The sequence below is a fragment of the Sorangium sp. So ce295 genome (assembly GCF_051527405.1).
In the GTDB taxonomy this organism is placed as follows: domain Bacteria; phylum Myxococcota_A; class Polyangia; order Polyangiales; family Polyangiaceae; genus Sorangium; species Sorangium cellulosum_B.
This window is the reverse complement of the sequence record NZ_CP150324.1, coordinates 8,138,208-8,195,878: the sequence shown is the minus strand read 5'-3', so window position 1 is coordinate 8,195,878 and position 57,671 is coordinate 8,138,208. Positions and strand designations below refer to the sequence as shown.

The window sequence follows — 57,671 nt, the reverse complement described above, 5'->3', positions numbered from 1 at the left end:
TTACGCCCAGGACGAGCAAGATCTCACGCGGGAGCGCGTGCGTTATTCGAGCTTCGACGCCTTCTCGAACCCCGGCCCGGCGAGCCTGCGCGTGCGCGAGCTCCGGGGTGGGTCGTCGATCCGCGTGCACGGCGGCGCGATCGAGCGCGTGGAGAGCGAGGAGCGCGTCCGCGTGGACGGCCCCGACGGCGCGAGCGAGCTCGACGGGCGGGCGCGATTCGAGCTGCGGCTCGTTCGCGTGGATCGCGGTGAGGCGGCTCCGGCCGGTATCGCGTTCGACGCGCCGCACCCCGCGGGTGAGCCGATCGTCGGCGCGGATACCTTACGAGAGCTCCTCGCCCAGCGCGTCGACGGGCTCACGCGCGAACGGCTGCTCTCCGATCTCGCCCAGTTCGGCAACGGCGGCGTGATGCCGGCCCACACCCGCTGGCTCTGGCGAGCGACCGGGCTCCTCGAACGAGAGCCGACGATCGCCCGGGATCTGGCGAAGCTCGCGCTCGAACCCGGAGCGACCGACAAGGCGCGCGTCCTCATCATGGATCTGCTCGCGTCCGCGGGCCACGAGGAGGCGCAAGCCGCGATGCGCGCGGTCCTCGCCTCACCCGCGCTCGCGCGCTCGCCGCTCCGAGCGCCGCTCGTCCAGCGCGTTTCGTTTCTCGAGGCGCCGACGAGCGAGACGGCCGATGCGGTCTGGGACGCCTTCCAGGACGGCCAGCGGCAGGGGTACGCCGACCTGGCCTATGCCAGCGCGCATGCGCTCGCCGCGGCCTCCGGCGCCGCCTCGGCGAACGGCGACGCCGCGACGGCGAACGCCCTCGTCGCGCGGCTGGGCCGCGAGATCGCGTCCGCAGAGACGCCCGAGGCGCGGGCGGCGCTGCTCGGTTCCCTCACGAACGCGCGCAGCCCCGAGGTGCTCGCGATCGCGGAGCCGTACACCGCGAGCGAGGACGCCGCCTTGCGCGAAGCCTCCGCCGAGGCGCTGCGCAGGGTCGATACGCCCGAGGCCAAGGACCTGCTCATCACCCTGGCGCGCGACACGGCCGTCGAAGTGCAGAGCACCGCCCTCGCGGCCCTGCGCGATCGAACCCTCACCGCCACGGACTGGCGTGATCTCGCGGCGGCGATGAGCGAGGGCCGATTCGGCAGCGCGCTCGACGGCACGCTGCTCACGCTGGCGACCTCTCAGGCTCAGGCCCTGCCCGAAGCCCTGGAGCTCGTCGCTCAGCTCGCGGCGCGCCCAGGGACGAGCGCGGCCATCCGGGCGCGGGCGCGGGCGATCCTGGCGGCCGTGGGATGAGCCCGGGCTGTCCCAGGGTCGCGCGGGCCGCCCGCGGGCGCGCCCACGGCCCGCCTGCGTCCGATGGGGCGCCGCACGTCGAGAAATTCGGGTGAGACCCGCTGGCGCCCTTCTTGCTGAACCCCTCGCACCCGCATTCGAGAGGCGGGCCCGCGGCGCCTGGCGCTGCGCGTCCAAGCGAGGAAGGTGCTTATGGTCATCGGTCGTGATTCCGACATCGAGCGTGCGACGAACGGCGACGGCAGGGCGGCGGCGGAGCTCGTCACAGCGCTCTTACCGGTCATACGCCGGCGCGTCGCGAGCGCCCTGCTCAAGGAGGAGGCGAGCTGGGGACGGCCGGTCACCGTCGACGTCGAGGATCTCACCCAGGAGGTGTTGCTCGCGTTGTTCGCCGACGGCGGCCGCATCCTCAAGGCCTGGGCTCCCGAGCGCGGCCTCGGGTTCGACCAGTTCGTGGGCTTCGTGTCGCGTCGACATGCGCTCTCGATCCTGCGCAGCGGGCGCAAGGGCCCGCTCAACGCGCATCCGACCGACCCGGTCGATCTCGAGAACCTGCCGCCCGAGAGCCGGTGCCGCGACGCGCTTCGCTCCACCGAGACGCGCCAATCGCTCGAGCGTCTGACGCTCGAGCTGCATCGACGTCTGTCTCCCGCGGGGGTCGACATGTTCCGCCGGCTCTTCGTCGAAGAAGAGTCGGTGAGCGACATCGCCCGCACTACCGGGCGCAGCGCGGAATCGGTCTATCAATGGCGTGCCCGGATTCGAAAGGCCGCGCTCGAGGTCCGCACGTCGCTCCCGCTCGAATCGTGAAAGGCGCCATGGAGGCGAGATGGACGACTGGCCACCATGGGCTGCGCGCCGGGGCGGGAGCGGCGCGCGTCAGGCGCGCGTCAGGCGCTGAAGAGGAACCCGAGGACGGCGGCGCCGACCTTCTGCTCCTCGACCGTCTGGTTGTTCGCCTCCTCGCGGGCGAACTTGACCGCCTTTTGCAGCTTCTCGACGCGATCGAGCAGCTCGTTGATGCGCCGCGCCGGCAGCGCGCCCGAGAACTTGACCGTCTTCCAGTAACCGACGACCACGTCCTCGTGATAGACCTCCACCTGCGCCGGGTGTTTGTCCGTCGCCTCGGCCTTGACGTGGTTGCGCGGGATCTTCTTGGTCCGCGCCGTCTGCACCGGCTCCGTCGCCCAGGAGTCCGCGGAGGGATCGAACGTCCAGCTCTCCGACGCGTCGAGCACCGGCAGCTTCCTGATGAAGGTGTTCATGTCGACGAGCTGCTTCTCCAGGAAGAGCAGGTAAGTCACGGGCGCCCCCGCGAGGAGCACCTTGCCGTCGACGACCACGTCCGCGCGGGCCTTGCAGTTCGCATAGTCCTTGGTGGCCGTGACGTCGAAGAGCTCGCCCAGGATGTCGGCGGTGCTCCGGATGATGTCCTCGGCCTTCGCCTGCACCCTCGTCGCCTCGGGCGGGAGCTGCTCGCCCTCCTCGTCCTTCGACCGGTAGGTGCGCGAGATCCCGGAGAGCAACGCCGGCTTTTGCAGCGCGTGGTGCGCCTCGGTGAGGCGCTGGTGGGAGCGGGCCTTGACGCCCTTCTCGATGGCGATGATCTGGTTCAAGCGAGGCATTGGCGGTCTCCTAGGAGGACCACCCTACCAGAGGAGCAAAGCGCCTGTCAGCGCCGTCGCGTGAGCCTGCAATGGGCCCGGGAAGCGCTGTCGTGATCCGGTGAGCGCCTAGGCCGATGGGAGCAGGGCGCCTTCTCCTTGGCCTGTGCCCTCGGCCGCCGTCTCCGCCTCGGCCGGGCGCAAGGGGAGCTCGACGATGAACGCAGCGCCCGCGCCCGGCGCGCTCTCGACGCGGATGGTGCCGCCGTGGGAGGTGACGATCCACCGCACGATGTAGAGGCCGAGGCCGAGGCCGCCGAAGTTGCGTACGGAGACGGCGCGCTCGAAGCGCTCGAAGATCCTGGCCTGGTCGGCCTGCGCGATGCCGATGCCGTGGTCGCGGACGACGAGCAGCGCGCGGCCTTCCAGGCCGCGCACGACGACGTGAATGGGGGACCCCGCGCCGTACTTGATCGCGTTGGACAGGAGGTTGATGAGGACCTGCTCCATCCGAGAAGCATCCCAGTCCCCGATCACGGGCCCTTCCAGCTCGAGCTGGGTGCGGCAGCGGGCGTCGGTGAGCTGCTGGTGCATCCGCTCGACGACCTCGCGCGCCAGGGCCGCCAGGTCGAGGGGGGCGCGCGCGAGGGTGAGCCGGCCGGCGTTGAGGCGGGTGACGTCGAGCAGCTCGTTGACCAGGTGGGCGAGGCGCGCGATCTGGCGGCTCAGGACCTGGATCGCGGCGTCGATGCGCTCGGGGGCGATCTCGGCGCGCTGGAAGCGGGGCAGGAGCCGGGCGAGGAGGTGGGCCTGCATCTTGAGCGAGGTGAGCGGGGTCTTGAGCTCGTGCGAGGCGACGAGGAGGAACTCGTCGCGGCGCTCGATGGCCTCCTGGGCCTCGGTGAACAGGCGGCTGTTGTCGAGGGTGAGGGCGGCGCGGCTCGCCAGCTCCTGGGCCAGCCACAGGTCGGCGGGGCCGTAGGGGCGCCGTGGCGCGGTCGCCAGCAGGGTCATGACGCCGAAGCACCGGTCGCGCGCGAGGAGCGGAGCCCGGAGCAAGGCGTGAACGCCGAGCCGCTCCAGCAGGGGCGCGGCGCGGACGTCGCCCACCTCGGGGCGGCTCAGCGATGCGGCCGAGAGCGGCTGCAGCGCGTCGATCACCGCCCCTGCGAGCTCGGCAGGCACGCCCGCGGTGGCCGTGCGCTCCGGAGCGTCCGGATCGAGGCGTACGTCGACCACGCACTGGTCGGCCAGCTCGGGCACGGCGAGCTGCGCGACGCTCTCGAGGGTGGCGCCGTAGCCGAGGGCCATGAGCTTGCGGCTCGCTTCGGCGAGGAAGCGCTCGGCGAGCTCGGCGCGCTTGCGCTGGGTGATGTCGGTGGAGACGCCGCAGATCACGCCGGGCATCACGTCCTCGCCGAGCGGGAACTTGACCGACAGGTAGGTGTGCGGTCCGTCCTCCATGATCAGCTCTTCCTCGAACTCGAGCGGCTCGCCCCTGTCGAGCACCTGCCGGTCGTGCGCGTCCAGCGCCACGGCGCGCTCGGCAGGCAGGAGCTCGGCGCTTGTCTTTCCGACGATCTGATCGAGCGGCCTGCCGAGGGCGCGGCTCACCCCGCGGTTGGCGAGCAGGTGCCGGCCGTCGCGATCCTTGAGGAAGATGCACGCGGAGGAGTTGTCGATGATGGCCTGCAGCGTGGCCTGGCTCTCGCGGAGCTCGCGCTCCGCCCGGCGCCGCTCGGCGTTCTCCTGCTCGATATCGGCGTAGAGCATGGCGTTCTCGAGCGAGATGGCCGACTGCGACGCGAGCAGCTCGAGCACGGTGAGCCGCCCCGGGGTGAACGCCCCGGCCACGAGCCGGTTCTCCAGGTAGAGCACGCCGAGCAGCCGCGCCTGGCGCACGATGGGCAGGCACAGCACCGATCTCGGCTTCTTCCGCGTGAAATACTCCTCTTCGAGGAAAGGGTGCCTCCCGGCGGCGTCGTCGAGCAGCACGCGCTCGTGGCTGCGGCGAACGTAGTTGAGGATGGACTGCGGCAGGGCGGCCGCCGCGGCCTCGCCCGCGTCGAGCAGCCGCGCGGCGCCCCCGGACGCGGCGATCGCCGCCGCGGTCGACAGGCGATCTTCTCGGGCCAGGAGCACGTAGCCTTCCTCGGCGCCCGCGTGCTCGATCACCGTGCGCAGCAGCATCTCGAGCAGGCGCGGGAGCTTGAGCTCACCGGAGATGCCCTGAGAGGCCTTGACGACGGAGAGGACGTCGAACTGCTCGGCGCGGACGGCGAAGGTGACGGTGGGGGCGATCGGCTTTCGCTCGACGAGGAAGGGATACCGCTGGTCGAGCTGCTCGACCTTGGCGTGGGCGCCCCAGCGGAAGTAGGCGGCGCGCGCCTTCTGGAGGTGGGCGTCGGCGGCCGTGAAGAGGCCGCACGCGCGGTAGAACCCCGCGGCGAGCTCGCAGGCGATGGCCTCGTGCTGGACGAAGCCGCCCTCCCGCGCGGCCGACGCGGCCTGCTCGTAGAGCCGGGCCGCCTCCGGTTCCTGCCCGCGGAGCCGGGCGATCTCGGCGCGGACCAAAGCGTGCTTGTGAAGGTAGTTGTCGGGGCCGTTCCTGGCCCACTCGCCGAGCTGCCGCTCGCAGTCGAGCAGCCCGTCCGGCAGCTCCCGCTCTGGCGACGGGGGCGCCTTGTGCGGGCTGCGCGCATCGTGCGCATCGTCGTCGACGAGCGCCGCGAGCGCGAGCGCGTGATAATAGAAGTCCTCCGCCACGAGCGCCTGCGGTTCGCTCCTCCAGGGCCTGTCGATGATCACCCGGCGCGTCGCCTCGCGCGCCTCCCCGGGGGAGCCGAGCAAGAACAGCCCCTGGGCCTTCAGGCTGCAGTAGAAGGCGAGCACGCCGCCCATGTCCCCGGGAGGCAGCCGCGCCTCGAACGCGCCGGGATCCAGCTCGGATCCATCCATCATCGGGAGCCGGGCCGGCCTGCCTCGCAGCGCCTGGACCAGCGCGTAGGCGCTCAGGAGGATGTTGTAGACGAACTCGTATCCGGTCTTGCGCACGAAGCGGAGGTGCTCCTCGACCTCGCGGAGGACGTCCTCCAGCGGCTCGCCGGCGAGCAGCGGGAACAGCGGGGCCCAGATGCAGAGGAAGCACGCGTCGTTCAGGTTGCCGGTCTCGATCGCGGCGTTGAAGCCGGCGCGCGTGTACGGATACGTCTCTCGGTAATGGCGCTTCCAGAAGATGATCAGATTGCCGAACAAGGAAGAGACCATGGCCTTCATGGCGAGGAGGTTGTCCCTCTCCACCAGGTCATGACCGAGCTTGCCGAACAGATATCCCTCCTGGTATCGCCCGTATTTCGGGCCGATCACCTTCGCGAACGCCGCATACGCGTGAGGCGAGCTCGCGGCGTTGCCGTGCTGCAGGCTGAGCTTCACCATGCGCGCGACGACGAGGTAGTTCAGGTCCGGGTGCACGAAGTACGCGGGGACAGACACGCTCGCCAGGACGTTCATCGCGATCTTGCACGTCGGGTGCGTCATGGGAGGCAGGTGGATCAGGCCCTCGATCGCCCGGTCGCCCAGGGCCTGCCAGACGCCCTCGGTCTCCTCGGCGAGCCGCGCTCCGGTGAGCGGGATCGACAGGTCGATGTCGCAGGAGCGGAGGAACGAGAGCCCGATCTCCACCGCGCGGGCGGACTGCCCGCGGGTCACGCTGAGGGCGATGGCGAGCTCGACGGCCGCGGCTCGCTCGGCCTCGGTCCTGGCGTGGTCCGTCAGCGCTCGCAGCAGCCGCTCGGCCTCGTCGAAGCCGCCTGTGATGTACGCGGCGTGCGCGCGCTCGAAGGTCAGATCGTAGGTCAGCTCGTGCCGCGCCTCCCAGCAGCCCGGCGCGAGCAGGGAGAGGCCCGCGGCGAAGAGCGCGGCGGCGGACTGGAAGGCCGCTGCGGCCTTGGCCCTCCTGCCGGCGCGGAGGTTCAGCGCGGCGAGATCGTCGCGCTCGGCCTGGGAACGGATGAGCGCGGCGCCGCGGTTGAGGTGCCCCACGACGTCGAAGAGCGCCTCCTCGCGCTGACCCTTCAGGAGCAGCCGGCCGATGCAGAGGTGCACCTCGGCGAGCTGTCCGGCGGGGATGAGCGCGTGGGCGGCCTGCTGCACCCGGTCATGGAGGAAGCGGTAACCAGCGCCCCGGCGGAGCAGCAGCCCCTCGCGCACGGCCTCGGCGAGGGCCTCGGCGAGCTCGGCTGCAGGGCGGCGCGCGACCAGGGCGAGGATGTCGAGGTCCAGGCTGGCGCCGAGGCACGCGGCGAGCTTGAGCGCGTCCTGCGTCGGGACGGGGAGCCGCTTCAGCTTGCCCACCATCAGCTCGACGACGTTGTCGGTGAACCCCTTGCCGCGGATCGCGGCGATGTCCCAGCGAAAGGCGCCGGCCTTCGCGTCGAAGGTGATGAGGCCTTCCTGGTGCAGCTCGAAGAGGAACTGGATCGCGAAGAAGGGGTTGCCGCCGGTCTTCTCGTGGACGAGCCGCGCGAGCGGCTCGGAGCGCTCGGCCGCGGCGTGGACCGTCCCCGCGACGAGCGCCCCGACGTCGGAGGCGGAGAGCGGCGCGAGGACGAGGTCGCTGAACGTCGCGCCGCGCTTCCGCGCGTCGGCCAGCATGAGCGGCAGCGGGTGCGCCGGGCCGACCTCGTTGTCGCGGTAAGCGCCGATGAGCAGGAGGTGCTCGGTCTCGGTGTAGGTGATGAGCTGCTCGAGCAGCTGGAGGCTGCCGGCGTCGGCCCACTGGAGATCGTCGAGGAAGAGCACCATGGGGTGCTCCTTCTGGACGCACGCCGCCACGAAGCGCTGGAGCGCCGCGTGGAACCGGTGCCGGGCCTCGACGCCCGGGAGCTCCGGCGCGGGCGGCTGCGGGCCGAGGAGCAGCGCGAGCTCGGGGAGCACGCCGGCGAGCAGCGCGCCGGTCGCGCCGACGGCCTCCCGGAGGCGCTCTCGCCAGCGCTCGAGCTCCTCGTCGCTCACGCTCAGGATCTCCCGCAAGAGCGCCCGGAACGCCTGCAGGAAGGCGTGGTACGGGACGTCGCGCCTCAGCTGCTCGAACTTGCCGGAGAGGAAGAAGCCCCGCTCGCGCACCACCGGCCCGCGCAGCTCGGCGACGAGCGACGACTTGCCGACTCCCGAGTAGCCCGACACGAGCACGAGCTCGGGGCGGCCGCTCGCGACCACGCGCTCGAACGCGGCGAGCAGGGCCCCTAGCTCGCGCTCGCGGCCGTAGAGCCGCTGCGGGATCTGGAACCGATCGGAGAGATCGCGCTCACCGAGCGGGAAGGGCGGAATCGCCCCGCTCGCTCGCCACCTGGCGAAGCACTCGTCGAGGTCGCGCTGCAGGCCGAGCGCGCTCTGGTAGCGATCTTCGGCGGACTTGGAGAGCAGCTTGAGGACGACCGCCGACAGCTGCGGGGGAATCGAGGGGACGAGCGCGTGGGGCGGGGATGGGTGGAGGGCGACATGGCAATACACCCATTCCACGGGATCGCTCGCCTGGAAGGGCAAGGCGCCGGTCAGCAGCTCGTAAAAGGTGACGCCGAGGGAGTACAGGTCGGTCCGCTCATCGGTGGAGCGGTTCATCCGGCCCGTCTGCTCGGGCGCCATGTACGCCAGCGTCCCCGCGATGAGCCCGTCATGGGAGACGTCGTGGCATTCGCGGGGCGAGAGGCAGGCGATCCCGAGATCGGTGATCTTCACCTCCCCGGTGTCGGGGTTGTAGAGCAGGTTCTGGGGCTTGATGTCCCTGTGGATGACGCGGTGTCGATGCAGCTCGGCGAGCGCGCCGGAGAGGTGGAGAGCGAGGGGGAAGAAGCGCTCGAGCGGCGTCGGCCCCTGGATGAGCCGGTCGAGCGAGCGGCCGCCGAAGTCCTCCAGGACCAGCGTCATCTGGTCCCGGAACGCCTCGATCCCGTGGGCCTTGACGATGGCCGTCGAGTCGAGCGCCCTGGCGACCTCGTGCTCGTGGCGCAGCCGGCCGAGGGCGCGCGGGCTCGCGTGGTCACGCCGCAGGACCTTGAGCACCACCGGCCGGCCGTCCTCCTCGCGCCGGGCTCGGTAGAGGATCGTCTCGGGCCCGTCGTGCAGGACCTCGATCACGAGGTAGCGTGGACTATCGGCCATAGGCGGGTCTTCGAAGGCCAGTGCGGCGGCCTCCGAGGCGTCGAGCGTCGGTGCATGTTGCCAAACGCGCCGCGCTCCGCCATCGGAAATGGCGGGGCGCCCTCGCGCCGGCTCGCCTGCGATGACGAGGGGGAAGAGCGGGAATTCGCCGAGAATCCCCCGACGCCTGCCGCGCGGGCACGCTGCGCTGTTTCCGTTTCCACCGGCGCCCGGCGGCCAGCCGTCGTGCGACCGCGGCGCTATGTCCCGCAGCGCTGGACCGTGTAATCGCCGTCGACCGGCCAGTTCTCGTCGCCCGCGCCGCGCACCTTCACGAACAGCGAGGTCTCGTCGCTGCTGACGATCTCGAGCGTGCCCTGATGGCCGGGGCCCGAGCCGCCCGCGCCACCGCAACCGGAGAAGACCACAGTTTTGGAGAAGGGGATGTGCATGGCGGAGAGATCGATGAGACCTGGCTCGTTGAGCTCGGGCGGAATCATCAGGATGAATTGCCAGGTACCTGCCTTGTCACAGTCGACGCCGGCCTCGAGATCGAGCACGGGCTGGGCGCACTGCTCGACAGCGTTGCTGAAGTACAGGACGAGCGCGTCCGGGGCCTCCCAGGGCGGTGGACTGCTCGTGAAGTAGACGGAGCCGGGGACCACATCGCTGCCTCGCAGCGCGATGGCGTGGACGGCCGAGGTGCCGTCGTCCTCGTCGTCCACATCCTCATCGGCGTCGGGCACGCCGGGGTCCGAGGGGCCATCCCAACCCCCATTTTGAATGGGATTGAAGACGATCTCCTCACATCCGCTGTTCATCACCGCCATCGCTCCGAGGACCATCATCCATCGTTTCATTCGAACGACCTCCAGGCCAGGCTCCAGAGGTGAAGTCCTTCCGGCGCGTGACGGCGGCTCATAAAAACAGATCGATCTCGATGCCGGCTGAAGAGAGGATGAACGGTTTGCCCCAGGTGGCTGTCTCTCGCTCGACGAACCGGACGGAGACACCCTCGACGAGCACGCTGGCGACGGCGTCGGCGCGCAGCCGGAACGTGGGGGTCAGGGTGAAGGAGAGGCCGGCGCCCGCGAAGGGGCTGGCGGTCACCGCGGCGGATGCGCTCGAGCGGAAGCCTTTGCTGGCCACCCCCGTGCTCCAGAGCAGCACGGCAGAGAAGCCGAGATCCGCCGAGGCCGCCCACGGGCTGTCGCGCGGGGCCAGCTGGAAGCGAGCGCCTCCACCGGCGAGCAGGACGGAGAGCTCGGCGGTGCCTTGCGATCGCTCGATCTGGTGGGAGCTCACCGGAATCGCGGCGAACGCGATCGCGCCTACGTTCTCGCTCGGCAGCCAGGAGAGGCCGACGTCGATGCTGACCGCCGCGCCGAAGCCGCCTGGGCTCAGCAGCACACCGGGAGCGAGCGCGAGGCGGAGCGCCGGCGACGGACTCTGGGCCGGCGCGGGCAGCGTGTCCGGCGCGCGGACCCGCAGCTTCTCGCGGATCTCGGGCGTCGCGGGCACCTCTCCGGGCGGGGGCGCGGGCAGGCCGGCCTCGAGGAGGCTGGCGCGCAGGAGCTCGACGGCGCGGAGCGCGAGCGCCGCGTCGCGGTCGGGCGTGCCGTCGTCGTCCGCCATCTCGCGGAGGACGGTCTTGCCGGTCACCCGATCGGCGATCCAGATCTCGACGCCGCGCTCGGAGGGGACGGCGCGGATCGCGGCGATGGCGCCCACCTCCAGCGCCGAGGCCTCGAGGGACGCGCGCGACGCCGGCTCGGCCGCGGGGTCGAGGCGCTCCGCCCGGAAGCCCAGCGACTCGATCTCGGCCACGATCCGCAGGCCGAAGCGATCGCCCGGGGCGCAGAGGACAGCGATGGTCGAGGCGGCCTCGGTCCGGGTCTCGCCGGCGCGCGCGCCCTCCGCGAGCGCGGCCCCTGCCGCGAGCGTGGCCCCGGCGAGGAAGGCGAGGAAGAGGGGCGTCGCGGCGCGGCGCCTCACGGCGAGGGAGGCTCGGCGGCAGGGCCCGGCGCGCCGGGCGAGCCTCCGGGGGGAACGGGCGTGGCAGGAGAGCCTCCGGGGGGGACCGCCTTCGATCCACGCGCGAGCACGTGCTTCGCGTACCCCGCGTGCGAGCCGCTCGGATGAGCGGCGAGGTACTGCTCGGCCGCCCTTCGGGCGCCCGCCTCGTCGCCCCGCCTGTCCTCCGCCTCGACGAGGCGCCCCGCGGCATCGGCGGCGAACGCGCCCGCCGGCTGCTCGCGCAGGTACCGGGCGAACCAGCGCGCGGCGGCCGCGTGGTCCTTGCTCTGGTCCTGGGCGATCCTCCCCAGCATGAACGCCGCCGACGCGGCCTCGGGCGAGCTGGGGAACCGGGCGCGGAGGGAGGCGAAGGCCTGGGCGGCGCGCGCCGGGCTCCCGCCGAGCCGGGCCGCGTCGCCGAGCGCGTGCAGATCGCTCGCGCCCGCGGCGTCGCAGAGCGCGTCGAAGCCCTCGCCCTCCGCGGCGGCCAGGGCGTCCCTGTACCTGGCCTCGAGGGCCAGGGCGCGCCACGACGGCGTCTCTCGGTGCGCGGGCAGGGGAGAGACCGAGCCCTCGCCGCCTGCTTGCCCTTGCAGCGCGGCCGCCCTGGCGCCCGGTGCGCGGGCGGTCGCCGGCGGCCCGCTCGTCGAGGTCGCAGCCGCGCCCGGAGCGGCTTCGCTCGGGGCAGGCGCGCCTGGAGCGGCTTCGCTCGGGGCAGGCGCGCCTGGATGGGCCGCGCTCGTGGCAGCCGCGCCGGGCGGGGTCGCCGTCGATGGGGGGCCGGCGGCAGCGTCGATCGCGCCGACCTCGAGGGTGTTCGTCGCAGGCGAGATCGTGAGCCGCTCGCCGGCGCGGACGGCGCGCGAATCGCCCACGACCGGCCCGGAGACCGTGATCGCCCCCTCGTGCAGCGCGACAACGAGCTGCTCGGTCACCGGGTCCCACCGGATCTCGAAGCGCGTCCCGATCACGTGGACCTGGAACGGCCCGACCCGCACCGTCCAGCGCGCGCCCTCGCGGTGGACGACCGAGAGATCGAGCGCGCCTCGCTCGAGGGAGAGCTCCGCGCCGTCTGCGCCCACCGAGGCGACGCGGGCGCGCCCCCCCGGCGCGAGGCGGAGCAGCGAGCCGTCGGAGAACCGGATCGGCAGCTCCGCCGTGGCCGGCGCGGCGATCCACGCGCCGACGACCCCTGGCTCGGCCGCCCCGAGCGCGAAGCGCATCGGAGCGCGGGGGCGCGCCACGAGCGCGATCGCGAGCGCGGCGGCGAGCAGGGCCACCGCCGCCAGCGAGGCGGCGAGCCGCACAGCGAACGGCCTTCCAGGCCTCGTCCGCCGCCAGGAAGACTCACGGCGGGGCCGCTCTCCGCGCCCGGCCGGCTCCGCATCGGGCACCGGCGCCGCCGCGAGCAGCCGCGCCCGCCCGCGCTCGCGATCGAGCCGCGCCGCCGGCATCCGGTCCTGAAGCTCGGCCACGCGCCGCCCCAGGGTGGTCAGCGGGCGCTCGGATTGCCCCACCGGGTACCTCCATCGAGCCACGCCTCGAGCGCGGGCTGCTTGCGCGCTTCGGCCTCGAAGCGGGCGCCGGCGCGGGAGAGCCGCCGCTTGATCGTCGCGAGCGAGGTGTCGCACGCCGCGGCGACCTCGGTGAGCTCCATGCCGTCGATGAACCGGAGAGCGAAGGCGATCCGCTCGTCCACCGGGAGCGCGTCGAGGACCGCATAGGTCGCGCGCAAGGCGTCCAGCACGTCGCCCGACGCCGCGCCGGACTCGACCTCGGGCAGCTCCTCGCTCGGCAGGAACCAGAGCCAGCTGCGCCGCTTCCTGCGGGTGATCGACGAGCGCGCCACGTGCACCGCGATCATCGTGAGCCAGCCCTTGAGCGCGCTCGGGTCCTCGAGGCCCGGCAGCGAGCCGAGCGCGCGGACGAAGACGTCGTGGTGCAGGTCGGCCAGGTCGTGGCTGAAGCCGAGGAGCCGGTAGAGCACCCGGTGGACGTGATCCGCGAACCGGTCGTAGAGGGCGGCGCGCGCCCCGGGGTCGCCCCGCCGGAACGCGTGCACGAGGGCCGCGTCGTCGCCCGCGAAGGCCTGCTTCGGGGCGGGCGGCGGCGGTCGGACGAGCTTCAACGGGCGGGTCAAGCGAGGTTCCTCTGCTGAAGTCCCCCGAGGGGAGGCCCACGGCTCACGGGGTCGCACGATCGTCCCCGGAGGCAGGACGACCCCGCATCGCGCGCCATCGGCACCACCTTTGCTTTCAGGGCCGTCGCGCCCCGGGCTCTCAGGGGCACGCTTCGAAAGGGGAGCACGATGCGCAACCTGCTTCTTCGCCTTCACGTCATCCCGATACTCGTCGCCCTCGCCGCCGGCTGTTCGGGCGAGGGGAGCCAGCCCCCGCCCGGCGCCGACGGCACCCAGCTGCCGTCCACGGAGCTAGGGCCCGAGCAGCAGGCGGAGCTCACCGCGCTGCTCGCCGAGCGGGATGCCTCGGCGAGCATGAGCGCCGAGGATTTCGCCTCGCGGTACCCCGTCCCCTTCGCGTCGGGCCTGTCCTATGCGCCGGCGGACGCCGCGGGCCTCTCGCTCCTCCAGGGCACCGCGCTCGCGCTCGACGAGGACGAGCTCGCGAAGCTCTCCGCGAACGGCTTCGTCATTTCGAGCAAGAAGTCCTTCCCGACCTTCGTCTATGGCTACGAGAGCATCTACTCGCTCGACCTGCCGCTCTACGTGTCCGCGGACTCGGTGCTGTTCGCGGTCCACCGCTCGTACGACGCGATCCTGAAGGCGGTGGAGCTGGCCTCGCTCGCGCCCGAGCTCGGGACGATGCTGAAGCAGATGCGCGCGCGGCTCGCCTCGGGCGCCGGAGCGGAGCTCGGCGCCGAGGCGCGCGCGGACGCGGATCTCTTCACGGCCGTCGCGCTCGCGCTGCTCGACGGCGCGCCCGTCGCCCCCGTCGCGGGCGCCAGCGCCGCGGCGATCGACGAGCTCGTCGCGGGCGCCGAGGCCCACCAGGGCATGAAGGAGGTCCGCCTCTTCGGCTCGGACCGGCTCATGGACTTCTCGCAGTTCGAGCCCCGCGGCCACTACGTCGACGAGATGCACCCCGAGCTCGAGCGCTACTTCCGCGGCATGATGTGGCTCGGCCGCGTCGATTTCCGCTTCCTCGAGACCCAGCAGGATGGCACCCAGCGCTTCCAGCGGCGGCACCTCGAGGGCGCGTACGTGCTGCGCGCCCTGGCCGACGCGGAGACCGTCGCCCGCTACAAGCGCATCGACGACGCGATCCAGGCCTTCGTCGGCGAGAGCGACTATATGACCCTGCCGGAGCTCGACGACCTGCTCGCCGACCTCGGCCTCAGCGACGCCGCCGGCCTCGCCGGCGTCCCGGACGCGCGGATCGCCGACGTCATCGTGAAGGAGGGCCACGGGACGCAGCGGATCTCGAGCCACATCATGATCAACGGGCTCGGCAAGGGCACGATGCCCCTCTCGTCGAGCTTCGCGCTGCTCGGCCAGCGGTACGTCGTCGACTCCCACGTCTTCTCGAACGTGGTCTTCGACCGGGTGAAGGGCGGCGCCGTCAAGCGCATGATGCCGGACCCGCTCGACGTGGGCTTCGCCGCGCTCGGGAACGATCAGGCAGGCCAGCTGCTCGCGCCGGAGCTCGGGAAGTTCCCCTACGCGCCGGACCTGCACATGATGCGCGTGCTCGTCGACGCGCACCCCGGGGATTTCTGGGGCAAGAACCTTTACAATCGCTGGCTCGGCGCGCTGCGGGAGCTGTCGCCGGCGCGGGCGATCGGCGACGGCGAGGGGCTGCCCGGGGTGGCGAAGACCGAGGCGTGGGGCCGGCGCCTGCTGAGCACCCAGCTCGCCTCCTGGGCCGAGCTCCGCCATGACACGCTGCTCTACGCCAAGCAGTCGTACACGGGCGGGGACACGTGCGAGTTCCCGGACGCGTACGTCGACCCGTACCCGGCGTTCTTCACGCGCATCGCCGAGCTGGCCGAGCACGGCGTCGAGATCGTCGGCGCGCTCGATCTGTCGAGCGCGCCGCAGCTCGGGCAGAGGGTGTCGGCGTACTTCTCGCAGCTCCACGACGTCGCGCGGACGCTCGGCGAGATGGCCGCGAACGAGCGCGCCGGTCTGCCCCTCACCCAGGAGCACCTCGATTTCATCAACCAGGCCGTGAAGGTTCAGGTGCAAGGGTGCGGTGGGCCCTCGGTCGAGGGGTGGTACATGCAGCTCTTCTTCGACCAGATGAAGAGCCTGGAGCGGGATCCGACGATCGCCGACGTGCACACCCAGCCGACCGAGGACGGAGCGCCGGTCGGCCGCGTGCTGCACGTCGGCACCGGCCTGCCGCGGCTCATGGTCGTGACGGCGGACCCCTGCGGCGGCGCGCCCCGCGCGTTCGTGGGGCTCGCCTCGTCGTACTTCGAGGCCGTCACAGAGGGCTTCGAGCGGATGGACGACCGGCAGTGGGCCACCATGGTCCTGGGAACGACCCCCGACGTGCCCTGGATGACGGACCTCGTCTCCCGCTGATCCGCTGATCCGGCGGCGCAGCGCTCGGCGCTGGCCGTCCCGTGAACTCGTGCCGAATTGTGTCGACTTGCGCCGGACCGACGCTGCTGCGCGCCAGCGGGATCATGGTGACCGATCGATCCCGTCAGCCGCCGGAACACACCGCTGTCGAGGCGCTCGGGACCGCGGTGACACGCACCGGGGCAGCGCGTCAGCGCGGCGTCCAGGTGCCATTCGTCGCTTCGCAGAGCGGCTTGACGATATCGGCCGTGAGGAGCTCTGTTGCATAATGGTACGTCGTCATGGTCTCGCCGTCGCCGGTGAGGACGCAGGTGCCGAGCACGTCGTCGGTAGAGCATCGATCGACGAGCTCGGCCTCGAGGTTTGACCTGTCCGTGCACTCGCTTTCGTGCTTGTCCGGGTCGTCGGTCTCGAGCTCGGCGCAGCTACGGACCGTCACGCCGCCCGGGGTGCTACCGGTGAACTCGCAGGCCACCCAGCGCGCGGCCGGAGCCTCCCCGCCACATCCCACGATGAGCACGAACACGACGATGAGAACGTTGCGCATGGCCAATCCTCCTCGATGAGCGCTCGAAGGAGCGCGAAACGATGACAATCACTGCTGTGTCCCCGAGCTCCTCCAGAGGTCGACCCAGGAGACACGAGCGCGATGGCGGGGCGGGCAACGACAGGCCCTGCCGGTTCGACTCCTCGCTGTTCGCGTGTGGCTTCAGCCCGTCTGTGGCTCTAGAACTTGCCCGAGACCGTGAGACCCATGTTGCCGCCGGGTCCTGAAGGCGCGACCTGCAGGCCGGCCCTGCGCAGGTCCCGCTGGTAGGACTGCGCTGGATGTTCGGGATCGAACATGGCGGCGAGCGACCACACGGAGGCGAGGAGACCGGACGTCAAGCTCAACATCCGCCTCTCTGCTGGCAGATCGCCGTTCCACGCGGGCGCGGTAGCGGCGACCCCGCCGAGCGCGACCGGGAGGTAGATGGCCCAGCTCGGGATCGCAGGCGCGGTGGCCAGGAGATCCCGCTCGATGCTCGCGATCTGCGCGCCTGACAGCCGCGCGCGCCATTCGGGCGTCGCCACCAGCGCATGGTCGGCGCGGAGGCGGGAAGCAGGAGTGTAGTCGGACAGCGCCAGGTTCAGCCCGGAGAGCAAGCCGGACACGTAATATCCCGACGACAGCGCGATCGGCGTCGCCCTCGCGAGGCCGCTGTCCGTGAAGAGCGCGAGCCCGAGCCAGAAGCTGCCTTGTGAGAGCTGCGCGGCGGCCCCCAGCGTGTCGCGCCGGTACGCCTCCGGCGCGGCGAGCGCGGCGATGCCTCCCGCGAGCAACGTCGCGGAGCCGGCGGTCCAGGCGAGGAAGCGAGGCTCGGCCGGGGCCACGGTCAGGCTCAAGGCGAGGCTCGCCCCGCCGATACCGCTGAAGAGGACGGGCACCGCTTTCCCGGCGGAGTGCAGCCTGATCACGTCATGGAGGTGCGTCGCAAGGAGCGCGGCGCGCTCGCGTCGCTGGACGATGTCTTCCCGACGCTCGGTCTCGTCCCACGCCGGGGCGACCGCCTCCTGCGCCGCGGCGCTCCCCGGCAGCGAGAGGCGCGCCATCGCCGCTCCCACCAGGACCGCCTTCCGCGCGTGGCGCTTGCTCCATGACGACCAGACCATACGAGACCTCTCTGTTGAACACTCTTGCGCTGACAGCGCTCGAACCCTTCGACGAACCGGACACGACAGGCACGCTCTCCGGCGCCCTCGAAAGCACGTTTGCGCAAGCGGGCGAGCAGGCCGCGCGAGGCGCGCGTGCGCGCCGCTCGATCAAGGCTCCTTCGCCGCGCCGAGGAGTGCGCGCACGCCCGAGGCATGCGCGCTCGTCGGGCGCGAGGCGAGGAAGCGCTGGCCCAGCTCGGCCGCACGGGCCCGATCGCCGAGCCGGATCAGCGCCTCGATGCGGAGCACGGTGGCCTCCTCTCCCATCGCGCTCCGAGGAAACTTGCTGTCGTGGGCGTCGAGCGCCGCGAGGCACCCCGCCGCGTCGCCGGCGGCGAGCGCGTCGCGCGCGCGATCGATCATGGCGACCTGCTCGCCGAGCGCGTCGATGGCGGCCTGCTCGCCGAGCGCGTCGCTCGGCGCGCCGCGAGCGGATCCCGCGCGCGGCGCGGCGCTCTTCGGGCGCGGCGGGCTCGCGGCGGCGGCGGGCGCTTGGAGCGGCGGGGCGCTCGCCTGGAGCGGCGTTTGCGTCACGGGCCCGGAGGGAGGCGGCGCGGGCGCGACCGGCGCCGCGCTCGCCGCCGGCGGCTCGACGGCGGTGGGCGGCGTGAGCGTGGCCTGCGGCTCGCTCGACGGTGCCGCCGCGGAGGGAGGCGCCGACGGCCGGAGGAGCGCGACGCCCGCGCCGAGGAGGCCGACGCCGATCACCGCCCCGAGGCCCCACTTCGCGAGCGCCAGCAGCTTGCCGGCGCCCGCCTTCGGCGCGGGCGCGGCGGACGGAGCGGGCGCGGCGGTTGTCTCCCCTGTGGCCCCGCCCCCTGCGGCCCCGTCCGCGGCGAGCCCGGCGATGGCGAGCGCGCGCGCGCGCGCCGACGAGGACGGAGACTCCTGCTTCCACGAGCGGAGCAGCGCGCGCTCGAACTCGGTCGCCTCCTCGTCTCGAAGCGGCTTCGGATCGGTCATCGCTCGCCTCCCCGGTGCAGCGCCCTCGCCTGGACGCGCCTCGCGATCACGCGAAAGTCCTCTCGCGCGCGGCGGAGGCGGGAAGCGACGGTGCCCTTCGCGAGGCCGAGCATCGCGGCGATCTCCTCGGTCGGGACGCCCTCGAGCTCGAAGAGGACGAAGACGACGCGGAGGTCCTCCTCCATCGCGTCGAGCACGTCGTCGAGCAGCGCCCGCGCCTGCTTCATCTCGATGAGCTGCTCCGGGTTCGGCGCGTCGTCGGCCGCGGCTGCCATCGCGCCGTCGTCGCAGAGCTCGCGCCGCCGCGCGCCGGCGCGGCGCGCGTTCGCCGCGACCCCCAGCGCCGTCCCGAAGAGGAAGGAGCGCTCGCGATCGGGCGCGATCTCGGCGAGCTTCTGGTAGGCGATCAGGAAGACGTGCTGCGCGGCGTCGTCGGCCGAGCCGGCGGGCACGCCGAGCCCGCGCAACGAGCGCCAGATGAAGTCGAAATGCGCCTCGACCAGCGCGCGGTAGCGCTCCGCGGAGGGCGACGGCGCGCGCTGCACGGCGCGCTCCGCGGGCGCCGTCCTGGCCGCGTCGCGCACCACCTCCGCGCGGGCAGGATGTCGGGATCGAGTCGCGCTGATCATCGTCTCCTGCCGCTGCTATGTTCGGAGGCGAGCCCCGGGATCACGGAATCGTCAACCCGAGCCCGAGCGCCGCGACGCTCTCGATCGGCGGCGGGCGGGCGCCGGCGTCGGCGCCGTCGGGGAAGAAGCCGTCGCGCAGCAGCGGCACGCGTACCCCGGCGTCGGCGTCGAGCACGAACGGGCCCCAGAGCGGCAGCCGCGCGCGCACCGGCAGGCCGAGCGCCAGCCATCCGCGCGTCACGCTGCGCGCGGGGGCGACGCCTCGGCGGCTCGCCGAGACGAGGCCGCCCTCGACGCGCGCGCAGGGGGAAAGGCGCAGGACGCCGAGCGACGCGCCGAGCGGGCACGCGTCGACGGCGAGGGCCGCCCGCAGAAACGATGCAGACCCACCCGCCACGGGGACGTCGGAGGACACCTCGAGGTCCGCGTCGAAGCGCGCCGGGCCGACGCCGCGGGTCGTGATGGCGAGGGGAGGCTCCGCGGAGATGCGCGCGCCGAAGGAGGGGAGGCCGATCATCTGGCCGACGAGGAGCTGCGCGCCGAGCACCAGGTGCGTCGTGGCGTCGGGCTCCGGCGCCGGCGGCCGCGCCCGCGCGTTACCGGCCGGCGGGGCGCCAGCGGGCGGGGCGCTGGCAGGCGGGGCGCCAGCGGGCGGCGCACCGACCGGCGGAGGCGGCGCGGCGACGGCGCTCGGGGACGCGGAAGCCGCGGGTGTGGCGGCCGTCACGGGGGCGTCCCCGGCCTGGGCATCGACGGCGAGCGCGGTCACGACCGCGAGCGCGGCGACGACATCGTCGCAGGTATCCCCCGCGACATCGCGGTCGGACGCCGTCCCGTCGGCCGCGCGGACGCCGAGGCGCCCGATGAAGCGGCGATCGCGCTGCTCGATGATCACGACGTACGCGCTCGCTGCGTCCGTCTCCGCGATGTTCCGCCGGAGGCGCGCGCCGACGCGCGCACGAAACTCCGCCTCTGCCGGGCATCCAGCCTCCGCGCGGTACTCGATACGCAAGGGCGCCGCGGTCGGATGGGCGTGCGCGACCGCGCTGCCGCCGAGCGCCGCGGAGATCACGAAGAGCGGCGCTGCCGAGGAGCGTGACCTCACCGTGGGGCCACTGTGGCGTCCCGGAGCCCGGAGCGCCACTCCTGGCGTCCCAACTTCTCGCTGTTTGCGTGCGGCTTCAACCCGCTTGTCGCTCTAGGCCTGCGGGAGCAGGTCCCCTCGGCCGTCCGCCGCCGTCTCCGACTCCGCCTCGGCCGGGTGCAAAGGGAGCTCGACGATGAACGTGGCGCCCGCGCCCGGCTTGCTCTCGACGCGGATGGTGCCGCCGTGGGAGGTGACGATCCACCGCACGATGTAGAGGCCGAGTCCTAAACCACCGAAGTTGCGTACGGAGACGGCGCGCTCGAAGCGCTCGAAGATCCTGGCCTGATCGGCCTCGGCGATGCCCATGCCGTGATCGCGGACCATGAGCAGCGCGCGGCCTTCCATGCCGCGCACGACGACGTGAATGGGGGCCCCCGCGCCGTACTTGAGCGCGTTCGACAGCAGGTTGATGAGGACCTGCTCCACGCGCGTCGCATCCCAGCTGCCCACCACGGGGCCGTCCAGATCGAGCTCGGTGCGGCAGCGGGCGTCGGTGAGCTGCTGGTGCATCCGCTCGACGACCTCGCGCGCCAGGGCCGCCAGGTCGAGGGGGGCGCGCGCGAGGGTGAGCCGGCCGGCGTTGAGGCGGGTGACGTCGAGCAGCTCATTGATCAGGTGGGCAAGGCGCCCGATCTGGCGGCTCAGGACCTGGATCGCGGCGTCGATGCGCTCCGGGGCGACCTCGGCGCGCTGCAAGCGAGGCAGGAGCCGGGCGAGGAGGTGAGCCTGCATCTTGAGCGAGGTGAGCGGGGTCTTGAGCTCGTGCGAGGCGACGAGGAGGAACTCGTCGCGGCGCTCGATCGCCACCTGGGCCTCGGCGAACAGGCGGCTGTTGTCGAGGGCGAGCGCGGCGCGGCTCGCCAGCTCCTGGGCCAGCCAGAGGTCGGCGGGGCCGTAGCGGCGCCGTGGCGCGGTCGCCAGCAGGGTCATGACGCCGAAGCGCCGGTCGCGCGCGAGGAGCGGGACGCGGAGGAAGGAGTGAACGCCGAGCCGCTCGAGAAGCGGCGCAGCGCGGACGTCACCCACCTCGGGGCGCTCCGGCGAGGTCGCCGCGAGGGGCCGCAGCGCGTCCATCACAGCGTCTGCCAGCTCGGCCGGTACGCCCGCGGTGACCGTCCGCCTCGGGGCGTTCTGGGCGAGGTCGATCTCGATGACGCACCGGTCGGCCAGCTCGGGCACGGCGAGCTGCGCGACGCTCTCGAGGGTGGCGCCGTAGCCGAGGGCCATGAGCTTGCGGCTCGCCTCGGCGAGGAAACGCTCGGCGAGCTCGGCGCGCTTGCGCTCGGTGATGTCGGTGGAGATGCCGCACAGCACGCCGGGCATGACGTCCTCCCCGAGAGGGAACTTGAGCGAGAGGAAGGTGTGCGGCCCGTCCTCCATCATCACCTCCTCCTCGAACTCGAGCGGCTCGCCCGAGTCGAGCACCCGCCGGTCGTTGTCCGCGATGATCTCGAGGTTCGTGGAAGGGAAGAGCTCGGCGCTCGTCTTCCCGACGATCTGCTCGGTCGGCATGCCCAGGAGGCGGCCCACCTCGCGGTTGACGAGCAGGTGCCGGCCGTCGCGATCCTTGAGGTAGATGGTCGCAGCGGAGTTGTCGACGATGGCCTGAAGCGTGGCCTGGCTTCCGCGGAGCTCGCGCTCGGCCCGGCGCCGCTCGGCGTTCTCCTGCTCGATATCGGTGTAGAGCATGGCGTTCTCGAGCGAGATGGCCGACTGCGAGGCGAGCAGCTCGAGCACGGTGAGCCGCCCCGGGGTGAACGCGCCGGCCACCAGCTTGTTCTCCAGGTAGAGCACGCCGAGCAGCCGCGCCTGGCGCACGATCGGGAGGCACAGCACCGATCTCGGCCGCTTCCGGGTGAAATACGCGTCCTCCGAGAACGGGTGTCTGGCGGCGGCGTCGTCGAGCAGCACGCGCTCGTGGCTGCGGCGAACATAGTTGAGGATGGACTGCGGCAGCGCGTCCGCCGCCGCCTCGCCCGCGTCGAGCAGCCGCGTAACGCCTCCGGACGCGGCGATCGCCGCCGCCGTCGACAGGCGATCTTCCCGGAGCAGGAGCACGTACCCCTCTCCGGCGCCCGCGTGCTCGACCACGATGTGCAGGAGCATCTCGAGCAGGCGCGGGAGCTTGAGCTCACCGGAGATGCTCTGAGAGGCCTTGACGACGGACAGGACGTCGAACTGCTCGGCGCGGACGGCGAAGGTGACGGTGGGGGCGATTGGCTTTCGCTCGACGAGGAAGGGATACCGCTGGTCGAGCTGCTCGACCTTGGCGTGGGCGCCCCAGCGGAAGTAGGCGGCGCGGGCCTTCTGCAGGTAAGCGTCGGCGGGCGTGGACAGGCCGCGATCGCGGTACAGCCGGGCGGCGAGCTCGCAGGCGATGGCCTCGTGCTGGACGAAGCCGCCCTCGCGCGCTGCCGAGATGGCCTGCTCGTAGAGCCCGATGGCCTCCAGGTACTGCCCGCGGAGCCGGGCGATCTCGGCGCGGACCAGAGCGTGTTTGTGGACGAAGTTGTCGGGGCCGCTCGCGGCCCACGCGCCGAGTTGCCGCTCGCAGTCGAGCAGCCCGTCCGGGAGCTCCGGCCGGGGTGACGGCGCCGCGGCGCGGTCCTGGTCGTCGTCGACGAGCGCGGCCAGCGCGAGCGCGCGATAATAGAAGCACTCGGCATACAGCGCACACGCATCGAGCTTCCAGTCGTAGTCGACGACCACACGGGTCGTCGCCGCGAGCGTCTCCCGGGGAGAGCCGAGGAGGAACGTCGCCTGCGCCTTCATGCTGAAGTGGAAGCAGCCGGGGACGACCCCGCCCTCCCGGCCGAGCCGCGCCTCGAAGGCCGCCTGATCCAGCTGGGCGCCATCCAGCATCGCGTAATGGACCGGCCGCCCGCGCAGCGTCTGGATGAGGTGCCGGGCGCCGAGGAGGATGTCATAGACGAACGCGTAGCCGGCCTTGCGCACGAAGGCGAGGCGGTCCTCGGTCAGGTGGAGGGCGTCCTCCAGCGGCTCGCCGGAGAGCAGCGGGAACATCGCCGCCCAGATGCAATTGTAACATGCGTTGTTCCAGTCGCCGCCCTCCACCGCGGCGTTGAAGCCGCGGCGAGCATAGTGACCGCTCTCCCGGTAGTGGCGCGTCCAGAAGACGATCTGCTGCCCGAACAGGGTGAACACCGCGCCCTTCGTGGCGAGGGCGTGGCCCCTGTCTGCGAGGTCGTAGCCGAGCTTTCCGAACTTGTAGGCTTCGCGGTATCGCCCGAACCGCGGGCCGAACATCCGCGCGAAGGCGGTGTACGCCTGGGCGGAGCTCTCGGCGTTGCCGTGGCGCAGGCTGAGCTTGACCATGCGCACGAGGAGCAGATAGTGCAGCTTCACGTCCACGAAATAGGCAGGGATGTTCACGCCCATCAGGACGCGCATCGCCACCTTGATCTCGGGGTGGTCCATGGGGGGCAGGTTGACCAGATCCTCGATCGCCCGGCCGCCCAGAGCCTGCCGGACGCTCTCGGTCTCTTCTTCGACCTGCGCGTCGGTAACGGGGAGCGACAGCTCGATGTCCCAGGCGCGAAGGCACGAGAGCCCGAGCTCCACGGCGCGGGCGCACTGCCCGCGGGTCACGTGCAAGGCGATGGCGAGCTCGACGACCGCGGCGCGCTCGATCTTGGTCCTCGCGCGCTCCATGAGCTCGTCGAGGAGCCGCTCGGCCTCCTCGAAGCTGCCGGTGGCGTAGGCGGCGTGCGCGCGCTCGATGCTCAGGTCGTAGGTCAGATCGTACCGAGTCTCCCAGCGCTCGCGGGGATCTTGCGCGAGGAGGCCCATGCCCGCCGCGAAGAGCGCGGCGGCGGACTGGTAGGCGGCAGCGGCCTTGGCCTTCCTGCCGGCGCGGAGGTTGAGGGCGGCGAGCTCGTCGCGCTCGGCCTGGGAACGGAGGAGCGCGGCGCCGCGGTTGAGGTGGCCGACGACATCGAAGAGCGTCTCATCGGGCTCCTCCGCGCGCCGTGCCTTCAAGAGCAGCCGGCCGATCCCGAGGTGCATCTCGGCGAGCTGTCCAGGCGGGATGAGCGAAGTTGCGGCCTGCTGCACCCGGTCGTGGAGGAAGCGATAGGCGCTGTCCCGGCGGAGCAGCAGCCCCTCCCGCACGGCCTCCTCGAGCGCCTCGCGGAGCGCGTCCGCCGGCCTTCGCGCGACCACCGCGAGGGTGTCGAGGTCCACGCTGCCGCCGAGGCAGGCGGCGAGCTTGAGCGCGTCGCGCGTCGGGACCGAGAGCCGCTCCAGCTTGCCGGCCATCAGCTCGACGACGTTGTCGGTGAAGCCCTTGTCGCGGATGGCGGCGATGTCCCACCGCCATGCGCCCTCATCCGCGTCAAAGGTGATGAGCCCCTCTTCGTGCAGGGCGATGAGGAACTGGAGCACGAAGAAGGGGTTGCCGCCGGTCTTCTCGTAAACCAGCCGTGAGAGCGGCTCGACGTGCGCTTCGGGCGCATGGACCGCCTCGGCGACGAGCGCCCCGGCGTGGGCGGCGGAGAGCGGCTCGAGGACGATGTCACCGACGGTTGCGCCGCGCTTTGGGACCTCGGCGAGCGTGAGCCGGAGCGGGTGCGCGGGGCCGACCTCGTTGTCGCGATAGGCGCCGATCAGCAGCAGGTGCGCGTCGCCGGCGAGGGTAGCGAGCTGCTCGAGCAAGAGGAGGCTACCGGGGTCGGCCCATTGCAGGTCGTCGAGGAAGAGGGCGACGGGGTGCTCCTTCCGTGCGCAGGCGGCGACGAAGCGCTGGAGCGTGGCGAGCAACCGGCTCTGGGCCTCGGCGGGCGGGAGCTCGGGCACGGGCGGCTGCGGGCCGAGGAGCCGCTCGATCTCCGGGAGCATGTCGGTGAGCAGCCTGCCGTTCTGGCCGAGGGCCTCGCGGAGGCGCTCTCGCCAGCGCTCGACCTGCTGCTCGCTCGCGCCAAGGATCTCCTGCACGAGGCCCCGGAAGGCCTGAAGGAAGGCGCGGTAGGGGACGTCGCGCTTGAGCTGATCGAACTTGCCGGAGAGGAAGGAGCCGCGCTCGCGCACGACGGGCCGGTGCAGCTCGGCGACGAGCGAGGACTTGCCGATCCCCGAATAGCCCGAGACGAGAAGGAGCTCTGGCCGGCCGTTCGCGACCACGCGCTCGAACGCGGCGCGCAGCGCCTCGATCTCGCGCTCGCGGCCATAGAGCCGCTGCGGGACCTGGAATCGGTCGGAGACGTCGCGTAGTCCGAGCGGGAAGGGGTCGATGGCGCCGCGCTGGCGCAGCTGGGAAAAGCACGTGTCGAGGTCGCGGCGCAGGCCGAGGGCGCTCTGGTAGCGCTCCTCGGCGGCCTTGGAGAGCAGCTTGAGGACGACGGCGGAGAGCTGGGGTGGGATCGAGGGGACGAGCGCGTGAGGCGGCCGCGGCGCCTGGGCGATGTGGCAATAGACCCACTCGACGGGATCGCTGGCCTGGAAGGGGAGGGTGCCAGTCAGCATCTCGTAGAAGGTGACGCCGAGGGAGTACAGGTCGGTCCGCTCGTCGACCCAGCGGTTCATGCGGCCGGTCTGCTCCGGCGCCATGTAGGCGAGCGTGCCCTCGATGAGCCCGTCGTGCGCGAGCTCCTGGACCTCGCGTGGCGAGAGGGAGGCAATGCCGAGATCGGTGATCTTCACCTCGCCGGTGTCGGGGTTGTAGAGCAGGTTCTGAGGCTTGATGTCCTTGTGGATGACGTGCCGCCGGTGCATCTCGGCGAGCGCGGCGGCGAGGCGGAGGGCGAGGGGGAAGAAGCGCTCGATCGACATCGGGCGCATCGGCCCGTCGCCATCGAGCAACCGGTCGAGCGACCGGCCGCCGAAGTCCTCGAGGACCAGGGTCATCTGGTCGCGGAACGGCTCGATGCCGTAGGCCTGGACGACGACGGGCGACTTCAGTGCCCTGGCGACCTCGAGCTCGTGCTGGAGCCTGCCGAGGGCGCGGGGGCTCGCGTGGTCACGCCGCAGGACCTTGAGCACCACCGGTCGGCCGTCCTCCTCGCGCCGCGCGCGGTAGAGGATCGTGTCCGCACCTTGGTGCAGCACCTCCAGCACGCGGTAACGTGGACTATCGAGCATAGGAGGATCTTTGAAAGCCGGGGCGCCGGCGGCGTGTCGCCGTTCAACCCGGTACACTGCCAAAAGCGCCGCGCCTCGTCACGAGCAAACGGCGGCGCGTCAGCCCCGGCTGAGGCAGCAGTCGGGGTGTGAGCACACAGCGCGCTCCTACGCTTCCGGGAGCAGGGCGCCCTGGCTGTCCGTCTCTGCCTCTGCCGTATTCAAAGGCAGCTCGACGATGAAGGCAGCGCCCGCGCCTGGCGCGCTCTCGACGCGGATGGTGCCGCCGTGGGAGGTGACGATCCACCGCACGATGTAGAGGCCGAGGCCGAGGCCGCCGAAGTTGCGGACGGAGACGGCGCGCTCGAAGCGCTCGAAGATCCTGGCCTGATCGGCCTCCGTGATGCCGATGCCGTGATCGCGGACGACGAGCAGCGCGCGGCCTTCCAGGCCGCGCACGACGACGTGAATGGGGGCGCCCGCGCCGTACTTCATCGCGTTGGACAGGAGGTTGATGACGACTTGCTCCACGCGAGAAGCATCCCAGTTGCCCACCACGGGCTCGTCCAGATCGAGCTGGATGCGGCAGCGGGCGTCCGCGAACTGCTGCCTCATTCGCTCGACAGCCTCACGCGTCAGGGCGGCCAGATCGACGGGCGCGCGCGCGAGGGTGAGCCGGCCGGCGTTGAGGCGGGTGACGTCGAGCAGCTCGTTGACCAGGTGGGCGAGGCGCGTGATCTGGCGGCTCAGGACCTGGAGCGCGGCGTCGATGCGCTCGGGAGCGACCTCGGCGCGCGCGAAGCGGGGCAGGAGCCGGGCGAGGAGGTGGGCCTGCATCGTGAGCGAGGTGAGCGGGGTCTTGAGCTCGTGCGATGCGACGAGGAGGAACTCGTTGCGCCGCTCGATCGCCTCCTGGGCCTCGGCGAACAGGCGGCTGTTGTCGAGGGCGAGCGCCGCACGGAGCCCGAGCTCCTCGGCGACCCACAGGTCGGCGGGGCCGTAGCGGCGCCGTGGCGCGGTCGCCAGCAGGGTCATGACGCCGAAGCGCCGGTCGCGCGCGAGGAGCGGGACGCGGAGGAAGGAGTGAACGCCGAGCGGCTCGAGGAGGGGCGCGGCGCGGACGTCGCCCACCTCGGGGCGGTCCGGCGAGGTCGCTGCCAGCGCCCGCAGCGCGTCCACCATGGCGCCCGCGAGCTCGGCCGGCACGCCCGCGGTGACCGCGGTGACCGCCCGCCCCGGGGCGTCCTGGGCGAGGTCCACGTCGATGACGCACCGGTCGGCCAGCTCGGGCACGGCGAGCTGCGCGACGCTCTCGAGGGTGGCGCCGTAGCCGAGGGCCATGAGCTTGCGGCTCGCCTCGGCGAGGAAGCGCTCGGCGAGCTCGGCGCGCTTGCGCTCGGTGATGTCGGTGCAGATGCCGCAGAGCACGCCGGGCATGACGTCCTCCCCGAGAGGGAACTTGAGCGACAGGAAGGTGTGCGCCCCGTCCTCCATCATCACCTCTTCCTCGAACTCGAGCGGCTCCCCCGACTCGAGCACTCGCCGATCGTGATCGCCGATGATCTCGGCGAGCGCAGCAGGCAAGATCTCGGCGTCGGTCTTTCCGAGGAGCCGGTGGCTCGGCCGGCCGGCGACGTTGCTGCCCTGGCGGTTGACGAGCAGATACCGACCCTCGCGATCCTTGAGGAAGATGGCCGCGGCGGAGTTGTCGACGATGGCCTGCAGCGTGGCCTGGCTCTCGCGGAGCTCGCGCTCCGCCCGGCGCCGCTCGGCGTTCTCCTGCTCGATGTCGGTGTAGAGCATGGCGTTCTCGAGCGAGATGGCCGACTGCGAGGCGAGCAGCTCGAGCACGGTGAGCCGCCCTGAGGTGAAGGCGCCGGTGACGAGGTTGTTCTCGAGGTAGAGCAGGCCGAGCAGCCGCGTTTGCCGCACGATCGGGAGGCACAGCACCGATCTCGGCCGCTTCCGGGTGAAATACGCGTCCTCCGAGAACGGGTGTCTGGTGGAGGCGTCGTCGAGCAGCACGCGCTCATGGCTGCGGCGTACGTAGTTGAGGATGGATTGCGGCAGGGCGGCCGAAGGCGCCTCGCCCGCGTCGCGCATCCGGACCGCGCCCCCCGGCGCTTCGATCGCCGCGCTGGAGAGGCGCTCACCCCGGACCAGGAGGACACACCCCTGCTCGGCGCCCGCGTGCTCGACCATCGTGCGCAGGAGCATCTCGAGCAGGCGCGGGAGCTGGAGCTCACCGGAGATGCTCTGAGAGGCCTTGACGACGGAGAGGACGTCGAACTGCTCGGCGCGGACGGCGAAGGTGACGGTGGGGGCGATTGGCTTTCGCTCGACGAGGAAGGGATACCGCTGGTCGAGCTGCTCGACCTTGGCGTGGGCGCCCCAGCGGAAGTAGGCGGCGCGGGCCTTCTGCAGGTAAGCGTCGGCGGGCGTGGACAGGCCGCGATCGCGGTACAGCCGGGCGGCGAGCTCGCAGGCGATGGCCTCGTGCTGGACGAAGCCGCCCTCGCGCGCCGAGGAGATGGCCTGCTCGTAGAGCCCCATGGCCTCCACGTCCTGCCCGCGAAGCCGGGCGATCTCGGCGCGGACCAGGGCGTGTTTGTGGAGGAAGTTGTCGGGGCCGCTCCTGGCCCACGCGCCGAGCTGCCGCTCGCACTCGAGCAGCTGCTCGGGGAGCTCCCGCCCCGGGGAACCCCGCTCCGCGTGCGGCGCGTGCGGTACGTACGGCACGTCGGCGTCGACGAGCGCCGCGAGCGAGAGCGCGAGGACATAGAAGCTCTCGGCCATGAGCGCGTGCGGCTGGTTCCAGAAGGGTTGCTCGGCGACGACGCGGGTCGCCGCCTCGAGCGCCTCCCTTGGCGCGCCGAGCACGAAGAGCGCTTGCGCCTTCAAGCTGTAATAGAACTCGCGCGTGGTCTCCAGCGCTCCCTCCTGCAGCCGCGCCTCGAAGGCCGGACGATCCAGCTCGGAGCCGTCGAGCATCGCGAAGCGGACCGGCCGCCCGCGCAGCGCCTGGATCGTGGCGCGGGCGCTGAGGAGGGCGCCGTGCGCGAACGCGAAGCCCGCGCTGCGCACGAAGCCGAGGCGCTCGTCGACCTCGCGGAGCACGTCCTCGAGCGCCTCGCCGGAGAGCAGGTGGAACAGCGCGTCCCATACGCAGTTGAAGCACGCCATGCTCATCGCGCCGGACTCGACCGCGGCGCCGAAGCCGGCGCGCCCGTACGGAGTCGTCTCTCGGTAGTGGCGTGTCCAGAAGACGACATGGTGTCCGAAGGTGGTGAACACCATCGATTTCGTGGTGAGGCGGCCGCTCCGCTGCGCCAGGTCGTGGCCGAGCTTGCCGAACCGATAGGCCTCCTGGTATCGCCCGAACCTCGGGCCGAACATCCTCGCGAACGACGTGTACGCGACAGCGGAGCTCTCGGCGTTGCCGTGGCGCAGGCTGAGCTGGACCATGCGCAGGAAGATGAGAAAGTGCAGGTTCGGGGTCATGAAGGACGCCGCGATGCCCGCGCCCTCCAGCACACCCATCGTCAGCTTGACCTCCCGGTCGGTCATGGGGGGCAGATGGATCAGGTCCTCGATCACCCGGTCGCCCAGGGCCTGCCAGACGCTCTTCGTCTCCTCTTCGATCTGCGCGTCGGTGGGGAGGCGCGGAAGATCGATGTCGCAGGTGCGGAGCCACGAGAGCCCGATCTCCACGGCGCGGGCGGATTGTCCGCGGATCATGCGGAGCGTGACGATGAGCTCGACGGCGGCGGCCGTCTCGGTCCTGGTCCTCGCGCGCTCCAGGAGCTCTTGCAGGAGCCGCTCGGCCTCGTCGAAGCCGCCGGTGATGTACGCGGCGTGCGCGCGCTCGAGCGTCAGATCGTAGGTCAGCGCGTGCTGCGTTTCCCAGGAGGCCAGCGCGAGCACGGAGAGGCCCGCGGAGAAGAGCGCGGCGGCGGACTGGAAAGCCGCGGCGGCCTTGGCCTTCCTGCCGGCGCGGAGGTTCAGCGCGGCGAGCTCGTCGCGCTCGGCCTGAGAACGGAGGAGCGCTGCGCCGCGGTTGAGGTGGCCCACGACGTCGAAGAGCGCGTCCTCGCGCTCTCCGGCGCGCTGCTCCTTCAAGAGCAGCTGGCCGATCCGGAGGTGCACCTCGGCGAGCTGCTCTGCCGGGATGAGCGAATACGCGGCCTGCTGCACGCGGTCGTGGAGGAAGCGATAACCAGAGCCCCGGCGGAGCAGCAGCCCCTCCCGCGCGGCCTCCTCGAGCGCCTCGCGGAGCTGCTCCGCCGGACGGCCCGCGACCACCGCGAGGGGTGCGAGGTCGAGGATGCTGCCGACGCACGCGGCGAGCTTGAGCGCGTCGTGCGCAGGGGCCGAGAGCCGGTTCAGCTTGCCGGCCATCAGCTCGACGACATTGTCGGTGAAGCCCTTGTCGTGGATGGCGGCGATATCCCACCGCCATACGCGCTGCTCGGCGTCGAAGATGATGAGCCTCTCGTCGTGCAGGGCGATGAGGAACTGGAGGGCGAAGAAGGGGTTGCCGCCGGTCTTCTCGTGGACGAGCTGCGAGAGCGGCTCGACCTCTGCTTCGGGCGCATGGACCGACTCGGCGACGAGCGCCCCGACGTGGGCGGCGGAGAGCGGCGTGAGGACGAGCTCGGACACGGCGGCGCCGCGCTGCTGCACCTCGGCCAGCGTGAGCCGGAGCGGGTGCGCGGGGCCGACCTCGTTGTCGCGATAGGCGCCGATCAGCAGCAGGTGCTCGGAGCCGGAATAGGTGGCGAGCTGCTCGAGCAAGAGGAGGCTGGCCGCGTCGGCCCATTGCAGGTCGTCGAGGAAGAGGGCGACGGGGTGCTCCTTCCGGGCGCACGCGGCGACGAAGCGCTGGAGCGCGGCGAGCAGCCGGCTCTGGGCCTCGGCGGGCGGGAGCTCGGGCACGGGCGGCTGCGGGCCGAGGAGGAGCGTGAGCTCGGGGAGCACGTCGGTGAGCAGACCGCCGTCCTGGCCGAGGGCCTCACGGAGGCGCTCTCGCCAGCGCTCGAGCTGCTCCTCGCTCGCGCCAAGGAGCTCCCGCAAGAGCGCCCGGAACGCCTGGAGAAAGGCGTGGTAGGGGACGTCGCGCTTGAATTGCTCGAACTTGCCGGAGAGGAAGGCGCCGCGCTCGCGCACGACGGGCCTGTGCAGCTCGGCGACGAGCGAGGACTTGCCGATCCCCGAATAGCCCGAGACGAGAACGACCTCTGGCCGGCCGTTCGCGACCACGCGCTCGAACACGGCGAGCAGCGCCTCGATCTCGCGCTCGCGGCCATAGAGCCGCTGCGGGACCTGGAACCGGTCGGAGAGATCGCGCTGTCCGAGCGGGAAGTGCTGAATGGATCCGCTCGCCTGCCACCGTGAGAAGCACGTGTCGAGGTCGTGGCGCAGGCCGAGGGCGCTCTGGTAACGCTCCTCGGCGGCCTTGGAGAGCAGCTTGAGGACGACGGCGGAGAGCTGGGGTGGGATCGAGGGGACGAGCGCGTGCGGCGGCCGCGGCGTCTGGGCGATGTGGCAATAGACCCACTCGACGGGATCGCTGGCCTGGAAGGGCAGGGCGCCAGTCAGCATCTCGTAGAAGGTGACGCCGAGGGAATACAGGTCGGTCCGCTCGTCGACGCGGCGGTTCATGCGGCCGGTCTGCTCCGGCGCCATGTAGGCGAGCGTGCCCTCGATGAGCCCGTCGTGCGTGAGCTCCTGGGCCTCGCGTGGTGAGAGGGAGGCGATGCCGAGATCGGTGATCTTCACCTCGCCGGTGTCGGGGTTGTAGAGCAGGTTCTGGGGCTTGATGTCCTTGTGGATGACGTGATGTCGGTGGAGCTCGGCGAGCGCGGCGGCGAGTCGGAGGGCGAGCGGGAAGAAGCGCTCGATCGACATCGGGCACATCGGGCGCATCGGCCCGTCGCCATCGAGCAACCGGTCGAGCGACCGGCCGCCGAAGTCCTCGAGGACCAGGGTCATCTGGTCGCGGAACGGCTCGATGCCGTGGGCCTTGATGACGACGGGTGAATCGAGCGTCTTGGCGACCTCGAGCTCGTGCTGGAGCCTGCCGGGGGCGCGGGGGCTCGCGTGGTCGCGCCGCAGGGCCTTGAGCACCACCGGCCGGCCGTCCTCCTCGCGCCGCGCGCGGTAAAGGACGGTATCTGCACCTTGGTGCAGCACCTCCAGCACGCGGTAGCGCGGACTATCGGGCATAGGAAGAGCTTTGAAGACCGAGGCGCCAGCGGCGCGTTGCGGCTCAACTCGCTACACTGCCAAAAGCGGTGCGCCTCGTCACGAGCAAACGGAGCCGCGCTCTCGCGCCGGCTTGCCTGCTGCGACGCCGTCGTCCATGCACGGCGATAGCGGGGACGGAAAAGGAGCTGCTGAGGCGCAGTCGGGTAGCGAGCGCGCAGCGCGGAGCGCGCGCCTACGCCTGCGGGAGCAGGGCATCCTGGCTGTCCGTCTCTGTCTCCGCCGCATGCAAAGGCAGCTCGACGACGAACGTGGCGCCCGCGCCCGGCTTGCTCTCGACGCGGATGGCGCCGCCATGGGAGGTGACGATCCACCGCACGATGTAGAGGCCGAGTCCGAGACCGCCGAAGTTGCGGACGGAGACGGCGCGCTCGAAGCGCTCGAAGATCCTGGCCTGATCGGCCTCCGCGATGCCCATGCCGTGATCGCGGACGACGAGCCGCGCGCGGTCGCCCTCGCCGCGCACGACGACGTGAACGGGGGCGCCTGCGCCGTACTTGATCGCGTTGGAGAGCAGGTTGATGAGGACCTGCTCCATCCGAGAAGCATCCCAGTCCCCGACCACGGGCCCTTCCAGATCGAGCTCGGCGCGGCAGCGCGCGCTCGCGAGCTGCTGTCTCATCCGCTCGACGACCTCGCGCGTCAGGGCCGCCAGATCGAACGGCGCGCGCGAGAGGGTCAGCTGGCCGGCGTTCAGTCGAGTGACGTCGAGCAGCTCATTGACCAGGTGGGCGAGGCGCGCGATCTGTCGGCTCAGGACCTGGAGCGCGGCGTCGATGCGCTCCGGCGAGATCTCCGCGCGCCGGTAGCGGGGCAACAGCCGCTCGAGCAGGTGCGCCTGCATCTTGAGCGAGGTGAGCGGGGTCTTGAGCTCGTGCGAGGCGACGAGGAGGAACTCGTTCCGGCGCTCGATCGCCTGCTGGGCCTCGGCGAACAGGCGGCTGTTGTCGAGGGCGAGCGCCGCACGGAACCCGAGCTCCCCGGCGAGCCGCAGGTCGGAAGCGCCATAGCGGGGTCGGGGCGCGGTCCCCAGCAACGTCATGACCCCGAAGCGCCGGTCGCGCGCGAGGAGCGGGACGCGGAGGAAGGAGTGAACGCCGAGCCGCTCGAGCAGAGGCGCGGCGCGGACATCGCCCACCTCGGGGTGGTCCGGCGAGGCGGCTGCCAGGGGCCGCAGCGCGTCCATCACCGCGCCTGCGACGTCGTCCGGCACGCCCGCGGTGACCGCGTGTCCCGGGTCGCCGCCAGCGACGCCCACGTCGATGACGCACTGATCGGCCAGCTCGGGCACGGCGAGCCGCGCGACGCTGTCGAGCGTGGCGCCGTAGCCGAGGGCCATGAGCTTGCGGCTCGCGTCGGCGAGGAAGCGCTCGGCCACCTCGGCGCGCTTGCGCTCGGTGATGTCGGTGGAGATGCCGCAGAGCGCGCCGGGCATGACCTCATCCCCGAGAGGGAACTTGAGCGAGAGGAAGGTGTGCAGCCCGTCCTCCAGCGGCAGCTCCTCCTCCCACTCCATCGGCGCGCCCGCCTCGCGCACCTTCCTGTCGTGGTCGTTCAGGGGCTCCGCGACCGGAGAGCGCAAGAGCTCGGCGAGCGTCTTTCCGACGATCGCCTCGATCGGCATGCGCATGATGGCGCCCACGTGCCGGTTGGCGAGCAGGAGCCGGCCTTCGTGATCCTTGACGTAAATGGCCGTGGCCGAGTTGTCGACGATGGCCCGCAGGGTCGCCTGGTTGGTCTTCAGCGCCTGTTCTGCCCGCCGCCGCTCGGTGTTCTCCCGCTCGACCTCGGCATACAGCATGGCGTTCTCGAGCGAGATGGCCGATTGCGACGCGAGCAGCTCGAGCACGCTGAGCCGCCCGGGGGTGAACGCCCCGGTGATGAGCCTGTTCTCCAGGTAGAGCAGGCCGAGCAGCCGGGCCCGATGCACGATCGGGAGGCACAGCACCGATCGCGGCCGCTTGCGCGCGAAATACGCGTCCTCCGAGAACGGGTGTCTGGCGGAGGCGTCGGCGAGCAGCACGCGCTCGTGGCTCCGCCAAACGTAATTGAGGATGGACTGCGGCAGCTCGGTGCTCGCCGCCTCGCCCGCCTCGCCCGCGTCGAGCAGCCGAGCCGCGCCGCCGGCCGCGGCGATCGCCGCCGCGGCCGACACGCGATCTTGCCGGACCAGGAGCACATAGCCCTCCTCGGCGCCCGCGTGTTCGACCACGATGCGCAAGAGCGTCTCGAGGAGGCGCGGGAGCTTGAGCTCTCCGGAGATGCTCTGAGAGGCCTTGACGACGGAGAGGACGTCGAACTGCTCCGCCCGGACGGCGAACGTGACGGTGGGCGCGATCGGCTTGCGCGGGGCGAGGTGGGGATAGCGCTGGTCGAGCTGATCCACCTTGGCGTGGGCCCCCCAGCGAAAATAGGCGGCGCGCGCCTTCTCCAGGTAAGCGCCTTCGGGCGTGGCGAGGCCGCGCGCGTGGTAGAACTGGGCTGCGAGCTCGCAGGCGATGGCCTCGTGCTGGACGAAGCCGCCCTCTTGCGCCGACGCGATGGCCTGCTCGTACAGCCGGATGGCCTCCGGCTCGTGCCCCCGGAGCCGGGCGATCTCGGCGCGGACCAGCGTGTGTTTGTGGAGGAAGTTGTCGGGGCCGTTCCTGGCCCACTCGCCGAGCCGCCGCTCGCAGTCGAGCAGCTGCTCGGGGACCTCACGCGGGGAATCCCGCTCCGCGTGCGGTGCGTGCGGTACGTGCGGCACGTCGACCAGCGCCGCGATCGCGAGCCCGGAATAATAGAAGTTCTCGACGACGAGGGCGGTCGGCACGACCCCGTGTCCATGCTCGATCATCGCGCGGGCCGCCGTCTCGATCGCCTCTCCGGGAGAGCCCAGCACGAAGAGCGCCTGGGCCTTCATCTGATGATAGAAGCTTTGGACGTTCTGCAGCTCCCCCTCGCCGAGCCGCGCCTCGAAGGCCGGCGGATCCAGCTCGGATCCATCGAGCATCGAGAAGCGGACCGGCCTCCCTCGCAGCGTCTGGACCATGCCGCGCGCGCCGAGGAGGACGCCATGGGCGAACGGGTGACCGGCGCTGCGCACGAAGGCGAGGCGCTCCTCGACCTCGTGAAGCACGTCCTCCAGCGGATCGCCGGAGAGCAGCCGGAACAGCGCGTCCCACATGCGGTTGAAGCACGCGTGGTTCAGATCGCCCGACTCGACCGCGGCGCTGAAGCCGGCGCGCGAGTACGGCGTCGTCTCCCGGTAGTGGCGTGTCCAGAAGACGACATGCTGTCCGAAGATCGTGAACGCCATCGCTTTCGTCGTGAGGAGGCCGCTCCTCTCCGCGAGGTCGCAGCCGAGCTTGCCGAAGCGATAGGCCTCCTGGTATCGCCCGAGCTTCGGGCCGAGCACCCTCGCGAAGGAGGTGTAGGCGTGAGAGGAGCTCTCGGCGTTGCCGTGGCGCAGGCTGAGCTGGACCATGCGCAGGACGATGAGAAAGGGGAGGCTCGGGTTCACGAACGCCGCGGGGATGCCAGCGCCCAGCAGCACGCTCATCGTGGCCTTGATCTCCGGGTGCGTCATGGGGGGCAGGTGGATCAGGTCCTCGATCGCCCGGTCGCCCAGGGCCTGCCAGACGCTCTTCGTCTCCTCTTCGAGCTGTGCCTCGGTGGGGAGGAAGGGAAGATCGATGTCGTGGGTGCGGAGCCACGCGAGCCCGATCTCCGCCGCGCGCGCGTAGTGCCCGCGGGTGACCTTCAGCGTGATGACGAGCTCGACGACGGCGGCCGTCTCGCCCCTGGTCCTCGCGCGATCCTCGAGCTCTTCGAGCATCCGCTCGGCGTCGTCGATGGCGCCGGTGATGTAGGCGACGTGCGCGCGCTCGAAGGTGAGGCCATAGGTCAGCTCGTGCTGCGTCTCCCAGGAGTCCGGCGAGAGCAAGGAGAGGCCCGCGGCGAAGAGCGCGGCGGCGGACTGGAAGGCCGCCGCGGCCTTGGCCTTCCTGCCGGCGCGGAGGTTCAGCGCGGCCACCTCGTCCCGCTCGGCCCGGGAACGGAGGAGCGCGGCGCCGCGGTTGAGGTGGCCGACGGCGTCGAAGAGCGCCTCGTCGCCCTCCTCCGGGCGCCCCTCCCGGCAGAGGAGCTGGCCAATCCGGAGATGCACCTCGGCCAGCTGCTCTGGCGGGATGAGCGAGGTTGCGGCTTGCTGCACCCGGTCGTGGAGAAATCGATAGCCGTTTCCCTGGCGGAGGATCAGCCCCTCCCGGACCGCCTCCTCGAGCGCGTCGCGGAGCTCCGCCGGGCTGCGGTGCGCTAGCCGCGCGAGGGTGTCGAGGTCGAGGGTGCTGCCGAGGCACGCGGCGAGCTTGAGCGCGTCGCGCGTCGGGACCGAGAGCCGGTTCAGCTTGCCCGCCATCAGCTCGACGACGTTGTCGGTGAACCCTTTGTCGCGGATCGCGGCGATATCCCACCGCCACATGCGCCGCTCTGCGTCGACGGCGATGAGCCCCTCTTCGTGCAGGGCCATGAGGAACTGGAGCAGGAAGAACGGGTTGCCGCCGGTCTTCTGGTGGACGAGCTGCGAGAGCGGCTCGACCTCTGCTTCGGGCGCGTGGACCGCCTCGGCGACGAGCGCCCCGACGTGGGCGGCGGAGAGCGGCTCGAGGACGATGTCGCCGACGGCGGCGCCGCGCTTTCGGACCTCGGCCAGCGTGAGCCGGAGCGGGTGCGCTGGGCCTACTTCATTGTCCCGGTAGGCGCCGATCAGCAGGAGGTGCGCGTCGCCGGCATGGGTGGCGAGGTGCTCGAGCAGGAGGAGGCTGGCCGCGTCGGCCCACTGGAGATCATCGAGGAAGAGCGCCATGGGGTGCTCCTTCCGGGCGCACGCGGCGACGAAGCGCTGGAGCGCCGCGTGCAGCCGGCTCTGGGCCTCGGTGGGCGGGAGCTCGGGCACGGGCGGCTGCGGGCCGAGGAGCCGCTCGATCTCGGGGAGCACGTCGGCGAGCAGCCTGCCGTCCTGGTCGAGGGCGTCCCGGAGGCGCTCTCTCCAGCGCTCGACCCGCTCCTCGCTCGCGCCGAGGATCTCCTGAAACAGCGCCCGGAACGCCTGAAGGAAAGCACGGTAGGGGACATCCCTCGCGGTCTGATCGAACTTGCCGCAGAGGAAGAAGCCGCGCTCGCGAACGACGGGCCTGTGCAGCTCGGCGACGAGCGACGACTTGCCGATACCCGAGTACCCGCACACGAGCACGAGCTCGGGCCGACCCTGCGCCACCACCCGCTCGAACGCGGCGAGCAGCGCCAGGGCCTCGCGCTCGCGGCCGTAGAGCCGCTGCGGGACGCGGAACCGGTCCGAGAGATCGCGCTCACCGAGCGCGAAGGGCTGAATGTCCCCGCTCGCCCGCCACCTCGCGAGGCACGCGTCGAGGTCGTGGCGCAGGCCGAGGGCGCTCTGGTAGCGCTCCTCGGCGGCCTTGGAGAGCAGCTTGAGCACGACCTCGGAAAGGACCGGTGGAATCGAGGGGACGAGCGCGTGGGGCGGGACCGGGCTCTGCGCGATATGGCAATAGACCCACGCGACGGGATCGCTGGCCTGGAAGGGCAGGGTGCCAGTCAGCATCTCGTAGAAGGTGACGCCGAGGGAGTACAGGTCGGTCCGCTCGTCGATCCAGCGGTTCATCCGGCCCGTTTGCTCCGGCGCCATGTAGGCCAGCGTCCCCTCGATGAGGCTGTTGTGGACGAGGTCCTGGGATTCGCGGGGGGAGAGGGAGGCGATGCCGAGATCGGTGATCTTCACCTCGCCGGTGTCGGGGTTGTAGAGCAGGTTCTGGGGCTTGATGTCCTTGTGGATGACGTGCCGCCTGTGGAGCTCGGCGAGCGCGGCGGTGAGGCGGAGGGCGAGGGGGAGGAAGCGCTCGATCGACATCGGGCGCATCGGGCGCGTCGGCCCGTCGCCATCGAGCAGCCGATCGAGCGAGCGGCCGCCGAAATCCTCCAGGACCAGCGCGGCCTGGTCGCCGAGCGATTCCATCGCGTAGGGCCTGACGATGACCGCCGTATCGAGCGCTCTGGCGACCTCGTGCTCGTGCTGGAGCCTGCCGAGGGCGTGAGGGCTCGCGTGGTCGCGCCGCAGCACCTTGAGCACCACCGGTCGGCCGTCCTCCTCGCGCCGCGCGCGGTAGAGGATGGTATCCGCACCTTGGTGCAGCACCTCCAGCACGCGGTAACGTGGACTATGGGGCATAGGAGGATCTTTGAACGCCGGACGTCACGGACGGATGCGGCGTGCTGCGGTTCAATTCGGTACACTGCCAAAAGCACTGCGACCCGTCACGAGCAAACGGCGGTGCGTCAGCGCCCGCTGAGGCAGCTGTCGGGGTGTGAGCGCGCAGCGCGTGCCTACGCCTGCGGGAGGAAGGCGCCCTGGACGTCCGTCTCCGTGTCCGGCGCGCGCAAAGGCAGCTCGACGATGAAGGCAGCGCCCGCGCCCGGCTTGCTCTCGACGCGGATGGCGCCGCCGTGGGAGGTGACGATCCACCGCACGATGTAGAGGCCGAGGCCGAGGCCGCCGAAGTTGCGGACGGAGACGGCGCGCTCGAAGCGCTCGAAGATCCTGGCCTGGTCGGCCTCGGCGATGCCCATGCCATGATCGCGGACGATGAGCACCGCGCGGCTGGCCAGGCTGCGCACGACGACGTGAATCGGGCCTCCCGCGCCATATTTGAGCGCGTTGGACAGGAGGTTGATGAGGATCTGCTCCATGCGGAAAGCGTCCCAGTTGCCCACCACGGGCCCTTCCAGCTCGAGCTGGGTGCGGCAGCGGGCGTCGGTGAGCTGCTCGTGCATCCGCTCGACGACATCGCGCGCCAGGGCGGCCAGATCGACGGGCGCGCGCGCGAGGGTCAGCTGGCCGGCGTTGAGGCGGGTGACGTCGAGCAGCTCATTGACCAGGTGGCCGAGGCGCGCGATCTGGCGGTTGAGGAGCTGGATCGCGGCGTCGATGCGCTCCGGAGCGACCTCGGCGCGCTGGAGGCGGGGCAGGAGCCGGGCGAGGAGGTGAGCCTGCATCGTGAGCGACGTGAGCGGGGTCTTGAGCTCGTGGGATGCGACGAGGAGGAACTCGTCGCGGCGCTCGATCGCCTGCTGGGCCTCGGCGAACAGACGGCTGTTGTCGAGGGCGAGCGCGGCGCGGCTCGCCAGCTCCTGGGCCAGCCACAGGTCGGCGGGGCCGTAACGGCGCCGCGGCGCGGTCGCCAGCAGGGTCATGACGCCGAAGCGCCGGTCGCGCGCGAGGAGCGGGACGCGGAGGAAGGAGTGAACGCCGAGCGGATCGAGGAGGGGCGCGGCGCGGAGGTCGCCCTCCTCGGCGTGATCCAGAGAGCTCTCCGAAAGGGGCCGCAGGGCGTCCATCACCGCGCCCGCGAGCTCGGCCGGCAGGCCGGCGGTGACCGCGTGTCCCGGGGCGCCCGCGGGGCCGCGAGCGAGGTCCATGTCGATGACACACCGGTCGGCGAGCTCGGGCACGACGAGCTGCGCGACGCTCTCGAGGGTGGCGCTGTAACCGAGGGCCATCAGCCTGCGGCTCGCCTCGGCGAGGAAGCGCTCGGCCAGCTCGGCGCGCTTGCGCTCTGTGATATCGGTGGAGATGCCGCAGAGCACGCCGGGCATGACGCGCTCGCCGAGCGGGAACTTGAGCGACAGGTAGGTGCGCAGCTCGCCCTCCAACAGCACCTCCTCCTCGAACTCCATCGGCTCGCCGGCGTCGAGCACCCGCCGGTCGTGTTCGTCGATGGTCACGGTGGCGGTGGCAGGCAAGAGCTCGGCGCTCGTCTTTCCGAGGATCTGCTCTGTCGGGATGCCGAGGCCGCGGCTCACCTGACGGTTGACGAGCAGGAACCGGCCTTCGCGATCCTTGAGGTAGATGGCGGCAGCGGAGTTGTCGACGATGGCCTGCAGGGTGGCCTGGCTCTCACGGAGCTCGCGCTCCGCCCGGCGCCGCTCGGCGTTCTCCTGCTCGATGTCGGTGTAGAGCATGGCGTTCTCGAGCGAGATGGCCGACTGCGAGGCGAGCAGCTCGAGCACGGTGAGCCGCCCGTGGGTGAACGCGCCGGTGACGAGGTTGTTCTCGAGGTAGAGCACGCCGAGCAGCCGCGTTTGCCGCACGATCGGGAGGCACAGCACCGACCTCGGCCTCTTGCGGCCGAAATACGCGTCTTCCGAGAACGGGTGTCTGGCGGAGGCGTCGTCGAGCAGCACGCGCTCGTGGCTGCGGAGGACATAGTTGAGAATGGATTGGGGCAGCGCCGCCAGGGCCTCGCCCGCCTCGAGCAGCCGCGCGGCGCTCCCCGACGCGGTGATCGCCGCCGCGGTCGACACGCGATCTTCCCGGACCAGGAGCGCGACCCCCTCTCCGGCGCCCGCGTGCTCGACCACGATGCGCAGCAGCGTCTCGAGCAGGCGAGGGAGCTTGAGCTCTCGGGAGATGCTCTGAGAGGCCTTGACGACGGAGAGGACGTCGAACTGCTCGGCCCGGACGGCGAAGGTGACGGTGGGGGCGATCGGCTTTCGCTCGACGAGGAAGGGATACCGCTGGTCGAGCTGCTCCACCTTGGCATGCGCGCCCCAGCGGAAATACGCGGCGCGCGCCCGCTGCAGGTGGGCGACGGCGGGCGTGGACAGGCCGCGGTCGAGGTAGAAGCGGGCGGCGAGCTCGCAGGCGATGGCCTCGTGCTGGACGAAGCCGCCCTCTTGCGCCGACGAGATGGCTTGCTCGTAGAGCCGGATGGCCTCGGGCTCGCGCCCGAGGAGCCGGGCGATCTCGGCGCGGACCAGCGTGTGTTTGTGGAGGAAGTTGTCGGGGCCGCTCGCGGCCCACTCGCCGAGCTGCCGCTCGCACGCGAGGAGCCCTTCGGGGAGCTCCCGCGCTGGCGAGTCCGCCGCGTCGCGCGCCTCGTGCGCGCCGTCGGCCGCCGCGGCGAGCGCGAGCGCGTGAAGATAGAAGGTCTCGGGGATCTCGGCGCCCGCGTCCATCCTCCAGTCGTAATCGACGACGACACGGGTCGACGCCGCGAGCGCCTCCCTGGGAGAGCCGAGGAGGAACAGCGCCTGCGCCTTCAGGCTGTAGTACAAGCTATGAGCCCCGTACGCGGATCCCGGCGGAAGCCGCGCCTCGAAGGCCTCCTGATCCAGCTCGGAGCCGTCCAGCATCGCGTAATGGACAGGCCTCCCGCGCAGCGTCTGGATGAGGTACCGGACGCTGAGGAGGATGCCATGGATGAACGCGTAGCCGGCCTTGCGCACGAAGCCGAGGCGCTCCTCGGTCAGGCGGAGGACGTCCTCCAGCGGCTCCCCGCAGAGCAGGGGGAACACCGACGCCCAGACGCAATGGTAACACGCGTTGTTCAGATCGCCGCATTCCACGGCGGCGTTGAAGCCGAGGCGATTGTAGGGGTAGGTCTCCCTGTAATGGCGCGTCCAGAAGACGGTCAGCTGTCCGAACAGGAAGAACACGGTGGGCTTCGCGGCGAGGTCCTCGCTCTTCTCCGCGAGGTCGTAGCCGAGCTTGCCGAACAGGTAAGCCTCCTTGTATCTCCCGAACCGCGGGCCGAGCACCCGCGCGAAGGCGGTGTACGCATGGGCGGAGCTCTCGGCGTTGCCGTGGAGGAGGCTGAGCGTGACCATGCGCTCGAGGACCAGGTGATGCAGGTTCTGGTCCACGAAATACGCAGCGACGGACACGCTCTTCAAGATGCTCATCGCGATCTTGATCTCCGGGTGCGTCATGGGGGGCAGGTGGATGAGGCCCTCGATCGCCCGGTCGCCCAGGGCCTTCCATACGCTCTCGGTCTCTTCGTCGATGCGCGCGTCGGTGAGGTGGGTTGGCAGATGGATGTCGTAAGAGCGCAGGAAGGAGAGGCCGATCTCCACAGCGCGGGCGCTCTGCCCGCGGGTCACGTGCAAGGCGACGGCGAGCTCGACGACGGCGGCCCTCTCGATCTTGGTCATCGAGCGATCCGTGAGCTCCTCGAGCAGCCGCTCGGCTTCATCGAAGTTGCCGAGGATGTACGCGCAGCGCGCTCGCTCGAAGCTCAGGGCGTGGGTCAGCGCGTACTGCGTCTCCCAGCGTTCCTGCGGCTCGCCCGCGAGGAGGGCCAGGCCGGCAACGAAGAGGGCGGCGGCAGATTCATACGCCGCGGCGGCCTTGGCCTTCCTGCCGGCGCGGAGGTTCAGCGCGGCGAGCTCGTCGCGCTCGGCCTGAGAACGGAGGAGCGCTGCGCCGCGGTTGAGGTGGCTCACGACGTCGAAGAGCGCGTCCTCGCGCTCTCCGGCGCGCTGCGCCTTCAAGAGCAGCTGACCGATCCGGAGGTGCACCTCGGCGAGCTGTCCAGGCGGGATGAGCGAAGTTGCGGCCTGCTGCACCCGGTCATGGAGGAAGCGATAGGCGCTGTCCCTGCGGAGCAGCAGCCCCTCCCGCACGGCCTCCTCGAGCGCCTCGCGAAGCTCCTCCGCCGGACGGCGCGCGACCACCGCGAGGGTGTCGAGGGTCAGGCCGCCGCCGAGGCAGGCGGCGAGCTTGAGCGCGTCGCGCGTCGGGACCGGGAGCCGATTGAGCTTGCCGGCCATCAGCTCGACGACGTTGTCGGTGAAGCCCTTGTCGCGGATGGCGGCGATGTCCCACCGCCATGCGCCCTCGTCCGCATCAAAGGTGATGAGCCCCTCGTCGTGCAGGGTGATGAGGAACTGGAGCACGAAGAAGGGGTTGCCGCCGGTCTTCTCGTGGACGAGCTGCGAGAGCGGCTCGACCTCTGCTTCGGGCGCGTGGACCGTCTCGGCGACGAGCGCCCCGACGTGGGCGGCGGAGAGCGGCTCGAGGACGATGTCGTCGACGGCGGCGCCGCGCTTTCGGACCTCGGCGAGCGTGAGCCGGAGCGGGTGCGCGGGGCCGACCTCGTTGTCGCGATAGGCGCCGATCAGCAGCAGGTGCGCGTCGCCGGGGAGGGTGGCGAGCTGCTCGAGGAGCAGGAGGCTACCGGGGTCGGCCCATTGCAGGTCGTCGAGGAAGAGGGCGACGGGGTGCTCCTTCCGTGCGCAGGCGGCGACGAAGCGCTGGAGCGTGGCCAGCAGCCGGCTCTGGGCCTCGGCGGGCGGGAGCTCGGGCACGGGGGGCTGCGGGCCGAGGAGGCGCTCGATCTCCGGGAGCATGTCGGTGAGCAGCCCGCCGCTCGGGCCGAGGGCCTCACGGAGGCGCTCTCGCCAGCGCTCGAGCTGCTCCTCGCTCGCGCCGAGGATCTCCTGCACGAGGCCCCGGAAGGCGTGAAGGAAGGCGCGGTAGGGCACGTCGCGCTTGAGCTGATCGAACTTGCCGGAGAGGAAGGAGCCGCGCTCGCGCACGACGGGCCGGTGCAGCTCGGCGACGAGCGAGGACTTGCCGATGCCCGAGTAGCCCGAGACGAGCACGAGCTCTGGCCGGCCGTTCGCGACCACCCGCTCGAACGCGGCGCGCAGCGCCTCGATCTCGCGCTCGCGGCCGTAGAGCCGCTGCGGGATCTGGAACCGATCGGAGACGTCGCGCAGCCCGAGCGGGAAGGGGTCGATGGCGCCGCGCTGGCGCAGCTGGGAAAAGCACGTGTCGAGGTCGTGGCGCAGGCCGAGGGCGCTCTGGTAACGCTCCTCGGCGGCCTTGGAGAGCAGCTTGAGGACGACGGCGGAGAGCTGGGGTGGGATCGAGGGGACGAGCGCGTGCGGCGGCCGCGGCGCCTGGGCGATATGGCAGTAGACCCACGTGACGGGGTCGCTGGCCTGGAAGGGCAGGGTGCCAGTCAGAAGCTCGTAGAAGGTGACGCCGAGGGAGTACAGATCGGTCCGCTCGTCGACGCGGCGGTTCATGCGGCCGGTCTGCTCCGGCGCCATGTAGGCGAGCGTGCCCTCGATGAGCCCGTCGTGCGCGAGCTCCTGTGCCCCGCGGGTGGAGAGGGAGGCGATGCCGAGATCGGTGATCTTCACCTCGCCGGTGTCGGGGTTGTAGAGCAGGTTCTGAGGCTTGATGTCCTTGTGGATGACGTGGTGTCGGTGGAGCTCGGCGAGCGCGGCGGCGAGGCGGAGGGCGAGGGGGAAGAAGCGCTCGAGCGACATCGGGCGCATCGGGCGCATCGGCCCGCCGTCATCGAGCAACCGGTCGAGCGAGCGGCCGCCGAAGTCCTCGAGGACCAGGGTCATCTGGTCGCGGAACGGCTCGATCCCGTAGGCCCGGACGACGACCGGCGAAGCGAGCGCCGTCGCGACCTCGAGCTCGTGCTGGAGCCTGCCGAGGGCGCGGGGGCTGGCGTGGTCGCGCCGCAGGACCTTGAGCACCACCGGCCGGCCGTCCTCGTCGCGCCGCGCGCGGTAGAGGGTCGTGTCCGCACCCTGGTGCAGCACCTCCAGCACGCGGTAACGTGGACTGTGGGGCATAGGAGAATCTTTGAACGCCGGACGTTACGGACGTCGGCGCCGCGCTGCGGTTCAACTTGGTACATTGCCAAAAGCGCTGCGACCCGTCACGAGCAAACGGCGCGGAGCCGCGCCGGCCTTGGCCCCCGGTGAACGCTCACGCTGGCGCGAGAAAGGTGCCCTGGCCCTCCGTCTCCGCCTCCGGCGGGCGCAAAGGCAGCTCGACGATGAACGTGGCGCCCGCGCCCGGCCTGCTCTCGACGCGGATGGTGCCGCCGTGAGAGGTGACGATCCATCGAACGATGTAGAGGCCGAGGCCGAGACCGCCGAAGTTGCGGACGGAGACGGCGCGCTCGAAGCGCTCGAAGATCCTCGCCTGATCGGCCTCGGCGATGCCCATGCCGTGATCGCGGACGACGAGCACGCCGCGAGCGCCCTCGCGGCGCACGATGACGTGGATGAGGCCTCCCGCGCCGTACTTGATCGCGTTGGACAGGAGGTTGATGAGGACCTGCTCCATGCGAGACGGATCCCAGTGTCCCATCACGGGCTCGTCCAGCTCGAGCTGGGTGCGGCAGCGGGCGTCGGTGAGCTGCTGGTGCATCCGCTCGACGACCTCGCGCGCCAGCGCCGCGAGATCGACCGGCGCGCGCGAGAGGGTCAGCTGGCCGGCGTTCAGGCGGGTGACGTCGAGCAGCTCGTTGACCAGGTGGGCGAGGCGCGCGATCTGGCGGTTGAGGAGCTGGATCGCGGCGTCGATGCGCTCGGGGGCGACCTCCCCGCGCTGGAGGCGGGGCAGGAGCCGGGCGAGCAGGTGGGCTTGCATCGTGAGCGAGGTGAGCGGTGTCTTGAGCTCGTGGGAGGCGACGAGGAGGAACTCGTCGCGGCGCTCGATCGCCTGCTGGGCCTCGGCGAACAGGCGGCTGTTGTCGAGGGCGAGCGCGGCGCGGCTCGCCAGCTCCTCGGCCAGCCACAGGTCGGCGGGGCCGAAACGGTGCCGCGGCGCGGCCGCCAGCAGGGTCATGACCCCGAAGCGCCGGTCGCGCGCGAGGAGCGGGACGCGGAGGAAGGAGTGAACGCCGAGCGGATCGAGGAGAGGTGCGGCGCGGACGTCGCCTATCTCGGGCCGGTCCGGCGGCGTCGCCGAAAGGGGCCGCAGCGCGTCCGTCACCGCGCCCGCGAGCTCGGCCGGCATCCCCGCGGTGACCGCCCGCCCCGGGGCGTCCTGGGCGAGGTCCACGTCGATGACGCATCGGTCGGCCAGCGCCGGCAACGCGAGCTGCGCCACGCTCTCGAGGGTGGCGCCGTAGCCGAGGGCCATGAGCTTGCGGCTCGCGTCGGCGAGGAAGCGCTCGGCGAGCTCGGCGCGCTTGCGCTCGGTGATGTCGGTGCAGATGCCGCAGACCACGCCGGGCATGACGCTCTCGCCGAGCGGGAACTTGAGGGACAGATAGACGCGCGGCTCGCCCTCTCTCATCATGATCTCCTCCTCGAACTCCAGCGGCTCGCCCGCGTCGAGCACTCGCCGGTCGTTGTCTCGGAGGACCTCGACGTTCGCACCATGAGAGAGCTCGGCGTCGGTCTTTCCGAGGAGCTCATGGCTCGGCACGCCGGCGACGTCGCCTGCGTGGCGGTTGGCGAGCAGATACCGGCCCTCGCGATCCTTGAGGAAGATGGTCGCGGCGGAGTTGTCGACGATGGCCTGCAGCGTCGCCTGGTTGGCCTTCAGCGCCTGCTCCGCCCGCCGCCGCTCGGCGTTCTCCTGCTCGATATCGGCATAGAGCATGGCGTTCTCGAGCGAGATGGCCGACTGCGAGGTGAGCAGCTCGAGCACGGTGAGCCGCCCGGGGGTGAACGCCCCGGCCACGAGCCCGTTCTCCAGGTAGAGCACGCCGAGCAGCCGCGTTTGCCGCATGATCGGGAGGCACAGCACCGATCTCGGCCTCTTGCGGCTGAAATACGCGTCCTCCGAGAACGGGTGCCTGGCCGCCGCGTCGTCGAGCAGCACGCGCTCGTGGCTGCGGAGGACGTAGTTGAGAATGGATTGCGGCAGCGCCGCCGACGCCTCGCCCGCGTCGAGCAGCCGCGCGGCGCCCCCGGACGCGGCGATCGCCGCCGCCGTCGACAGGCGATCTTCCCGGAGCAGGAGCACGACCCCCTCTCCGGCGCCCGCGTGCTCGACAACGATGCGCAGCAGCATCTCCAGGAGGCGCGGGAGCTTGAGCTCGCCCGAGATGCTCTGAGAGGCCTTGACGATGGAGAGGACGTCGAACTGCTCGGCGCGTACGGCGAAGGTGACGGTGGGGGCGATCGGCTTTCGCTCGACGAGGAAGGGATACCGCTGGTCGAGCTGCTCGACCTTGGCGTGGGCGCCCCAGCGGAAGTAGGCGGCGCGGGCGTCCCGCAGGTAGGCGCCTTCGGGCGTGGACAGGCCGCGATCGCGGTAGAACCGGGCGGCGAGCTCGCTGGCGATGGCCTCGTGCTGGACGAAGCCGTTCTCCCGCGCCGAGGAGATGGCCTGCTCGTAGCGCCGGATGGCCTCGGGCTCGCGGCCGAGGAGACGGGCGATCTCGGCGCGGACCAGGGCGTGTTTGTGGAGGAAGTTGTCGGGGCAGCTCGCGGCCCACTCGCCGAGCCGCCGCTCGCTGTCGAGGAGGCCCTCGGGGAGCTCCTGCGCCGGCGACCGCCGCGCCTCGTGCGGCTTGGGCGGCTCGGGCGCGCCACCGTCGGCGTCGACGAGCGCCGCGAGCGAGAGCGCGTGAACATAGAAGTTCTCGGCGATGAGCGCGTAGGGCTCTCTCCTGAAGGGGTGATCGACGATCACGCGCGTCGCCGCGGCGAGCGCCTCTCCGTAAGAGCCGAGGACGAAGAGCGCCCGGGCCTTCATGCTGAAATGGAGGCCGCGGGCGCCCCGCATATCCCCCTCGTCGAGCCGCGCCTCGAAGGCCGATGGATCCAGCTCGGAGCCGTCGAGCGTGGAGAAGCGGACCGGCCTCCCGCGCAGCGTCTGGATGACGGCGTGGGCGCTGGCCAGCACGCCGTAGGCGAACGCGTAACCGGCCTTGCGGACGAAGCGGCTGCGCTCCTCGACCTCGTGGAGGACGTCCTCGAGCGGCTCGCCGGCGAGCAGCGGGAACAGCGGAGCCCAGACGCAGTTGAAGCACGCCATGCGCATATCGCCCGACTCGACCGCGGCGCTGAACCCGGCGCGCGTGTAGGGGTACGTCTCCCGGTAGTGGCGTGTCCAGAAGACGACTTGCTGTCCGAAGAGGGTGAATACCAGCGACTTCACGGTGAGGAGCTCGCTCCTGTCCGCGAGGTCGTAGCCGAGCTTTCCGAACTTGTAGGCCTCGCGGTATCGCCCGAACCGCGGGCCGAACATCCGCGCGAAGGCCGCGTACGCGTGGGCGGAGCTCTCCGCGTTGCCGTAGCGCAGGCTGAGCTTCACCTGGCGCAGGACGATGAGGTAGTGCAGGTCGTGGTCCACGAAGATCGCGGGGCCGGCCACGCTTTGCAGCACGGCCATGACGACCTTGCACTCCGGGTGCTCCATGGGGGGCAGGCGGAGCAGGTCCTCGATCGCCCGGTCGCCCAGCGCTCGCCAGAGGCTCTCGGTCTCTTCTTTGACCTGTGCGTCGGTGGGGTGGAGCGGAAGATCGATATCCGAGGCGCGGAGCCACGCGAGCGCGAGGTCGACGGCGTGGTCGGACCGCCCTCGGGTCTGGTAGAAGCTCACGGCGAGCTCGACGACCGCGGCGCGATCGAGCTCGTTCCTCGTGCGCCCCAACAGCTCCTCGAGCAGCCGCTCGGCCTCGTCGGAGCTGCCGGTGGCGTAGGCGGCGTGCGCGCGCTCGAGGCTCAGGGGATAGGCCAGATCGTACCGAGTCTCCCAGCGCTCGCGGGGATCTTGCGGGAGGAGGGCCATGCCGGCGGCGAAGAGGGCGTCGGCAGACTGGTAGGCGGCGGCGGCCTTGGCCTTCCTGCCGGCGCGGAGGTTGAGGGCGGCGAGCTCGTCGCGCTCGGCCTGGGAACAGAGGAGCGCTGCGCCGCGGTTGAGGTGGCTCACGACGTCGAAGAGCGCGTCCTCGCGCGCTTCGGCGCGCTGCGCCCTCAAGAGCAGCTGGCCGATGCAGAGGTGCACCTCGGCGAGCTGTCCGGGCGGGATGAGCGAATAAGCGGCCTGCTGCACCCGGTCATGGAGGAAGCGATAGGCGCTGTCCCGGCGGAGCAGCAGCCCCTCCCGCGCGGCCTCCTCGAGCGCCGCGCGCAGGGCCTCCGCCGGCCTTCGCGCGACGACCGCGAGGGTGTCGAGGGTCAGGCTGCCGCCGAGGCAGGCGGCGAGCTTGAGCGCGTCGCGCGTCGGGACCGAGAGCCGCTCCAGCTTGCCGGCCATCAGCTCGACGACGTTGTCGGTGAAGCCCTTGTCGCGGATGGCGGCGATGTCCCACCGCCATGCGCCCTCGTCCGCGTCAAAGGTGATGAGCCCCTCGTCGTGCAGGGCGATGAGGAACTGGAGCACGAAGAAGGGGTTGCCGCCGGTCTTCTCGTACACCAGCCGTGAGAGCGGCTCGACCCGCGCTTCGGGCGCATGGACCGCCTCGGCGACGAGCGCCCCGACGTGGGCGGCAGAGAGCGGCGTGAGGACGAGCTCGGAGACGGTGGCGCCGCGCTGCTGCACCTCGGTCAGCGTGAGCCGGAGCGGGTGCGCGGGGCCGACCTCGTTGTCGCGATAGGCGCCGATCAGCAGCAGGTGCGCGTCGCCGGGGAGGGTGGCGAGCTGCTCGAGGAGCAGGAGGCTACCGGGGTCGGCCCATTGCAGGTCGTCGAGGAAGAGGGCGACGGGGTGCTCCTTCCGTGCGCAGGCGGCGACGAAGCGCTGGAGCGTGGCGAGCAGCCGGCTCTGGGCCTCGGCGGGCGGGAGCTCGGGCACGGGCGGTTGCGGGCCGAGGAGCAGGGCGAGCTCGGGGAGCATGTCGGTGAGCAGCCCGCCGCTCGGGCCGAGGGCCTCACGGAGGCGCTCTCGCCAGCGCTCGAGCTGCTCCTCGCTCGCGCCAAGGATCTCCTGCACGAGGCCCCGGAAGGCCTGAAGGAGGGGGCGGTAGGGGACGTCGCGCTTGAATTGCTCGAACTTGCCGGAGAGGAAGGCGCCGCGCTCGCGCACGACGGGCCGGTGCAGCTCGGCGACGAGCGAGGACTTGCCGATGCCCGAGTAGCCCGAGACGAGCACGAGCTCTGGCCGGCCGTCCGCGATCACCCGCTCGAACGCGGCGCGCAGCGCCTCGATCTCGCGCTCGCGGCCGTAGAGCCGCTGCGGGATCTGGAACCGATCGGAGACGTCGCGCAGCCCGAGCGGGAAGGGGTCGATGGCGCCGCGCTGGCGCAGCTGGGAAAAGCACGTGTCGAGGTCGTGGCGCAGGCCGAGGGCGCTCTGGTAGCGCTCCTCGGCGGCCTTGGAGAGCAGCTTGAGGACGACGGCGGAGAGCTGGGGTGGGATCGAGGGGACGAGCGCGTGAGGCGGCCGCGGCGCCTGGGCGATATGGCAGTAGACCCACGCGACGGGGTCGCTGGCCTGGAAGGGGAGGGTGCCAGTCAGCATCTCGTAGAAGGTGACGCCGAGGGAGTACAGGTCGGTCCGCTCGTCGACGCGGCGGTTCATGCGGCCGGTCTGCTCCGGCGCCATGTAGGCGAGCGTGCCCTCGATGAGCCCGTCGTGCGCGAGCTCCTGTGCCCCGCGGGTGGAGAGGGAGGCGATGCCGAGATCGGTGATCTTCACCTCGCCGGTGTCGGGGTTGTAGAGCAGGTTCTGGGGCTTGATGTCCTTGTGGATGACGTGGTGTCGGTGGAGCTCGGCGAGCGCGGCGGCGAGGCGGAGGGCGAGGGGGAAGAAGCGCTCGAGCGACATCGGGCGCATCGGGAGCATCGGCCCGCCGTCATCGAGCAACCGGTCGAGCGACCGGCCGCCGAAGTCCTCGAGGACCAGGGTCATCTGGTCGCGGAACGGCTCGATCCCGCAGGCCTTGACGACCGCGGGCGACGTCAGTGCCCTGGCGACCTCGAGCTCGTGCTGGAGCCTGCCGAGGGCGCGGGGGCTGGCGTGGTCGCGCCGCAGGACCTTGAGCACCACCGGCCGGCCGTCCTCCTCGCGCCGCGCGCGGTAGAGGATCGTGTCCGCACCTTGGTGCAGCACCCCCAGCACGCGGTAACGTGGACTGTCGGTCATAGAGGGAGGGTGTCCAAAGCCGGATCGGCCCCCGAGGCGCCCCGTCGACTCGTGATGTTGCCAAAAGCGCCTCGCTGCGCCACGGGAAACGGCTGCGAGCTCTCGCGCCGGCCCGCCCGCGGCGGCCTCTTGCGTCATGCAGGGCGGGAGCGGCCGGGCGGCCGCTGGACGCCGTGCCTCGACAGCACCTCACGGACGCGATCCAGCGGAATGGCCTCCACGGTGCGACCGCTCCCCGTGGTGGTCTCGGCCGTGAAGAGCGAGCTGTAGATGGCCTCCTCCGTCGCCTCGATCACGGCCTGAAAGAGGGCGGACGTCTCCTGGTTCGAGAGCTCCGTGATCGCGAGCCGCTTCGCGCCGGAGCGGCGCCGCACCGAGGCGCTCGTCGAGAAGGCGATCGCGTAGTCGCCGGAGCCGTTCGCGCCGGAGGATCCGGTGCGCGCGAGCCCCAGGATCGCGCGGGCAGCGAGCCGCCCGAGGTTGCGATCCGACAGCGGCGCGTCCGTCGCGACGAGGATGAGGATGGAGCCGTCCCCCGCCGCCGCCTCGACCTGCGACCGGAAAGCGTACCGGCCGAGCTCCTCGCCGACGGGCGCGCCCATCACCTGCAGCACGCCGCCGAAGTTCGACTGGACGAGCACGCCGACGCAGGCCCCGCCGAGCGACGCCGGCAGCACCCGCGAGGCGGTGCCGATCCCCCCCTTCCATCCGAACGCGACGGTGCCCGTGCCCGCGCCGACGCACCCCTCCGGCGTGGGCCCCTCCCGCGCCGAGCCCAGCGCCGCGCGCACGTGCTCGGCGGTGACGGGACGGAGCCGGACCGCGTTGAGCACGCCGTCGTTGGTCTCGCCGACGACCGGGTTGAGCGAGCGCACCTCCTCCATGCCCGGCTGCGCCAGCATCCATTCGACGAGCGCGTCGGCGGCCCGGAACGCGCAAAGCGTGGTCGTGAGGAGAATGGGAGTCTCCAGCTCACCCAGCTCGCGGACCTGGGTCGCGCCGACGAGCTTGCCAAACCCGTTGCCCACGTGGATCGCCGCGGGGACGCGATCGAGGTAGAGGTTCCCCCCGTGGGGGAATACGGCGGTGACGCCGGTGCGGATCGCGTCTCCCTCGATCACCGTCGCGTGCCCGACGCGCACGCCGCCCACGTCCGTGATCGCGTCGAGCGGGCCCGGATCGAAGATGCCAGGCGCGACGCCGAGATCACGCGCGCGCACGGCGTCTCCCGCGCGCCTCGTGGCTCCGGGCGCGAAGGGCGCGCTGCCCGCCTCGTCCGGGCAGCGAGCGATCGGGCAGCGGCAAGGCGAGGCGGCCAGGCGCGACGTGCGGCCCGGTGGCGGGACACGGCCTGGAGAGGGTTTCGGCATCCACGGCGAGCGGTGGTATCAACCTCCGTGCCAGGCGCGTCGTCGAGCAGCGGCGCGAGCGGCGCTGATCTCGCACCCCGGCTCGCCCGGTGCCAAGCTACGCTGGCGCCGCTCGAGAGGACTGCAACGCATGAAGGCAATCGGAATCCATCACCATGGCGACGCCTCGCAGCTCGTGCCGCTGGAGCTGCCCGACCCAGCGCCCGGACCTCACCAGGTGACGGTGCGCGTGATCGCGTCGTCGGTCAACCCGGCGGACATCCGGGCGCGCTCGGCGGCGCCCGGGCCGCGCCGCATCGAGCGGCAGTTTCCGCTGGTGCTCGGCTACGACGTCTCCGGGGTCGTCGACGTGGTCGGCCCCGGCGTTGACGACCTCGCGGTCGGAGACGAGGTGTTCGGCTCACCCAGCCTGTTCGGGCAGGGCGCCAACGCGGAGCGGGTGGTGGCCGACAGCCGCACCCTGGCGCGCAAACCAGCGGCCCTCTCCCACGAGCAGGCTGCATGCCTGTCGCTCGCGGGCGTCACGGCCTGGGAATGCCTCTCGCGCGCGCGGCCCGCGCCCGGCGCCGCGGTGCTGGTCACCGCGGGCGCGGGCGGCGTGGGCCATCTGCAGCTGCAGCTCGCGCGTCACCTCGGGCTGCGGGTGGTGGCGACCGCCAGCCGACCCGAGTCGACGGCGCTCTGCCGCGACCTCGGCGCGGCGGTCGTGCTCGATCACACGACGCAGGACGTGGGCCAGGCGTGCCGGGACCTGACCGGTGGGGCGGGCGTCGCGGTGGCCTTCGACAACGCCGGTGGCCGCGCGCTGGATCAGGCGCTCGACGCCGTCGCGCCGATGGGCACCGTGGTGAGCATCGTGCCGATGCCCGCGCCTGTCGCGGACCGGCTGTTCATGAAGGCGGCGTCGCTGATCTATCATGTGATGGGGGCCGCCACGATCTGGCGGCTCGACCCGCACGCGCAGGGCCGCGCGCTCGCCGCGGTGGCGGAGCTGGCGGCGCAAGGCCACGTCAGGCCCATCGTCAGCGCGACCTACCCGGTGCGCGAGCTCTCGCAGGCGCACCGCGCCATCGAGTCGGGCCGCACGATCGGCAAGATCGCGATCCGCGTGGCGGAAGGCTGGTGAGGCTGGGCGGGGATCGCCGGGAGGCCGGGGGGAGATAGGGCGGGCGCTCGAGCGCGCCCGCTCCACGCTACTTCGTCTGGATCCGGCGCGCGGGCAGGAGGCGCCGGAGCGACGGCGCCTCGAAGGACACGAGCCGCCTGGCGAACGCGCCGATCGCCCGGTATTCCGCGTCCGCGATGAGCGCCAGCTCGACGCTGATCATGAATACCGCGAACGTGCCGAGCCCCATCATGACGGCGATCCCGGCGTGGAACAGGAACGCCGCGGCGAGCGAGAGCCTGCGTGTGTGCCGGTTCAGCGCGAACAGGAACGGGAAGCTGAGCTGGAACCCGACCGTCGCGTAGGTCAGCGCCGTCACCACGGCCACGCTGCGGGAGAGGCTGTCGCTGTGGCCGGGCCACGTGAACTCGCCGACGCGGGTGATGTAATAAAGGGCCGTCCCGTTCTGCCAGAGCTCCCCCTGCACCTTGTAGAGCCCCGCGACCCCGTAGACCAGGCACACCTGGACGGCGCAGGCGAGGATCGCCGCGTTGTGCAGCATCCCCTTGATCCGCTGGAGCTCCCCGCCGCGCTCCCGCTGCGCGCGGAGCCGGTCGGCGTCGAGCGAGAAGTACGCGCCGAGCTCGGCGAAGATGCCGTACAGCAGCGCGAGCCGGACGAGGTTGTCACCGCCGTCGAGCAGGACGGGGTTCCGTTGATGCAACGACCAGAGCCCGACATACGTGAGCAGCGACATGAGCCGCGTGCGGAAGCCGATCACCCACAGCGCCGCGAACAGCATGGCGAGGTGGAAGACGACCTCGAAGTAGAGCGGCGACCTGCTGAGCAGGTAAATCGAGAACGCGCCGGTGCGGTGGGCCTCCTCGAGCGACCGCGCGAATGGCCACACCCCCTCGGGGCCGTAGAGGTAATGGCGCTGGAAGTAGTTGGCCAGGTAGAGGTGGAGGATGGTCAGCCCGGCGACGATCCGGAAGAGGCTGGCCCCGATCAGGCAGCGCTCTCGGCTCGCAGACTCCACGATGCGGTGCCAGCGTGCGTTCAGCTTGCTCAGCATGGCGTCACCTCTCCTCCGCGGCCGCCGCCCGGAGGGCCACGGGCGCCTGGTGTCTGTCCTCGGTCGTCGCGTCCAGCGGCGCCACCGGTCGATACGGAGCCCAGTCGAAATCGAAGTACGTCAATTCACCCTTCGAGTCGGGCAGGTCGCGCCGGGAGAAGCGCGGGAATTTCAGCACCGCCAGGCGGAGCCGCACCGCGGCGGTGCGGCCCGCGCCGTACAGGCTGTCACAGTGCGCGGAGCCGGCCCGCTCCAGGACGCTCTTGCCGAGCTGAACGCCGGCGTCCTGCTCCTTCTTCACCTCGTCCCTGAGCATGTCGACCACCTGAGCATCGGGCGCCTCGGCGCCGCCTCCGCCCGCCTGCGCGCGCGTGCGCTGCTGATCGAGCTTCTTCGCCATCTGCAGCGACGTCGGATCGACGGTGTAGATCATGCGCGCCGCGCCCGTCACCGATCGTCCGATGCGCGTCGCGGGGCCGAGCCGGTTCTCCAGGTGGGATTCCCAGTAAGGGGTCGTGATATCGGTCCACCCGGTCTCGGTCGTGCTCCCGTCCGGCTCGTGCAGGCGGCAGGCGACCATCACGAGGCGCGTGTCGGTGATGGGATCGGGGGCGAAGAGGTGCCAGTTCTGCTCGAAGAACGGGTTCATGTACCTGCTGATGAGCCGCGCGAAGCGGAGCTGGAGCGGGTTCTGCGGCGTCAGGTAGGCCAGCGTCATCGCGAAATGAAAGCAGAGCGCCGCGGCGAGCAGCGCGGGCGCGGACGTCGAGAGCACACGGAGTAAACGGCGCATGGTTTCGTCCATCCCGGGTTCGGGGTCGTCGGAGAGGAGGCCGCGCGCCGCCGGAGCGCCGCGCGCGGCCCGTGGAGGCTCCGGCCCCAGCGGGCCGGCCGGGGCGGCCTGTGGCCGCCGGGGTGCGGAGCGGGGCGGAGCCCCGAGGAAACCAGCCAGGTCTGCCCGCGCGAGGCCGCGGCGGAGCGGCGCAGAGGTCCGGCCATCCCTGGCCGGACCTCTGGCGGGCGGAACGCTAGTTGTCGAAGAGGATGTCGGCTTGACCGGACGCCGGCGCGTCGTTCAGCGCGATCCTCCTCCAGCCTCCGTGGCCACGGCCGTGGCCGCGGCCGTGGAAGCCCCCTGCGTTGGCCGTCGCGACACCGACGTTGCCGTACCCGCCGGCCTGGGCGACCGACGACTGGGCGACGGACCCCGAGGTCCCGATCGCGATGCCCGCGATGCCGATGTTCGTCGAGGTGGCCACGTTGGCCCCAGGGTACCCGGAGTAGTACGCCACCTTCTCGGGGATCCCTGCGCTCGCGCTGGCGTCGAGGACTGAGCGACCCTTCAGGCCCGAGGTGGCGGGCGTCGCCGCCTGCGCCATCGCCACACCGACGAACAACGACAACCCAGCGACCGCGGTGATGATCTTTCGTGTCATGTTCTTCCTCTTTCGTTCGATCTCGTGATGGTTGATGGTCAGAGAGGCCAGACATGCCAGCTGCGTTTGACGGCCGAGCGGAGCCCCTGCGTTCGAGTAGCTCCACAGGACTCGGAGCATCAAGCCAGCTCGCGGGTCATCTGCCCCTGTGTGCTGCCTGCGGTCTGACGTCAGAGCACTCGTCGTGCCAGCCGCGTCCTCCGCTGGCCCAGCGCGCGCCGCGCCCTCTCGCCGCGCCAACGTGAGGCCGCGGCCGCTCGGCGGCGCGCTCCGCCCGCGGCCGGCTTGCGTGTTCGAGCAAACCATCGCGCGCAACCCTTTGCTCGGATTGTCGCGTTCGAAACGACGATCTCGCCGCGCGTGGTGATGATACGGCAGGACAGGCGAGCTCAACCCGCGCAGCCGGGCTGGCTGCGCCGCCCGAACATCGCGGACACACGCGGGGCAGCGCCCCCGTACCTGCCGCGGCCCCGCGAGCTCGGCCGCCGGCCGCGCCATCCGGCACGCCGCGTGCCTCGGCCCCTGCCCATCACTGATGCCCAGTCATGGAAGCATCGCTGACCAGGAGGAGTGAAGATGCGCGGTACGCTGTTATCGGTGTTCGTGTTGTCGATGCTGCCCGCTTCCACGGCGCTCTGGAGGGGCGCGGCCGCGGAGGCGGTGGACGGCAGAGCGGGGGCGTTGGTCGAGGCCAATGAGCCTGATCCTTCGCTGGCCAGCGCCGCCGAGGTCGCGGCGGGCGACGAGGGGGACTCGGTCGCCTCGTGCGTCGCCACCTGCCCGAAGGGCGATAAGGTCGTCACGTGTCCAGATGGAGTGTGTCAGTGCCACTGTGACGATGACGGTCGCCCTGTCTGTAAGTGCGAGTGAGCGCGCGCCGAAGGCGCGCTCATGGCGAGGTGTAGATTCGTGATACGGGCTCATCCGCCAGGCAGGCGAGCGTGGCGTACGGAGGTGCGCCGCGGCGGGTCGAACGACGCGGATGAGCCCGCAGCGCGCGAAGGCGAGAGCGAGCCGGGGCCGGCGGTGCTCGGCTCCTACGAGCCGCCCCTCTTCTGGTACGTCCCGACGAGCTCGACACGCGCGAGCACGTGTCCCTCCATCTCCTTCTCGAGCTCCACCTTGGTGAGCCCGCCCCGCGGGGGCAGCACCGTGTCGAGCGCATACAGCTTGAAGAAATAACGGTGCTTGCCGATCGGCGGGCACGGGCCGCCGTAACCGGCGCGCTTCCAGTCGTTCCTTCCCTCGAGCGTGCCCGTTGGCAGATCGGCCTTGCGCGCGCCCTCGGGCAGGCCGCCGGCGTCGGGCGGGATGTTGTAGAGCACCCAGTGGACCCACGTCGTCTTGGGGGCGCGTGGATCGGGCGCGTCCGGGTCGTCGACGATGAGCGCGAGGCTCCTCGTGCCGCCGGGGATACCCGACCAGGAGAGCGCGGGGGGCACGTCCTTCCCCTCGCAGGTATGCACGATCGGGATCACGTCACCATGGTGGAAATCGGGAGATTGTAACGAGAGCATCGGTTCACCTCGCCCCGCTCCGCCATGTCGGTGAAGCGCGCGTCGCCGACGTGCGTGTTGTGCGCCCAGACGATCGCGCGGCCGCGCGGGCCGTGCTGCTCGAGCAGCCGATCGAGCGTATCGGCCATGTGCCCATCGCGGACGTTCCACGACGCCGCGTCGC

The 57,671-nt window shown here is 71.5% G+C and carries 26 protein-coding genes and 1 pseudogene (2 of these 27 cut by a window edge); 5 read left to right on the top strand and 22 right to left on the bottom strand.

The genetic code is table 11. The annotated features are described in order from the left end of the window. Nucleotides 1-1,297, top strand: the 3' portion of a protein-coding gene (locus tag WMF11_RS30870) for a HEAT repeat domain-containing protein (protein WP_437973275.1). The gene continues 614 nt to the left of window position 1, outside the view; 1,297 of the gene's 1,911 nt are visible here — the last part of the coding sequence; the start codon falls outside the window, past its left edge; it ends in the stop codon at nt 1,295-1,297. A gap of 375 nt (nt 1,298-1,672) precedes the next feature. Next, complete coding sequence (locus tag WMF11_RS30865) at nt 1,673-2,107, top strand: hypothetical protein (RefSeq protein WP_437973274.1); 435 nt, start codon at nt 1,673-1,675, stop codon at nt 2,105-2,107. A gap of 80 nt (nt 2,108-2,187) precedes the next feature. Here the strand turns inward: WMF11_RS30865 and WMF11_RS30860 are convergent, their stop codons facing one another. From WMF11_RS30860 to WMF11_RS30835, 6 genes are all read right to left on the bottom strand, one after another. Continuing rightward, complete coding sequence (locus WMF11_RS30860; RefSeq protein ID WP_437542347.1) at nt 2,188-2,922, bottom strand: DUF7873 family protein; 735 nt, start codon at nt 2,920-2,922, stop codon at nt 2,188-2,190. A 108-nt stretch (nt 2,923-3,030) separates the two neighbouring features. After that, a complete protein-coding gene (locus tag WMF11_RS30855) occupies nt 3,031-9,060 on the bottom strand; it encodes an AAA family ATPase (RefSeq protein ID WP_437973273.1) in 6,030 nt (2,009 codons plus the stop codon). A gap of 239 nt (nt 9,061-9,299) precedes the next feature. Then, nucleotides 9,300-9,899: a hypothetical protein gene (locus WMF11_RS30850; RefSeq protein ID WP_437973272.1), complete on the bottom strand. Its 600-nt coding sequence runs from the start codon at nt 9,897-9,899 to the stop codon at nt 9,300-9,302. A gap of 58 nt (nt 9,900-9,957) precedes the next feature. Next, complete coding sequence (locus tag WMF11_RS30845; RefSeq protein WP_437973271.1) at nt 9,958-11,034, bottom strand: hypothetical protein; 1,077 nt, start codon at nt 11,032-11,034, stop codon at nt 9,958-9,960. Further along, nucleotides 11,031-12,572, bottom strand: a complete 1,542-nt coding sequence (locus WMF11_RS30840) for a FecR domain-containing protein (RefSeq protein ID WP_437973270.1) — start codon at nt 12,570-12,572, stop codon at nt 11,031-11,033. Before WMF11_RS30840 ends, WMF11_RS30845 begins: the two co-directional genes overlap by 4 nt. Next, entirely contained in the window at nt 12,548-13,195 is a 648-nt protein-coding gene (locus WMF11_RS30835) for an RNA polymerase sigma factor (RefSeq protein WP_437973269.1), read from the bottom strand. The genes WMF11_RS30840 and WMF11_RS30835 overlap by 25 nt, the downstream gene beginning before the upstream one ends. A 168-nt stretch (nt 13,196-13,363) precedes the next feature. Between WMF11_RS30835 and WMF11_RS30830 the strand changes: the two genes are divergently transcribed. Further along, entirely contained in the window at nt 13,364-15,601 is a 2,238-nt protein-coding gene (locus tag WMF11_RS30830; protein WP_437973268.1) for a DUF3160 domain-containing protein, read from the top strand. Between the two features lie 190 nt (nt 15,602-15,791). On the opposite strand, the gene WMF11_RS30825 is transcribed toward WMF11_RS30830, so the two are convergent. From WMF11_RS30825 to WMF11_RS30775, 11 genes are all read right to left on the bottom strand, one after another. Further along, nucleotides 15,792-16,148 carry a hypothetical protein gene (locus WMF11_RS30825; protein ID WP_437973267.1) on the bottom strand — a complete coding sequence of 119 codons (357 nt, stop codon included), beginning with the start codon at nt 16,146-16,148 and terminating at the stop codon, nt 15,792-15,794. 179 nt (nt 16,149-16,327) lie between these two features. Next, nucleotides 16,328-17,254, bottom strand: coding sequence for a hypothetical protein (locus WMF11_RS30820; RefSeq protein WP_437973266.1), 927 nt, complete (start codon nt 17,252-17,254; stop codon nt 16,328-16,330). A gap of 150 nt (nt 17,255-17,404) precedes the next feature. After that, nucleotides 17,405-18,259, bottom strand: a complete 855-nt coding sequence (locus WMF11_RS30815; RefSeq protein WP_437973265.1) for a hypothetical protein — start codon at nt 18,257-18,259, stop codon at nt 17,405-17,407. Then, a complete protein-coding gene (locus WMF11_RS30810) occupies nt 18,256-18,888 on the bottom strand; it encodes an RNA polymerase sigma factor (protein WP_437973264.1) in 633 nt (210 codons plus the stop codon). Before WMF11_RS30810 ends, WMF11_RS30815 begins: the two co-directional genes overlap by 4 nt. A gap of 40 nt (nt 18,889-18,928) precedes the next feature. Beyond that, nucleotides 18,929-19,993 carry a hypothetical protein gene (locus WMF11_RS30805; RefSeq protein WP_437973263.1) on the bottom strand — a complete coding sequence of 355 codons (1,065 nt, stop codon included), beginning with the start codon at nt 19,991-19,993 and terminating at the stop codon, nt 18,929-18,931. Between the two features lie 93 nt (nt 19,994-20,086). Then, entirely contained in the window at nt 20,087-26,131 is a 6,045-nt protein-coding gene (locus WMF11_RS30800) for an AAA family ATPase (protein ID WP_437973262.1), read from the bottom strand. Nucleotides 26,132-26,278: 147 nt separating this feature from the next. Further along, on the bottom strand, nt 26,279-32,335 hold the full coding sequence (locus WMF11_RS30795) for an AAA family ATPase (RefSeq protein ID WP_437973261.1): 6,057 nt from the start codon (nt 32,333-32,335) through the stop codon (nt 26,279-26,281). 214 nt (nt 32,336-32,549) lie between these two features. Then, nucleotides 32,550-38,600 carry an AAA family ATPase gene (locus tag WMF11_RS30790; RefSeq protein WP_437973260.1) on the bottom strand — a complete coding sequence of 2,017 codons (6,051 nt, stop codon included), beginning with the start codon at nt 38,598-38,600 and terminating at the stop codon, nt 32,550-32,552. Nucleotides 38,601-38,755: 155 nt separating this feature from the next. Beyond that, on the bottom strand, nt 38,756-44,806 hold the full coding sequence (locus WMF11_RS30785) for a sensor histidine kinase (protein WP_437973259.1): 6,051 nt from the start codon (nt 44,804-44,806) through the stop codon (nt 38,756-38,758). A 136-nt stretch (nt 44,807-44,942) separates the two neighbouring features. Continuing rightward, nucleotides 44,943-51,005, bottom strand: coding sequence for an AAA family ATPase (locus WMF11_RS30780; protein WP_437973258.1), 6,063 nt, complete (start codon nt 51,003-51,005; stop codon nt 44,943-44,945). A gap of 134 nt (nt 51,006-51,139) precedes the next feature. Then, nucleotides 51,140-52,225, bottom strand: a complete 1,086-nt coding sequence (locus WMF11_RS30775; protein ID WP_437973257.1) for a P1 family peptidase — start codon at nt 52,223-52,225, stop codon at nt 51,140-51,142. Between the two features lie 280 nt (nt 52,226-52,505). Between WMF11_RS30775 and WMF11_RS30770 the strand changes: the two genes are divergently transcribed. Next, nucleotides 52,506-53,501 (top strand): quinone oxidoreductase family protein, encoded by a 996-nt coding sequence (locus WMF11_RS30770; protein WP_437973256.1) that lies wholly within the window; start codon nt 52,506-52,508, stop codon nt 53,499-53,501. Between the two features lie 67 nt (nt 53,502-53,568). Here the strand turns inward: WMF11_RS30770 and WMF11_RS30765 are convergent, their stop codons facing one another. From WMF11_RS30765 to WMF11_RS30755, 3 genes are all read right to left on the bottom strand, one after another. Then, nucleotides 53,569-54,555, bottom strand: a complete 987-nt coding sequence (locus tag WMF11_RS30765; protein WP_437973255.1) for an HTTM domain-containing protein — start codon at nt 54,553-54,555, stop codon at nt 53,569-53,571. Between the two features lie 4 nt (nt 54,556-54,559). After that, nucleotides 54,560-55,348, bottom strand: coding sequence for a DUF5819 family protein (locus WMF11_RS30760; RefSeq protein ID WP_437973254.1), 789 nt, complete (start codon nt 55,346-55,348; stop codon nt 54,560-54,562). Nucleotides 55,349-55,583: 235 nt separating this feature from the next. Beyond that, nucleotides 55,584-55,991 (bottom strand): hypothetical protein, encoded by a 408-nt coding sequence (locus WMF11_RS30755; RefSeq protein WP_437973253.1) that lies wholly within the window; start codon nt 55,989-55,991, stop codon nt 55,584-55,586. Between the two features lie 576 nt (nt 55,992-56,567). On the opposite strand from WMF11_RS30755, the gene WMF11_RS30750 reads away from it, so the two are divergent. Continuing rightward, nucleotides 56,568-56,861, top strand: a complete 294-nt coding sequence (locus WMF11_RS30750; RefSeq protein ID WP_437973252.1) for a hypothetical protein — start codon at nt 56,568-56,570, stop codon at nt 56,859-56,861. Nucleotides 56,862-57,028: 167 nt separating this feature from the next. Here WMF11_RS30750 and WMF11_RS30745 read toward each other — a convergent pair whose 3' ends face one another. Together WMF11_RS30745 and WMF11_RS30740 are read right to left on the bottom strand one after the other, a co-directional pair. Next, complete coding sequence (locus tag WMF11_RS30745; protein ID WP_437973251.1) at nt 57,029-57,508, bottom strand: YbhB/YbcL family Raf kinase inhibitor-like protein; 480 nt, start codon at nt 57,506-57,508, stop codon at nt 57,029-57,031. Nucleotides 57,509-57,510: 2 nt separating this feature from the next. Further along, nucleotides 57,511-57,671, bottom strand: a pseudogene (locus tag WMF11_RS30740) (erythromycin esterase family protein); its annotated part runs 193 nt beyond the window's last position; the annotation flags it as partial.

Excerpts from the sequence above, each read along its gene's own strand:
- WMF11_RS30770 (WP_437973256.1), top strand. The coding sequence starts at position 52,506 with ATGAAGGCAATCGGAATCCATCACCATGGCGACGCCTCGCAGCTCGTG.
- WMF11_RS30855 (WP_437973273.1), bottom strand. The coding sequence starts at position 9,060 with ATGGCCGATAGTCCACGCTACCTCGTGATCGAGGTCCTGCACGACGGG.
- WMF11_RS30780 (WP_437973258.1), bottom strand. The coding sequence starts at position 51,005 with ATGACCGACAGTCCACGTTACCGCGTGCTGGGGGTGCTGCACCAAGGT.
- WMF11_RS30850 (WP_437973272.1), bottom strand. The coding sequence starts at position 9,899 with ATGAAACGATGGATGATGGTCCTCGGAGCGATGGCGGTGATGAACAGC.
- WMF11_RS30790 (WP_437973260.1), bottom strand. The coding sequence starts at position 38,600 with ATGCCCCATAGTCCACGTTACCGCGTGCTGGAGGTGCTGCACCAAGGT.
- WMF11_RS30830 (WP_437973268.1), top strand. The coding sequence starts at position 13,364 with ATGCGCAACCTGCTTCTTCGCCTTCACGTCATCCCGATACTCGTCGCC.
- WMF11_RS30800 (WP_437973262.1), bottom strand. The coding sequence starts at position 26,131 with ATGCTCGATAGTCCACGTTACCGCGTGCTGGAGGTGCTGCACCAAGGT.
- WMF11_RS30750 (WP_437973252.1), top strand. The coding sequence starts at position 56,568 with ATGCGCGGTACGCTGTTATCGGTGTTCGTGTTGTCGATGCTGCCCGCT.
- WMF11_RS30760 (WP_437973254.1), bottom strand. The coding sequence starts at position 55,348 with ATGCGCCGTTTACTCCGTGTGCTCTCGACGTCCGCGCCCGCGCTGCTC.
- WMF11_RS30825 (WP_437973267.1), bottom strand. The coding sequence starts at position 16,148 with ATGCGCAACGTTCTCATCGTCGTGTTCGTGCTCATCGTGGGATGTGGC.
- WMF11_RS30810 (WP_437973264.1), bottom strand. The coding sequence starts at position 18,888 with ATGATCAGCGCGACTCGATCCCGACATCCTGCCCGCGCGGAGGTGGTG.
- WMF11_RS30860 (WP_437542347.1), bottom strand. The coding sequence starts at position 2,922 with ATGCCTCGCTTGAACCAGATCATCGCCATCGAGAAGGGCGTCAAGGCC.
- WMF11_RS30765 (WP_437973255.1), bottom strand. The coding sequence starts at position 54,555 with ATGCTGAGCAAGCTGAACGCACGCTGGCACCGCATCGTGGAGTCTGCG.
- WMF11_RS30815 (WP_437973265.1), bottom strand. The coding sequence starts at position 18,259 with ATGACCGATCCGAAGCCGCTTCGAGACGAGGAGGCGACCGAGTTCGAG.
- WMF11_RS30755 (WP_437973253.1), bottom strand. The coding sequence starts at position 55,991 with ATGACACGAAAGATCATCACCGCGGTCGCTGGGTTGTCGTTGTTCGTC.
- WMF11_RS30795 (WP_437973261.1), bottom strand. The coding sequence starts at position 32,335 with ATGCCCGATAGTCCGCGCTACCGCGTGCTGGAGGTGCTGCACCAAGGT.
- WMF11_RS30820 (WP_437973266.1), bottom strand. The coding sequence starts at position 17,254 with ATGGTCTGGTCGTCATGGAGCAAGCGCCACGCGCGGAAGGCGGTCCTG.
- WMF11_RS30745 (WP_437973251.1), bottom strand. The coding sequence starts at position 57,508 with ATGCTCTCGTTACAATCTCCCGATTTCCACCATGGTGACGTGATCCCG.
- WMF11_RS30785 (WP_437973259.1), bottom strand. The coding sequence starts at position 44,806 with ATGCCCCACAGTCCACGTTACCGCGTGCTGGAGGTGCTGCACCAGGGT.